Here is a 40649-nt window from a genome sequence, read left to right on the forward strand (position 1 = left end):
ATTGAGGGAGGAAGTGAAATGTCAAAGCCTAAAACTGTCCCGGTCCCAGGTGCGGAAATGAACGCTGCACTAGAAAATCATGAAACCGATACAGCCATGCAAGCTCCTTTATCCGGCTCGAAAGAAACTAAAAATAAAAATCACAGCCGTAACAATCATGGTGAAGGCAGCTAAGAAATTAATAATCAACAATCGTGAGATTATGGGAGTGCGAGGAACATAATTGTTGCTCTTTCGTGAATAAAAAAAGGGGACTTGCACACGCTAATAAATGACGGTGGCAAGAGAGTGTGGTTCCGTTGAACAAGTTCACGAAACACTTAACCGTTCAAACATTTGTAGCAATGAGGTAGAAGAAGCTGATTGAAGGTGAAGGGGACCTTTAACCTTTGTACTTGAGGTTCATCTCATTTGTTGAAGATGGAGCCGATGTACTGTATTCAGCTAACTGAATCCGAATGCTTATAATGTTGTCGCCGTCAACGATAAGGGGCCTCTACGGAGGCCCCTGCTATTTTTTAGGGGTATGTTACTGTGGCTGGATTCCTTGTCAGCTTGCGGATAAAGTAAGCATCCTCCAAGGTCGGAGTAAGCGGCTTCAGCTGAGCTAAAGGAGCTTCCGGACCAATCATACGGATGAGTACCTCATCTCCTTGAACCTGATGAGACATTAGTTGGGCTTTTGGAATGAGTGCCAAATCTTTACGCTCAATGCGTCCGCTCCAAACCTTCCAGGCAAGATCTGATGTCCACTCCAATAAAGAACCGTAAAAAGCAATGCGCCCTTGGTGAAGCCACAGGACAGCATCCGCTTCCAATGCCCAATCGTTCATCTCATGAGTCGATACGAGGACCCAACGCTGCTTGGCAGAGCGGGAGATTTCCTGAATCACATTGTTTTTTTCCAAGCTATCCAAATAAGTCAATACCTCGTCGAGATAAAGAAACAATGGATCACCTAGCAGTGCTTGGGCAATCGTCAATTTTTGCTGCTGTCCTTGGGAAAGCTGTTTGATCTTTCGTCCCTTACCTTCTAGCCCAAATCGGTTTAGCCAGCAGTCTATGTTTTCTTGGCTGCGAACCCCTTTTAATTCGGCCATATAGTTCAGAAAACGCAGCGGAGTCATGTCTTCATACAATTCGATCCCTGTTGGCACGTATCCAGTATAGGTACGAATAAGCGGCAGCGCTTGCTCGGTCGTTTTCCCCAGATAGGTAATGGTTCCTTTCTGCGGAGCCATAACGGTAGCCAGCAGCCTAAGCAGTGTAGATTTGCCTGCCCCGTTGCTTCCAACGATGACCGTAATCCCTGGACGAATGACAAGGCGAGGGATCGATAAAGTAAATTTACCTTGGGTGTGCAGCAAATCTTGGATTTCAATCATGATGGTTCTCCTGCTCGACACCTGCGGCAGAAATTTGCTTTCCTCTGCGGTAGAGCTGACTTAAGCCGATCAGACCGAGAATAAGAAACAAAGCTTGAGACAACAAAATGAGATCGGAGTGCCAGCCTACATTATTGATAATCCAAGACCAAACCAGCCGATAGACCGTCCATGCGATAATAGCGCAGGCTAATCCAGTCAGAAGCCCTTTCCGGTAGATGCCGAAAGCCATCGCTCCAACAATAAAAAGAGAGTTGGACAGCCAGAAGGACAAAAAGGACAAGAAGGGAAACTGATACATAGTCCAATGCAAATACACGGTACTGATTAGACCGAGAAGCAAAATCATTGTCATCAGGATGAACAGCCGGCTAAGAATAAGAAATGCGGGAGGAAACGGAGTGATTTGCTCAACTGTCCTCATTTCTTTATTCCAGGTGCGAAAGCTGAACAGGATGCTCGCAATTAAAAACAAAGGCAGAAATAGAGAGAAGAAATCGCTGCCAGCAGGCTGGTATTCGAAATTAAGGGTCCCTGTTAAAAGCGTAAGCATAGCAAAAATACAAACGCTCACAATCCAATACGCTTTGTGGTAAATACGCAACTGGTTTAAGCATTGCTTCCAAAAGGATGAACGGGCTCTCGCTTGCTCTGGAAAAGAAATGGTGGCAGGTGCAGACCGTTTCAAAAGGTCAAATTCGCCCTGCAGGGAAGCGAGCAAACGTTTAGTATCTTCCGGTTTGGGGGAGCCTACCAGATAGGATGATAAAGGTTTTGCCAGTTCTTGTTCCAATTGGTTTATCTCTTGGATATCGGGCTCACGCATAATGGTTTCCCTCCTTAGTCTGCGATTGTGCGGAGTTGGCAACCAGCCGGCTACGCAGCTTTTTTAGCGATTGGTATAAATTCGTTTTTACAGTCGATAACGGGATATCCATAATGTCAGCGATTTCTTGCAGCTTAAGCTCCTGATAAAAGCGAAGCAGAACGATTTCTCTTTGAATGCTGCTTAGCTGGTCAAGGGATCGTAAAATTTCTTTTCGCGTTTCCTGCCGCTCGAAAATTTCTATAACTGAGGGCCCTTCGTCCCGGCGATCAACGAAATCCAAAACAGTTTGCGTTTGCTGATCATTGCGGTAACTTATGCTTTTCCAATAGTCGCGGCATAGATTCAAGGCAACTTTATAAAGCCAGGGCCGGATTTGAGCCGGGATGCTCGACTTCTGAAGCTGGCGGAGCATGCGCAGAAACGTCTCCTGTACCAAATCCTCGGCCTTCTCGCGGTTACGAAGATGTCTTTCCAGGTAACCGAGCAAGGGCCCGTGATAGCGGTGAATAAATGCCTCAAACGCAACCTGATCGCCCTCGGCCATCCGTTGAACCAGCCATTCGTCGGATACGTTCATCATGGAGCGAACTCCTTTCTCCGGTTTGGGTATGAACACCCAAATCTTCAATTCATCTTATTAGCAAATGACTTCCATACAAGCAGCCAGTCTTCTTTCGAAATTACCGGCTTTAATTCGCTTTCTGTTGAGAAGTAAGGATTGCCGGTTAAACTTACAGTTAAGCCTCTGCGGTGGAATTCCCGGAGCACTTTTTTTGCCTGCTCGGTATTTCCTTCTGTAACAGCTTGATCGATCATCGCATAGATGTCCAGATTCGGTTCATTCGTGTATCCGTGCAACATTAGTAAAGGATAGACGTCAAAATATGCCCCTGCGATAATTTCCTGATGGCTAAACCCTAAATGATCGCGCAGATAAAGATAAAAGAAAGCACTGCGGATATGACTGGTCACGGATTTGTTTTCTTCATCGAGACTAAGAATGTAATTGTCATAATAATAAATGGTGTCATTAAAAAGCAATGAAATGAGGGCTTGATGAGTCGTGTAATCATCTAATCTGCTCCCAAGGTTTTCTTCCAGGAATAAGGCATGGCCTTTAATGACAGCGCCATACGGGTACTGATAAGGCAGGTTCATTTGCTGGTAAAAAATCTGTTCAACGTCGCTGATGGGACTATCCAGCCAAGATCGGTAATAATTGAGGTGCTCGTGCAAAGTGGTCAGGAAACGTTCAGCAGAACGCTTATTGCTCGATGTTGTTACTATAGTAACGGGTTCCTCAGGCAGACTTACCTCGATTAGTTGCTTGCCGCCCAGCAGAGTGATCCCGGTCGACTTCCCTTCAAAGGTTTGAAAATCAAGGCTGTCATTGCCAGATTCAACTTGCCGCAAGCTCGAAAATAGCTTGTGCTGGAATCCTTCGGCCTTTACAACAAAAGAGATTGGATCCAGCGGCGATTCGTAATAAGGATAGGCTCCCAAAGACGTTAGAAAGCTATTGTCAATACTTGCATAGCGGTAATGCTGTCCAGGAACCGGATACCAGTAAGCCTGCTCAGGCAAGTACACTTGTTCCGGGGTCATGAAGTATGCAATTGAAGGGTATCCGTCCACAACTAGCCATTCTTCCAGGTTGCCGCTATACAGAAGCTCTATTTCCTCCAAGACGAGAATGTCACTTTCCAGTGGTTGCAAATCGATTCGGATGAAATCACCTTCACGGGATAAAGGGGCTTCAGCTCCATTCAACAGAACACGTTCCACGTGGAACTGCCGATTGAGAGTAAAGGTTAAGGTTTGCCCTGGCTGATTGAGCTCGTTCGGGGCTAATTCCAGCTTTGCATGTAGGCGGAAGGTATCATCCGGCCCATTGATAATGTTCAGATGATATTCACGAATTTGTAACTCTGTAGGCGCAGAAACGGTTTCTGCGCTTATAAAGTCCAAATCCAGAGATTCTGCGATGGTCTCCTGTTGAAAAGTGTAGCGGTCGATCCAAAGAGCTCCATTCGGATAGTAAGCGGCAATTGTTAGTATAAGGATGAAAATAAATCCGGCCTGCCATTGACGGCGGCGGCTGGATGGACGCAGCCTGTTTAAGTAAGCAATTGCTGAAACGAGCATTAGAGCCGTGAACCATAGAGCAAATGTACGAATCGTAATTAGTTCATATTGAAACAGCGAATAGCCGGACATCTCATTTTCCAATGGCGAAGACAGCGTAAACTGGCTGAGATGAAAGGTGACCAGCGGGTAAGCTCTCATCCCTGTAACCAGCACCAAATCAATAAAAAAGGTGCCGAACATCCAAGCACAGAATCCAATCAAATAACAAATTCGGCTGGTAATCGTAACACCGAGCAAAAGAGCTAAAGCTAACGTAACAGCATACGCTAACTGCGCCTGTACAATAAAAAACAGCAAATGATCCCTTAAAGTTGGCCAAGGCCATTCATTAATTATGCCGTAATAAACAACGACTAGGGTCATGCTTACTGTAAATAACGTCAAATAACCAAATGCAGCGGCAAACTTCGTAGTCACTTGGGTAAAAGACGTGATTGGCAGGCTTCTCATCCATCCATAACCGGCACGGTGCAAATCTCTGCGGATAAGCAGGATCCCAAGAATCATGGCCACCCCGAGGGTTAGCACAAATTGCATACTGTGAAATTGAAAGACCAGTACAAACAGATTGCCGTATCCCTCTGCGTCTACGGTAGAGGAGAGATGGAAGGCAAGCCATGCGCCGTATAAAAGCGGCAGCAAATACAAATAGCTTTGACCATTCAGCAGGCGAATTTCCAAACGCAATTGCTGGAACCAGGATTTCACTGCCCGGCACCTCCGATAACGGCCAGGTAAGCATCTTCCAAAGTCGGATCAATGGGCACGGCATGCTCAGGCAAATCGTTAGGGTTGTCGGTTATCAGTTTGTGGACAAAGCCTTTAGCAGATGGGCGAGTCCGCAGGAGCTTAACCGATAGCTTATCAGCGTATTGGATCCATTCAGCTTCTTCAAGCTCTGCCTCCCAGACGTATCCGCTTGCCGCTTCGAGCAGCTGTTTTTGCGTGCCTTGAAAGCATATCCTGCCTTGATTCAGCACGGCGATCCGCTGACAGCAGCATTCAATGTCTGCGACAATGTGGGTGGACATGAGAATGATACGGTTTTCCCCAAACTCGGACAGCACGTTTCGCAAATTGACTTTTTCTTCTGGATCGAGTCCTGCAGTAGGCTCATCTACAATGAGCACTTCAGGCTGCCCCAGCATAGCCTGGGCGATTCCCAGCCGCTGCTTCATACCGCTTGAATAGGTCTTCACCTTTTGGTAAGCCTTGCTGCCCAGATTAAGCTGATCCAGCAAGCCCTCTATCTCCTGCTGCCGCTGCCGGGGATGGGTCAGCCCTTTAATCAAAGCGATATGCTCCATAAACTCATACCCTGTCAGCTGAGGATACACCTGAAATGATTGCGGCAGGTATCCGATCATATGGCGCAGCTTGTCCGGTTCCTTAGTAAGCGAAAGATGCTTCATTGTAATTGATCCTGAGGATGGGGCCAGAATGGCTGCCATTATTTTGATTAGCGTTGTTTTTCCTGCACCGTTAGGACCCAGTAAGCCAAAAATCCCTTGATCGATCGTTAAAGAAAGCTGATCGAGGACTGGAGGGCCGGATTTAAACTGTTTGCACAGCTTATCAATGATAATCATGATCGTATCCTTTCCTTGCAAAGCCATTAACCTATATCGATCTACCGGGTTTATCCGGCCACATTTTTTATTAATTGTTACTTCTATAACGAATGATAGCATAGTAAAGTTTGCTTTGGCTTTGGTAATTCCCGTGAAAAGGGATAGGCCTGCAAAAAAACACCAAACGGCCCAAGTTAACGGGATCGTTGGTGTTGTTCGCAAGCTGTTTCATTTAATAGGGAGGCAGAGGAATAAAATTAATAGCATTGAGCCAAAAATGTCTTCAGAGGCTCGATTAACTCATCGGGGCATTCCATCATGCTCATATGGCCCGCTTTTTCAATCTTATGTTTATGGATATGGGCTCCTTGAGGCGTGAAGGTCTTATCCGGGGAAATCACCTTGTCTTTGCTGCCAGCCACTAGAAGGACGGGGACCTGCAGCTTTTCAACGATTAATGTCCGGTCAATCCGCTCCCTCATGCCTTCTGCTGAACGGATCGCGCCTAACGGAGGAGTGTTGTTGCCAATATCGACAGCCTGCTGGACAATGGCTTTGTTTATCTGCAGCGTCTGATCAGCAAATAATTTCGGGATCAGCCCCTCAACAAAGGGTGCGACGCCTTCTTTGCGAATAAGCTCCATCGCTTCCGTACGTTTTTGTTTGCCGCCCTCGTCGTCAGGCAGGGTAGTGGAGTGAATAAGAGAAAGCCCGGCCAGCTTGTTCGGATAAGCACCGGCGAATGCCGAGGCTGCGTAACCTCCCATGGAATGGCCGCACAGCACCGCCTTGTCAATACCGAGCTTGTCCAGCAGCAAGGCAATATCTGTCGCGATCGTTTCCATCAAATAGGGTTCATCGGGAACGGAAGATGCTCCATGCCCGCGCAGGTCAGGAACAATTACCCGATAAGCCGTTTCAAGCAATGGAATAATCTCCTTCCAATATTGGGAGCTGCCGCAAAACCCGTGAAGCAGAACGACAGCATTGCCGCTGCCGCGATCTTCATAGCTTAATTTGACTTGGTTGGACAGCTTTTGATTTTCCATAAGACATCATCTCCTCCGGGTATAATCAGTCTCGATAAACGGTTTCGTCAACTACGCGAGGCCTGAATTAAATAGTGCTCGCTAGCGGCGCTAGGGGTCAGACTTGCGCTTTTAATCCGCAGAATGAGAGAAAAAACACGCTCTCCTGTAAATTGATTCGACTTTTAAAATTATGTCCTGTTTTCCAACTGCCATACAGAAACTAGGATTGCAGAGCTTTTTTCGGAAAGAAAAAAATAAGGATTAGGGTAATCACAGCTATGGCTGCGACAGTCATATACACACTATGTAGGGAAAGGGACAGGCCTTCTTTCAATACATCGACAACCTGCTGTGAAAGAACCGCTTTTTTCTCTGGATCGAGAAGCTCATTGGCCACGTCCAGGTCAACGTTTAATCCGGTTACCGCCCGCTGCTGGGCGAGAAAAGGCCCGAGCCTGGCGTTCAAAATTCCCCCCAGCAGGGCAGCACCTAAGGTATTCCCCAGAATGCGGGTAAACATGTGGGAAGCTGTAGCGACGCCTCTTTGATTCCACGGCACGCTATTTTGAATAACGACTGTAAAGGTGGTGTACAGCATTCCCATAGCGAGGCCAATGATGATTGCTCCGCTCATTGGGAAATACGGTCCATATTCCGGCTTCATTACTGCAAAGAAAGAGACCCCTATCAGCAAAATAACTCCACCGGCAACGATCATCCGCCTGAAGCCGAAATGGATTAATTTCTTCCCGGCGACGGTTGCCGAAATAGACCAGCTAATGGACATGGATGCCAAAACGAATCCGGCCGCCGTAGGAGTTAACTCGATAACGCCTTGAAGATAGGTAGGCAGAAAAGTGGATAATCCAATCAAAATAATTCCTGTAGTCAGTCCTGCCAGATTGCTGATGGAGATAATCCGGTTTTTCCAAAGCGTTAAGGGCATCATAGGCTCGGGAGCCCGGGTTTCCTGCAGCAGAAACAGAACGAGTCCAAGCACCGTGAGCACTACCATTAACAGAATAGGCCAGCTGTTCCAGGGCCAGATCGTACCTCCGCCGATTAGCAGCAGCATGAGCGGACTGACCGTAATAAGCAAGTATAGGGAACCCAAATAATCTATGGCAGGCTTTTTCTTCTCTGTAGTTTCCTTTAAGAATAGAATAAGGAAAACCATGGACAGTATGCCGATCGGAATGTTCATCCAGAACACCCAAGCCCAATCGATAAACTGGACGAATAATCCTCCTACAGCTGGACCGATAACCGATGAGATTCCCCAAACACTAGCCAGATACCCTTGAATTTTGCCCCGTTCTTCTAATGAATAAAGGTCCCCGACGAGTGTCATAGCGATTGGTTGCACCGCTCCCGCTCCCAAACCTTGAAGCATGCGGAAGAAAATAAGCTGCACCATCGTTTCCGCAAATCCGCAAGCTAGAGAACCAATGAGGAATAAAATAATGCCAATCAAGATGACCGGTTTGCGGCCAAACAGATCAGCCAGCTTCCCATAGATCGGAATAGTAATCGCTTGCAGCAGCAGGTATCCAGAGAACACCCAGCTAAACAGGGAAAAACCGCCGAGATCAGCTACAATGCTGGGCATAGCGGTGGCTATAATCGTTCCTTCGATGGCGGACATGAAAATAGCCAGTAAGAGAGCGACCAGGATCAGGGGCCTTTTTTGGTGGATAGAACTAGATATTTCCTGAGTAGAAATGATTATCGTCTCCCTTTCCTGGATGATTGTATTGGTTGTAAGCAATAATGAAGGTTAAGGACTGGTAGAGAATCGCAAGCTGCATAATAAGCCCGGAATATATCCTGGAATATAACCCTGCAAAAATATACCCCGGGCTTCTCCAGCGATGTCTAGAGCTTTGCGCTGGTCCCGGGAACCTGTAAATTCTCTAACAGCAAGAAAGAGACCCTGTGAAGAGTCCCCTTACACTTCATATGTGGTGGTCGAGACGACAGGATTTGAACCTGCGACCTCTTGCTCCCGAAGCAAGCGCTCTACCAAGCTGAGCTACGTCTCGATTGATGCAGTCAGATAAAAAACTGGCGCGCCCGATACGATTCGAACGTACGACCTGCAGTTTAGGAAACTGATGCTCTATCCTGCTGAGCTACGGGCGCATAATAATTAAATTATAGCACAGGAAGGCCATGTAAATAAAGATCTGCTCCCTTTTTAGCTGTGGATAACTTCTTAACCGTTGACCGCGCACAGCTCCCAGCGCGCGGTGTTTCGCTGCATGACGGGGCCGATCGACCACATCATCCATCGATCTCCGCTATATGAGCAAACAAATTGCAACCCTAAATGATCACAGGTCTTCATCCACAAACCCCGGTTTAAGACTGGCTTCGCAGCTGGCGGAAAAAAGAGGTCAGCAGAGAAGCGCACTCTTCACGAAGAACTCCGGAAATCACTTCTACCCGGTGATTAAAACGTTCCTCCTGAAGCAAATTCATAAGCGTTCCAGCACAGCCCGCTTTAGGATCCGGTGTTCCATAGATGACCCGGGGAATTCTGGACTGGACGATAGCCCCGGCACACATCGGGCATGGCTCTAGAGTTACATATAGGCTGCAATCGAGAAGCCGCCAAGCCTGCAGGTATTCGCTCGCTTCGCGAATCGCAATCATCTCGGCATGGGAAGTCGGGTCCAACGATGTTTCCCGCAGGTTATGTCCGCGGCCTATTATTCGATCATTCCAAACGACTATGGCTCCAATAGGCACCTCTTTTTTTTGTTCTGCTTTTTTGGCTTCCTGCAGAGCTTCCCGCATCCAATGTTCATGATTCATAAGGTGCCTCCAAAATATAGAATGTGGATAATTTAACGAACATCCATTCCTTTGTTAACATGTTGTGGATAATTATGTGGATAAGTTAATTGTGTACAACCAGCGGTGGTTTCAGAGCCTCTAATCCACGACTTTATTCTAACTTTCTATCCACAGGAGCGCAAACGGAAGCAGGAATTCTTCGAGCTGTTATTACTGATGCGATTTCGCACCGCTTTTTCCATTCCTCGTCCCAAACAGTTTGGAGAATGCGGCGTTGAATTTGTTCTAATCGTTTCTCTGCCAGTGTTCGTGTGACTTTAAAGGTGTGGATAAATAAATCAAGAATATCCTCCTTCTGCTGCGGGATTTCCAGTCTTTTCAACATGAAAAACGGCATGGCCGCATAAGGGACGAAGTGATTAGCGTCCTGTTCCTGCCACCTGCGGAACGATTCCGCCATCACTAATTGATTTCCCTCATGCCGCAGCACATGACACAGCTCATGCAAAAAGTCCTCCCATTGTTCTTCTTTCGTTAAACGGGCATCTATATTGACGCTGTACAGTCCTCTTCCCAGTTGAAAATGAGCGCTATTGAACTTGCGGTAATAGACCCAGATATTAAATTTTCTAGCGACGTAATCAATGCAGAGATGCTGCGGCTGGATAATGCTATAACGGAGGAAAACATCCTCAATCCATTGTTCGAAGGGGGTGCACTTATAGTTGGCAAGCATAATCAACACCTCTTTATTAATCAATAATGGGAATATATATTGGGTTATTAAAGAAAAAGAAAGGCCCTTTTGGGCTTTTTGGCATTTTACAGTGAAATTCGAATTACGTAATGCATGTATTATTTGTACCCTTGTGGGTCCCCGGGCTTGCGATTCTTTTCCTTCTCCATCAGAAACTCCAGAAATTTGCGGGTTTCTTCCCGGATCTCGGGTGAAGCGCTTTGTAAACTGCGGAACAAGATCGTAAGCTCCGGATCATCTAAATCCGGTGATGGCTTTGACGGCGTGTCGCGTCCCAATAAATAGTCCACCGATACATCAAAATAATCGGCGATTTGCCGGATCGTATCGGGGTCAGGCTTGCGGTCGCCGGTTTCATAGCGGGAAAGCTGGACATTGGATATGCCAAGTGCTTCCGCTAATCGCTTCTGGGAAAGCGAGGCTTGTTCTCTAAGGTGTTTGATTCTATTTCCCAAAACGCTCATAGGAGCATCCCCTTTATTAGTAATGGATTAAAGCCATCATAGCATTTACCATTACGGTAATAAATAGAATTGCCAATATGGAAATAAAATAATTGACATTACCGAAATGGCAATGATATAGTGAAATAAAGTTGCCAATACGGTAATTAATTAGGTGGAGTGAAACATTAGCAGCTAGTTTTTTGTGAGAATCTGATAGATTACTATTTTTTTGAATTGAAAGTTACCGTTTTGGTAATTCGAGAAAATTTAAATAGAAGGAGAGGATCTGTTATGAAAGGAACAGGGAAATTGCACGTTCAGAGAACGAATGGAGAGTGGCTGTCAATGGAATCTTTGGCCGAATCTTACAAAGGTACACAGCGTATGCTCTGGAATGTCAAACAAAACCAGCAGCATGAGCCTGCTCAAAGCCGGATGCTTTCGGAAATGGCTGGTGACTGCGGGTTTGTCGTCGAGTGGATTCAGGCCGGACGAATGCCCGGAAATCGACGCGGGATTGAGCGGCGCGCAGCTTACCAAAGGGAAAAGCTGGTCGATCCTATTCATATGCAAGCCTATGTGCAGCGAAGCGCTGCCGGCAGCCCCGCAAATCTGAGCGATGGGGATCGTGCCAGGCTTGAACAGGCGTTATCGATGTTGAGTGACAGAGAGCGCGAGTGTTACTTGCTAGCTCATGGAGAATGCTTTTCGTATCAAGAGATTGCTGAATTGCTGCAAGTGACCAAAGGGTCTGTCAGCCAGTATATCCGGCGGGCCCAGATCAAGTTATCTAAGCTGATTGAGGCGGAAGAACATTAATCGGACTATTTCATGGTTAGAAGAAACTGCAACGGGGCTAGAGGATGAGCAGACCTTGAGACTATGAAAGCCATCCCGAAGCGGGTTATAATAATAAGAACGAGTGTACGATTATTATGATCTGATGAGGAGTGATGTTTGATGAGTTCATCCAAACCATCTAATCCCAAACAGACCTCAAAAGTAAGAGAACAGCAAGGGATTTACGATGTGCCTGAGCGCTACGAAATCATAGGCGGGATTCGGTATGATTTTTTATCCTCCCCCAAATATGTGCACCAGAAGATATTGACGAATTTTTATCTTGCATTTCATGGGGCATGCAAAGAAGAGGGGGAAATATTGCTCGCTCCAATGGATGTTCACTTCGACGAGGAGAATATCGTACAGCCAGACGTCATTTATATAGCCAATGCGAACCTTGGGATTATCCGTAATGGTTTCGTGTTCGGTGTACCTGATTTGCTTGTTGAAGTTTTATCTAACAGTACGGGACGGAGAGACAAGACAATCAAGAAAGAATTATATGAGAAACACGGCGTCAAAGAATATTGGCTAGCTGACCCCAGCTATCGGACGGTAGACCAATTCGTGTTAACCGAAGGGGTAGGCTACCGGCTTGCGGCCACTTTAACGGAAGAGGATCATCTCCAATCTCCGACAATTCCTTGTTTGACGATAGACCTCGCTTCGATTTTTCCGGAGAATGATCGGCAATAATTAGAGAAGAGAGTGCCTCTGTCATCTATGGTGACTATGATATGCTCCCCTTACGGTAGACAGGAGAAATAAAAAACCTGTAACTGTGAGGGGAGCTTATTACACCTGGAGTACCGAAGGATTACAAAGTAAATGAGAACCCAAGCGGCTTTGTAGTAGATTTTTATAGTTTTTTAGAAGATGACATTCTAATTGATCCGGTCGAACTATCTTTTGAGATATACGACCGCCAGATGGAAGAGTTAATATATAGCCAACAACTTCCAATTCTTCAAGGGCTAATTCCTTCTCGTTATGGTTATTCGGCAACAATACCATGGGAACAAACAGGCCTCGGAAACTATCCGCCTGGGGATTACTTAATTGAGGTTAAAAAACCATCGGAAATAGCCTATACGGTTGCAGGCAGTGGAGAAGAGAGTAAAGTATATGTGGGTAGAGGCATGGGATGCAATCTCGAACGCTTTGTGATAACTATCTATTGATTTAAGCTGGACCAAGCAGATTATATTCGGTAACGCTTTAAATCATCCGGTTGTTTATTGGAGCGAGGATTATTTAATGTAATGGTTTCACTAGTATGTTGAAGGAGCGACAGTTACAGTTGTCGCTCCTTCAACATTAACCATTGCATCAATATATCGTTGTGCCATAATAGCCTAAATTACATCCACCGACTCCTTTGCTAATTTCTACAGTTTTAACCTCTTCACTCTCTAGAGTCTCATATTGGACATGCTTTGGGCGCACCAGTTCAAAGTAATAATCTCCTGGAGCCACCCTTTTACCATCATTTCCAATAAGATCCCAAGCGAATTTCGCCTCATAAGAGAAATTACTAGGGATTATTCCTGAAAAAGAAGGTAAAGTTCGGCTATAAATTACTTCACGACTATCCCTTGGACGAACTTGGAAAATAAGATCGATGGAACTTACCATGATATCTTCATCAAGATTATTAGTAATTGACACTCCAAGATTAAGGTTCTCATTATCATTAATCCATTCCTCGTAGCTGGGAGAAATAAAAATGGTCTCAGTATTTTGACAAAAGGGATCAACTCCTTGCCTCAACGGTTCCCAAGTGATGGGCGCCTTTCCTTGATAAATGTCGATTTTATGGATACCATCTTGGCCAGGTTGTTCATAATTTACAGTTGCACCCATCTCTTCAGCAAATGCTCTTAATGGAATATACGCTTTGTTGTTATAGTTGAGAATTTGATATCCTCCAGCCGTGTCAAAGCTTCTAGCTGTATCTCCATCATAAAAGGTAACTTCGCTTGGAAATAGGACTCCATATATTGCATTTGAAGGAGAGGCCGCAGTCAAAACTATTAGCATGACACCACAAATGAAACCCAATATCCATTTTTTCAAGAGTATTCATTCCTTTCCTAATTTTCCCCTACAGTTATATACGCACAACACGATTGTTTAGTTGTTCAAAGAGCCGACGGCTCTTTTTTTCTTTGGCGTATGTTCTATGGGAGAAACTAAATCAAAAAAAATGCGAACATATGTTGTCATACGCTTGCCACCTATAAGTGAAGGGACGAATAAAGGAGGGACAAGCCGCCATGACTATTGATTCCATAAGGCAGGGGATCGTGCACACCCTTCAGCAGCATTTTCCGGATATCCCCGTGCTAGCCGGCTCTCCAGGCGAGGATTTCGTCCCGCCAGGGTTCGAGCTTGAAATGTTTCCAGTAGAGCAGAGCAAAGAAATGGGGAGGCGTTACAGACGCTCCCAAGCTTTCGTCATTCGTTACTATCCTGCTGCGGAAACAACCCAAGCGGAGACACTGGCCGTGGCGGAATCGCTGTTATCGGCTCTCGAATATATCGAGGACGAAGGCAGCTTGATTCGCGGAAATCAGTTCCGTGAAGAGATCGTTGACGGAGTATTCCATTTCTATGGAACCTACGCTTTTCACTTAATGAAGCAGAAACCAGCATCAGTACGGATGAGAACCATGAATCAGGAGGGAATAATTCGCTAATGGCCAAGAAAAAAGCAACTCCAAAATCAGAGACTGTGTTCAGCAAGGCGCAATTACTTCAATCGACACAGTTTTCCCAGATTCACAAAGACATTCTTAATGCCCTGTTGGACGAACAAAGTCCATGTACAGTAGAGCACGCTAAACAACAGATTCAGGAATTTTTACAAAGGGAGGCGAAGTAAATGGCAGGAGGAACTTGGACAACACAAAATAAAATTCGTCCGGGTGTTTATATTCAATTTACCGGGGAGTCTAAAGCCCCATCCGTAAGAGGGGAGCGGGGAACGGTTACGATGCCGCTAGTTTTAAGCTGGGGGCCCGAAAAACAAATCATTGAAATTCAAGCGGGTGACAATGTTCAGCAGAAGCTCGGCTATGACTTGACTGCCCCGCAAGTCCTGCTCGTTAAAGAAGCACTGAAGCGGGCTAACAAGCTGCTGCTTTACCGGGTGAACTCTGGCGAGAAAGCAAGAGCGACATTGGGAGAAGGCATTACGGTTATTGCAAAGAACAGCGGCAGCCGTGGAAATGACATCAGCGTCGCGGTAAGGGCTCATGTGGATGAACCCGCAATGACGGAAGTGGTTACGTACTTGTCCGGGGCAGAAGTGGATACGCAAGTGGTGAGCGATACTTCGGAATTGCAGTCTAATGCCTGGGTAGATTTTAGTGGCGAAGGTGCATTGGAGCCGGCAGCCGGCATACGGTTGAGCGGAGGAGAAGATGGAACCGCCACTAACCAGGATTATATGGATTATTTAGAAGCTGTAGGGGCAGAAGACTTTCATACCCTTGCACTGCCTAGTGAGCAAGCTGACCTGAAATCGGTCTGCGTAACGTTTGTCAGACGATTGAGAGAGCTGGAGGGCAAGAAGATTCAAGCCGTTCTCGCAAATCATCCGATTGCCGACTATGAAGGCATCATCAGTGTGAAGAATGGTGTTGTGCTCTCTGATGGGACGAGCCTTGATGCGGCTCAAGCAACCGCTTGGGTAGCTGCTGCTACAGCTGCTGCTGAAGTGAATCAATCCCTTACCTATCAAGCGTATGATGATGCCGTAGACGCAAGCATTCGCTATACTTCCTCGCAAATCGAAGAAGCTTTGCGTTCGGGAGAGCTGGTTTTTGTTCACACCAATGGCCGAGCGGTTGTTGAGCAGGACATCAATACATTGGTCAGCTTTACGCCGCAAAAAGGCAAAGCCTTCTCCAAAAACCGCGTCATCCGCGTATTGGACGGGCTGGCTAACGATTTCAAACGCAAATTTGAACTATATTATATCGGCAAGGTGGACAACAACGCTGACGGCCGCGGTCTGTTCCGCTCGGAATGCGTCAATGACCTGGAGCTTTATCAGAACTTGAACGCGATCCAAAACTTCGATCCGCAGGAGGATATTATGGTTGAGCCTGGTGAGGAGTCAGACAGCATTTACGTGGAAGCCCGCGTCCAACCGGTGGATGCCATTGAAAAAATTTATATGAAAGTGAAGGTGAACTAGAATGGCATTTTTGAGAGCGAGAGATACCATTTCCGGTCAGGAAGGTAGAGCCTACGCTACGATTAATGGCAACATTGAGGAAATGTTCTACATTAAAACGCTGGAAGCGACTGTGGAAAAGGAAAAGGCAGAAATTAAAACGCTGGGAAGACGTGGCACGCAGCACAAAGCGATTGGCTGGAGCGGTACCGGGAGCATGACGATTTATTATGTGACGTCCCGCTTCCGCCAGATGATGTATGAGTATATGAGAAACGGCGTTGATACGTACTTCGACATCAAGATTATTAATCAAGATCCGGCTTCAAGCATCGGCACCCAGGAAGTCGTCTTAAAAGACGTCAACTTGAACAGTGTCGTCATGGCCAGCCTCGATACCGAGTCGGAGGCGTTGGAAGAGGAAGTCGAATTCACTTTTGAAAATATTGAAATTTCGCGAAGCTTTAACGCACCTACTTTAGGCTAATTAAGAAAGGGGAACAAAATAAATGAGTCAATTAAGTGCCTTTTTTGCACAAAATGCATTAGCGGACCTGCATGAAGAAGTCATCGTATCTTCCCGGTTTAAGGATGCTAACGGCCAGCCGATTTCATGGAAGCTCCGAAGCATGACGGAGGAAGAAAATGAAGAGTGCCGCAAAGCGGCTACGCGCAAGGTCAAAGGCAAGGGCGGCGCTTATACTTCGGAAATCAGCTCTGATGATTATGTGGCCAAGCTTGCTGTATCCAGCGTAGTCTTTCCTAACCTGAAGGATGAAGCCCTGCAAAAATCGTATGGAGTCCTCGGAGCGGAAAAGCTGCTTAGAAAAATGCTCCTTCCGGGCGAATATGCGACCCTGATCCAGAAGGTTCAGGAAATCAACGGCTTCGATAAGGATATGGGTGAGCTGATTGACGAAGTAAAAAACTAATCGAAGGAGGGGATGGGGAAGCGAATTACGCTTACTATGCCCTCCACGAGCTATCCATCCTTCCCCATGATCTGGCGAAGATGTCGCGGTACGAGAAGGCCGCGATCTTCGCCATGATCGATATACGCGTAGCCGAGGAAAAGAAAAGGATACGCAAGAAAAAGTAGACAAACCCTGAAGGGGGTGAACGAAATTGAACCTTAATGATTCATTAGCTATGTTTGAAGGGTTTAAGACCTTGAGCAGGGTTCCAAGTAAAATTAATGAGACCTTAATTCGTGGCGTAATTAGAATGAACATTTATCTTGATAAAGGTCATGATAAATTAAAACAAATAGATCAAGCAGTGAGAAATAGTCAATTTATAAAAGGAAATTGGATTAAAAATTTGACAACTTCAATTTCACTGATGTCTCGGATCAATTCTATTATTAATTCTTTGAATAACGCACAGACTCTATTTATCACTTCTATTAGAAATGCAGGTACAGCTTTTCGGAATTTCGTAACTCAAACATTTCAAAAGCCTGGAAAAGGGATCTTCAAAGGGATTAAGGATGAACTAACCTCAATTTATTCATTAGGAAAAAAAATAGCGGGTTTCCTTGGTCCTTCCCTAAAAGCTGCAGGAGAACAGACAAAACTAAAAGATATGTTTGTTGCCAGAACAGGAAGCGAATCTGTTGGGACAGCGATGTTTGAAAAATATAGAAAAGAAGCGTTGCATGCTGGAGTTGATGTAAATAAGTATCTCACGGGAGCACTTGGCAATATGGGGATAACCAAAAATTCAGGACAATTAAGTGAGCTTAATCGCTTAGCTGCTCAAATGAACGTTATGGATCCTTCGGGAAAATTTGAAGATGCTGCTTCTGCCATTAATAATGCTCTCAAAGGAGATGTGAGCTCTCTAGCAAAACAATTTAAAATACCAGAAAAAGACATTGAAAAATTTAAACTTAAAGATCTTGCCGAAACTAAAGATATTGATGGATTTATTCAGCAGTTTGATAAATTACTGGAGTCTGCTGGGATGGGGCGGGAAGCTTTTGAAACGATGATGGACAGTCCAGCAAATCAGTGGACGACTCTTTTAAATATCTTTCAAAATCAACTGGCGGTCATTGGCCAAACGGCATTGGAAGCATTCAGTCCTTTATTGGATATGCTGATAACGATGTTTGAAAGTGGTCAATTAGATCCATTTTTCAATGCTTTAGCTGTAGGGTTTGAAATGTTTGCTTCATTTATTACCTGGTTGGCTTCTTTCGTTCCTCCTGCTTTGGAACTGGTTAAGGCGGGTATAGCAAAAGTGGCTGAAATTTTTATGGGTATGATTCCCATCATAGCTGTTCTGGGCTCCATGCTTTTGTTCTATGTCACTGTAACCAAACTATTTAACGCGATTTCCCAAATTAGTCGAATGGTAATTGCAAGCGTGGTAACAGTAATGAAGGCACTAAATTTAACTATGATAGCTAGTCCGCTAGGTATTATTGTTGGTCTCGTAGCCTTGGCAATCGGCGTTTTTATCGTGTTGCAATCCAGAGTGCATGGTTTAAAACAGACATTCAGTAATGTTTTTGGTTTCATCGTCGATACTGCAGAAACAGCCATCAACTTTATCATTGATTTGATTAATGGATTTATTCGCGGGATTAATGATCTCAGCGGTTTCTTTGCTGGCTTATTAGGAATAGAACACAACGCTATAAGTGAAATCGAATTCAGAGCTGATTTTAGCGGTTTCAAAGAAGCCGGTCAAGATTTTATTGAAGACTTCTCTATGGATGATCTTAAAAATAAATTTAGTATGGATGAAATTGTAGATCAAGGTGATTCTGGAGCCTTAGATCTATGGGATCAACAGCATCCTAATACGCCTATTCCTAAAACCACTACACCAGATATCGGTAAAGTCGGAGAAGTAGGCAAAATCAATGACACTGTCGATGTCGCTAGCGAGGATCTGAAGCTGATGAGGGAGCTGGCGGAGATCCAGAGCATTCAAAATTTCGTCACCTTGACACCAACGGTGCAAATGACGACAGGCGATATTAACAGCGGCTATGATGTCGACAAGATTATTACCCGCATCGAGCAGAAGCTGGAAGAGGAATTCGTATCTGTAGCTGAGGGGGTGTATGCCTAATGTCTGCGACATCTGCGGCCATATGGCTGAGCTATAACAATGAGGAAGAGATTTTCCAGCTTCCGGTTAATCCCCCGTCAATCGAAGTATCCCGGGGAGGCAGCAGCAAGTCCTACTCTGTGCTGGGACTCGGGGAAGTGAATGTTATTAAAGAGCCGGAGCTAAAACAAATCTCCATAGAAAGCTTCTTCCCTGCTGTTACCGATACGCATTTGGTAGTCAGTAGTGAACTGCTTCGACCGATGGAATATGTGCAAAAAATTCTCAAGTGGATGGACAAGATGAGGCCCATTCGGTTTGTCTACAATGCATATAACCCGATTCGGCAGGATATACGGGAATATAACGAGATTAATTTGGCGATGAGCATTGAGGATTTTACCTGGAAAGAAGTTGCCGGTACGCCTGGCGACATCCAGTACAAGCTTTCCTTGAAGGAATATGTATTTTATTCAGCTAAAAAGCTGTACGTAGATGAAAGTTCGCAGCAGCTGGAGGCTGAAGAGCCTCCACGTCCGGTTGAGAGGGAACAGCCGAAAACATACGCTCTGAAACCGGGAGAAGGCTTATGGAGAGTAGCGCAAAAATGTCTCGGGGATGGCTCCCGCTATAAAGAAATTCAACAGCTAAACGGAATCGCTGGTCATCAGCTTAATAAGCTGCCGATCGGAATGGTTCTTAAGCTGCCTTAGGGGGTTGCCGGATGAGCTATGAAATCAAGCTGGATAACCGCAACGGCAACGTATGGGATATCAGCTCTTTGGTGAGCGGGGCTACCTGGAAAACGACCCGTATCGGATCGCCCGCCTCATTAGATGTCACTTTTCTAACGGGAGCTCTCTACCAAAGCCGGGAGTTTACTTTTGGCAATGGGGATGTTATTCGACTGCGGAAAAACGGGGTCGATTTGTTCTATGGATATATATTTTCCATAGATCGGGGCAGGGACGAAGAAGTTAAGGTCAAAGCGTATGATCAAATCCGTTATTTGATGAACAACGACACTTATTTGTTTACTAACGTCACCGCTACTCAGGTCATTCAACGCATTGCCGAGGATTGTCAGTTAAAGACAGGGGTGCTGGAAGACACCGGCCACGTTATTCCAACTATGCTTGAAGATAATAAAAAGCTCTTGGATATCATCTACAAGGCTCTGGATTTAACGCTTGTGGCAAATCTTGGGTTGTACGTGTTCTACGATGATTATGGCTCGCTTAGGCTGCGGAATATTAACAATTGGAGCATTGATTTGGTGCTGGGGCCGCAAAGCCTGCTCTATGATTACAGCTATTCCACTTCGATTGATTCGGACACGTACAACCGTGTCAAGGTCGTGCAGGATAACAAGCAGACCAACAGTAGGGATGTCTATATTGCCCAGGATAGTGCTAATATTGCCCGCTGGGGACGTCTGCAGTTGTTTGAGAAGGCGGATGACAACTTTAATGAAGCGCAGATTAAAAATTTGCTGGATCGTCTCATTCGCTTAAGAAACCGTGAAACGAAAACACTGAAGCTGGATGCGCTAGGCGACCTGCGTGTAAGAGCAGGCTGTATGCTTCCGGTTATTATTGAAGACTTGGATATCCGTACCCATTTCCTGGTTGAGGACTGCACCCATCAGCTTCAGGGGGCTGATCATACGATGAGTCTAAATTTGAAGGTGATCGAATGAAAATGATTGAAATTATTAAAAAAGCCGGTGTCGGAGCAGTGGAAGCCGGAAGTCCCGTAGCCGTCGTGTACGGAACGGTTCAACGAACGAATCCTTTGGAAGTCAGGGTGGATCAGCGCACCTTGCTGCCAAAGGATTTTTTAATTATCCCTGAGCATTTGACTGAATACAAATTAAACCTGGACGGACGGGAATGGCTCGTCCGCCGGGGAATTGAACAGGGCGACAAGCTGATTCTCTTGCGTATGCAAGGAGGACAAAGCTTCATCGCTCTTGGCAGGGTGGTGAGCCAATGATACCTCAAGGCGCCAGACTTGGCGAAATAGAAAATACAAGACCGCGGCAAAAGCCAAGCCGTACTTACCGGATTTTACCCGATCAAAGAAGGATTTCCGGCAAAGTGGACGGCTTGGAGGCTGTTAAACAGGCAGTCGCTAAAATTTTGCGGACGGAAAGATACGAGTATTTAATCTACAGCTTTAATTACGGAAGTGAGCTTAAAAGCTTGATTGGCGGGGATCGTTTGTATGTTCAATCTGAAATGGCCCGGCGGATTAAAGAAGCTCTACTGCAAGATGATCGAATAGAAAATGTCACCGATTTCGACTGGAGCTTTTCTTTAGATGGAATAACGGTTCAATGCACCGTACAGTCCAGCTACGGAACGTTTGAGGTGAGTCAGGAGGTGGGGCAGGATGTATGAACAGCAAACCTATGAAGCTATTTTGCAGAGGATGCTGAGACGGGTTCCCGATGATCTGGACAAAAGAGAAGGCAGTATTATTTATGATGCACTGGCTCCAGCTGCAGCAGAATTAGCCCAATTTTATATAGACTTGGATAATCAATATACACTTTCCTTTGCAGATACAGCCAGCGGTGAATATTTAGGGCGACGAACGAAAGAGTTCGGGGTCGTACGCTTTCCGGCGACAAAGGCGAAACGCTGGGGTTCGTTTACTAATGCCCAAGGACAGCCTGTTTCGGTACCATTGGGAAACCGTTTTTCTATTAATGGTGTATATTACAGAGTCGTTGAAGCTCGTGCACCTGGACAATACATTCTGGAGGCGGAGCTGCCCGGTGCGGAAGGGAATGCCCATTATGGCACGCTGCTCCCGGTTGACCATGTGGAAGGCTTGGCTATAGCTCAGCTTGGCGATATTTATGCGGCCGGTGTGGATGAGGAATCAGACGAAGCGCTTCGCCAGCGTTTTTATGAGGTTGTTAATGAACAGCCTTTTGGAGGAAATGTGTCTGATTATAAGCAAAAACTAAGCGGGTTCTCCGGAGTTGGTGGTGTAAAGGTATATCCGGTTTGGAACGGCGGAGGTACGGTGAAGTGCACGATCATTGGCAGTGACTTTTCTTCTCCTTCGCCGGAGCTGGTCGATGAGATTCAAACCAAGGTAGATCCGGAGGTAAACAACGGAGAAGGTTTGGGTCTTGCTCCAATAGGACACAAAGTGACGGTTACAGGCACCGAGAGTATAGATATTTCACTGGAAACTAAGCTTACTCTGTCCATGGATACGAGTGTTGAACAAATCCGTGAGGAACTGGAAGAAGCGGTTGACGAATATTTATTGTCGCTGCGTAAGAGCTGGAAGGACGAGCCTTACCTTACGGTACGGACGAGTCATATCGAAGCCAGGATCCTGTCCATTAACGGGATTGAAGATGTTGCCGATACGAAGTTGAACGGAGGACAAGGGAATGTTCAGCTTGGTACTGATGAAATTCCTGTACTTGGGGCTGTGACATTGCTTGTTGAGGATGGTGAAGCTTAATGAGTGATCCGATTCTGTCCTATTTGCCAGAATGGTACAGCCAAATTCGCGAAATGAAGCAGCTGGCCGAGGTAGAGGATAGGGAGACCGCCGAATTGGAGCGGGCGCTTCAACGCTTGCTGGACGATCAGTTTGTCGAAACCGCAAGTGAACGCGCCATTCGCCGCCGGGAACTGCAATTAGGCATTCGCGCCGACCCAGTTAACGAGGATTTGCAATTGCGCCGGCTTCGCTTGATTAATCGTTATTCAACTAGACCGCCATTTACGTTGCGGTATTTGCAGGACCGGTTGGATTTCTTGCTGGAGCCGGGCCGGGCATCAGTTCGAGTCGATGTAGAGAATTTTATTTTGACTCTGACGACCAGTGTAGAGGATGCGAATCTTTTTCGCGAAGTGGAGTACACCGTCAAGACGGTTGTACCAGCCAATATTGTTTATCAGCAGGAAACGGCAATTAAAGATCAAATCGGCTTGCAAGAGAAGATTTCTTACCTGCCTCTTACCAGGGAAACCCGGTTGTCAACGGGATGGAGACTCGGGGTAGTGCCTTTTGCCAGCGAAGGATCGGAGGTCATCGTTAAATGATAGTTACCAGCTATCTGAATGATATAGCACAATATACCGAAGGCAAGATCCATAAAGTGGTGCTTAATGACATCTATGAAATCACTCAATTCGAAAATAAGGATATGGAGGACAAGACCGTATTTCTCAAGTACATGGTGCCGGAGAACTCTGTAACTCATATTGAAAAGATTGAACTGCAAACGAGCAATAATGAGGTTATCAGCCGTAACTTAGTCTCTATACCGATTACGGCCGATACCGTTCTTCTGCAATACATTGAAGTGAAGGAGGTTTAATCCGGTATGGCTTACCAAGGAAAAACCGACTGGAACTATGACGACCTGGTCACCGAGCAGGATATGAACCGGATTGAGCAGGGGATTGAGGAGCTTAGCGACGAGTTGGTTAAGAAAGAAGCCCATTCGTTGGCCCTGGTTCCCGGAATTCAGAACGTAACCAGTGAGAGGGACACTCCCTTGAAAGTAACAGGGATTAAGGGGAGGACCCTGGTTAATTTGCTGGGGAGGGATGGGAACTGTGAGGATTTGAGCCGCTGGGGCAGGTATCAAGTTACGAATGAACTTGATGAGGACAATTTTACCATTGGTACTCGAGGGTTGAAGACGATAGCTGCCTCCTCAGGCGGCGGAAGCTCCTATTTGGTAACGAGGGTAAATTTGGAGCAGACTAAGTTTTATATTTTATTAGGTATGTTGAAAAACGGAAATGCAGTAGATACAACTCTATCCATATCGGGGTTTTACGGACAAACTCGCAGTAATGTCGTTACCCGGACAGACCGTTTTGAACTGGCTTACACTAAAATAACAGGTCTGGAGAATGAACAGAGTCGGGTAGCAGTTAATATAACACCTAGAAACCCTGGTAATTATGTATTTGCGGATGAAATTCGTCTCTATGAAGTTACAGCGGAAGAATTTGAGGCGATTGACCAGATGTCGCCTGAGGAGATAGCAGCCGCTTACCCGTATGTCGATTCGCTGCAAAATGTAAATGCAGTCTACATCACTAACCGTTCCGAGGATGGCAGGGAGTCGTATCTGTATCTGCCCACCTGCCAGCTGGCTTCCAATATGGAGGGGACAGTTGCGGATCAGATGTACATGGATAATGAAGGTAAGCCGAGGGTTGTGAGACGGTTTAGGCGTTTAGAAATTAATGATGACGTGGAGATGTACTTATCTCGACAATTCGAGGGGTATAAAGTAATTGCTATAACCAATGTCGCTTCTGATTGGGACACATCTTCGGGCAGTACAATGATTAATAAAACCCGTTTAGTTGATTTTGATGGAAGAGCAATTCCATATAACTCTAGTGATTCCGCAGGCTGGGGCACTGTAACTAATCATCAAATTTGGCAGTCTCGTTTGTATATCTCTATTCCAAATGAGTTGAGCGGTTGGGGAGACGATTATACTCCTTATGTTGGGGAAATACGAGCGTTTTTCAACGGTTGGAGAATGTATCAGCAAGGTAATCGAGCTACCCCATATACGAGTGGACTAAAGCAATGGTATAAAATCAATTATCCCAACGAATCTAGCGTCAGCAATGTTCCAACATCAAGTTATTCCGAATGGAATCACTATCTCCTTCTATATCAACTGGCCGAACCCGTGGATGAACCACTTGAGCACGAAGGCAGCTTAATGCTCTACAAAGGAGCGAATCAAATTGAAGTAGGAACTGGTATCGTGGTCATGGAGAAAGCCAATCCAAGGCAAGGCACAACAAATGTAACAATAAATGGAGGGGCTGATCATTCTTCGAAATTAGTCAATAGGGCATTGAGAATACAACTGGTTTATCGAAATTCAAGGAAAGATAACCTCTGGAGATTAGTACAGCGCGGTGCTGTTGATGCTTTCTATGGTATAGGTGCTGCAGACTTGAATCCATCTAATTTTGATCCCTCAGCAGTTTACCACGTCACTTATTTAGCTCTAGACACCTACAAGCTAGGCATTGTACCAGCTTTTCTGGACACAGAGTATGCATCAAATTTACGAGGTACTGTGGATGATCTGGTCCGGGGGAATAAAGATGTTATTAATTGGGTCACACAAGACGTGACACAGATTTTGAATTTTATGATGGGTCTTAACTCGCTCGGGATCGGACAAGGGGCAACCCCTAGATTATCGACCAATCTTAACAATGAACTGGATAATGGATGGTTGCAAGTTAATGTTGGAACAACTTTAAACGCCCCTGTCGAGGTTCCTTGGGGGCTATGTCGCGTCGATAGAAGGTCTTCTTCGGAAGTCTACCAAACGGTTTACCGGACAGATACATTATCAATCCGGATTTTTGTAAGGAAGCTTAATAGCGGGAATTGGACACCATGGGCCGAGTTAATTAATAGTACCGGCGGTACGATGAATGGGACACTTAAGCTAGCTGCGGATATCCCACTAGTATTTAAAGGTACAGATTATGACACGCCCGGTAAAAGGAACTTTCGCTTTGATGTTATCGGCGACCTTTTTCGCTTGCAGGCATTGAATGAAAACGAGTTATGGCTACGGGAGTTAATGGAGGTCAATCATGATGGGACAGTTATTCGTTTCGGTAATGGAAATATATCGTTTTTTTGGGGAAGCGGTGCTCCAGAAGGGGCGACTTCGGCAAGAATCGGCTCGTTTTATATACGCATAACTGGCGGCACAGGTACAACACTTTACGTGAAGCGTTCAGGAACCGGCAATACTGGCTGGCACGCCGTGGCATAGGAGGGCTCAAAATGCTTAAAACATGCGTATTTGATAAAGATGGTCAACTGATTAATATTGGCGAATGGGATGAAGGGCTCCAATTGGTTGAAGTTGGTACAAAAACAATAGTCATTAGCAAGGCTGTCACAGATGAGGAAGGAAACATTATCGAACCAGAAGTGACGCAGCAGCATCCAATCTATGAAGAGCATGCCACCAATCTGCTTCCGGATGGTGCATATTTCGAAGAGCATGCGGTTATCTACGATGTTGAGCATGGATGGCGGCTTGCCGGAGCACCAACGACGACGAAAACACCGGTACAGCAATTAGAAGAGGATAACTCTTTTCTTGCTATGAGGCTGGCAACCACACAAGCACGCCTCGAGCAAGCAGAGCGCGAACAGGCTCAACTATTAATATTACTTGTGACCGAGGGGGTGATCTAAATGGACTGGTTTGCTATCATCAAACGACATTACACTGAAGGTCGCTACAAGGAAGCAGATGTAGCCGTATTTGTAGATGCAGGAAAAATAACGAAAAGGCAGTATAAACAGATTACGGGAGTTAGGTACTAGGCAATCACAACCCCAACTTCATTCGACATTTCAATGTCATCCACTACACTTATGGACTTTGATTCTTATCGTGGAAAGGGAGTTAACCATGACTTACCAGGGAAGAACTGATTGGCAATACAATGATATCGTTACGGAAGACGACCTTAACCGCATAGAGCAAGGGATACAAGAAGTTTCAGAACAAATAAGCAGTACTGGCCAGGATGTCGCAGATCACATTTCAGATAGCACTAGGCACATTACTGCCGATGAACGTACTTCATGGAACGCGGCTCAACAAAATGCAATAAATTGGGCTAAAAGTTATGGATTGGGGAGCAGTGCTCCTGTTATTAGTGATTTAAACAACATACCCATTACCTCTGGTACAGGCTTTTATACTACAACAGGATCAACTGCCAACACACCTCCAGGTATAAATGCCAATGGTGCTGTCATCCACATTGCAAGAGATCATCGACCTTCTCAAATATATATTAACTATTCAAGCAACAGAATGTTTGTAAGAGGTTACGATGGGACAAGTTGGAATAACTGGTCGGAGGTTTGGACAGCTTCAAGTTTTAATCCTAGCGGTAAGGTGAATATTGCCGGGGATGTAATGGCAGGAAACTTGACCATTGATAAAAGTCGACCCCTCTTATTTTTTCGGGATAGGAACGATAGTAATACCGCGCTCAATGGAGTTGTACATCAGAGCTCTAACGGGACATCTTTATATTCTATCGGGGTTTCTACAGCTAATGATACCTGGAATATTTATGATCACACCGCCGGGACAACTGCTCTTCAAATACGGCCAGGCAGCGGTCCAAATGATTTTAGGTATCGAGGTGGAGAGGTTTGGCACGCGGGTAATTTTGATCCTAATTCCAAAGCAGGATTTTCAGGAGCAAAAGTTCTTGCGAATGGTTCCTGGGCAGGTATTAGAGCAAATGCAACGGGTAACACGAATCCAGAAATAGATCTATATCATGAAGGAGTACGACGCGGCTTAATCAATGCAGAAGCCGGTTCCGTACAAATTAGAAAATACTCTGCAGATGGGTTAAACATTGAATCTAGATTCCACCTAACAAGTTCTGGCGCTACGTTAAATGGTAATGAGCTCTGGCACAATGGCAATAACACTGCAAGCTTATCCACAACAGGATATCAGCGGCTAGCAAGTGGACTGATTATCCAATGGGGTGATGTCGTTGCTACCAGAGGTGCAACTATAACTTTTCCCATATCATTTCCGTCCAGCGTGTATCAGGTTGCTGCAACTTTAAATCAGGCTGACGTTGAACCCATAGGCATAACTGGTTTAGGAAGAACGGGATTTACTGTCAACCATAACAATAATAGCACTATAGGAAGGCATATTCGTTATATAGCCATAGGACGCTGAGGAAGGTGACGAAAGGATAATCGACCAACGGTCAGCGATAGGCGTAGGAAAGCTCCGCCAAAAAGCCGGAGCTTTTTATAATGCTTAATCACTTCATTAAACTATTTTCATAAGCGTCTTTTGCAAACAAAAATGGGGGGAGGTTAACTATGGCTTATCAAGGTAAAACAGATTGGAGTTACGATGATATCGTCACCGAGCAGGATATGAACCGGATCGAACGAGGCCTTCAAGAGGTATCAGAACAGACTGATAGCGTGGAACAAGCTGTTATAGATCATCTTTCGGATAATGAGAGGCACATTACCCAAGCTGAGAGAGACGAGTGGAATGCTAAAGAGACGCCCGCAGGTGCACAAGAGAAGGCTGATTCGGTACAAGGAGAACTGAATTGGCACCGCAACTCTACAATTGTTCATGGTGCCACATCCGAAGCTTCCGCAGATCGGATTGCCTTGCGGGACAGCAACGGTAGATTAAAGATTGCTAACGGCAGTGACGGCCAAGACGCTATCAATCTTTCTCAACTAACTGCTCATGCCGACAATAATACAATTCACATCACAGCTGCGGAACGGGCTGATTGGAATGCCAAAGAGACTCCTGCAGGCGCACAAGCCAAAGCCGATGCCGTACAGGCTAGTTTAAATAGCCATTCCAATAATACGAGTAACCCACATAACGTAACCAGTCAGCAAATTACAGAAATTCCTTACCGAGCGGCTACAGTAAGTGGGAATGAGCACCCTATAGGCGTAACTACATTTGCAGTACCTAGCGGATCTGGGACGGGAATTGAAGATGGTTATCCGGTTAGTTTAATAAATGCTTTGAATTTTAAAATAGACAATTCACGGTTATCGCAGATGGTTTACAATGCGGGAAGCGGTACTGCCCGATCTTGGATACGACACTGGAGGAGTGATACGGGGTGGTCGGACTTTAATGAAGTCGTTACTTCTTCCGGTGGTACCATTAGTGGGAATCTATCGATTGGAAATGCTACGTCAGGCACCCATGCGCTTAACCGAAATACTGCCGATGATCGCTATGCAAGAACTGGAGCAATGAATACCTTCTCCAACTCTCAGACATTTGAACAAAATATTTATGCTAGGGGCAATTTTCCTTTGCACTTTTTGGGCACGACGGCAGACACGCCAAACAAAAGAAACTACCGCTGGGACGTTGCTGGGGACGAGTTGCGCCTACAAGCACTTGACGATAACCTTGCTTATACCGGACCCATCCTTAATATGAAACATGATGGGAGTAACTTTAATTTCAATGGCAGAGTAGTCTGGCACGCAGGAAATAATACAAGAGGGTCTGCATCTTCGGGAGGGTATCAGAGATTGGCAAATGGGCTGATTTTACAGTGGGGGGCTAGGACTGCAGTAAGTCCTCACGTACGAACTAGTGTAACTTTCCCTATTGCCTTTTCGTCATCTCCCCAAATGATATCTGCAACAGTTGATAGCGACACACCCTCAACTGCATCCATTGCTGCTGGAACTGCGACCCAATTTTACCTTATACACAATGACCCAGTATCAAGGCAGATCCTGTGGTTTGCTATTGGCCTTTAGGAGGGGGATAAAGTGCAATACTACGCAGATTTCGATGATAAAGGAAACATGTCCGGGTTTTATGTGGATGAGATTCACGGTGACGCTATACCAAAGACAGCTATTCCTATTACCGAGGAAGAGTGGCGTGCTTACGTTGCGGAGACATGGAAATACAAGCTCGACAATGGCACTATCCGCGAGAAAACGCAAGAAGAACTGGATGAGGAAGCGGCCAAGCTTCCACCCGCACCTCCTTCGGCGGAGGAGAGAATCACACAGCTCGAGGCCGAGAATGCGGATCTGTGGTACGAGATAATGTGGAAAAAGAGAAAGAGCGAAGGCATGTTCAGTAAACTGCGATTTGGCAAAAAATCCTGATGGCAGAGTTAGGAGGCGATATAAATGTCGGTATGGGCACAGCGGATTAAGCGATTTTACGACAAGCAACTATGGACTATTGATCAGGTGAAAGATGGAGTAAGAACAGGCGCGATCACAATTGAAGACTACGAGAAAATCACAGGTCAATCATATGAAAGCTCTGCCGAATAGGCGGGGCTTTTTTATATACCGAAAGGGGCGAACCAAGGGATGGAGACACAGGTGTTTAATGCTGCCGCCACCCAAGGGTTTTTTGCCATTTTGTTTGTCAGCCTGCTGTTCTATGTTATCAAAACGCAGGACAAGCGCGAGCAAAAGGGGGAAGAGCGGGAACGACAGTTGATTCAAGCTCTGGAACAAGCCCAGCGTAACAACCAGCAATTGGCGCTTGCCGTTCAGAAGCTGTCGGAGGATGTGGAAGACATCAACCAGAAGCTCAGCAGCGGCAGCCAAACCAGCGTCAATAACGGCAGCGAACGAAAGAACAGGTTGTAGATCCCGATGCAGCAATATCTTTGGTTTTTTATAATTTGTTGGTTTTTATAGCTTGGGGCACCGGAGCTGGCTGAGGTTTGTTTCACGAGTCGTAATTCATTGCCGGACGCAGGCCTCATCTATGAAAATAAATACTTTTTTTACAAAGGAGAGGAAGAAACAATGATGTTAACTAAAAAGAGAGGGTTACGCGCTATGGCTGTCATTCTTATGCTGGCGCTCGGCCTGACCCTGGCTATGCCATTCGCTTCCGCGGCATGTCCGGATGGTGATCCGCTAGGCTATTTAAGCTACAAACCATTGACTCACAGTACAACGCCTTTTGGCGAGGGAAATTCGGTAACTACGGTAACAGACCATAATCCAGACACCAGCTACACCTTACCGAAAAACCAATATTTGACGATCGATCTTGGAAAAGAAGTGTCAGCGACAGCTCTGAAAGTACAAGCTTCGCAACCGGTTGACGTATATTATTACAGCTCCGGCCGCCAACTGATGACCGTTACGGATGTTACTTATTTATACAACGGTGCTCCAGACGGAACCATCAAGTACACGAACGAAGAAGTAAGAAATGTCCGCTATATTTCATTTAGCTACAGCGGTCAAGAAGATGGGGTCAACATTCAGGAATTGAACATTTATGGAGGTGCGCCTGTACCGTGGCCAGATGCACCGTCTTACTTGTGGGCATATGGCGAAGACAATGAAGTCTACCTTCATTGGCCAGATGTAAGCGAAGCTGTCTACTACAACGTTAAAAAATCAACTTCTCCGGAAGGTCCGTTTGTAACCGTGACCTCTAGTGTATACACCCATTATTCCGACTTCGATGTCTATAACGGCCAAACCTATTTTTATACCGTTACAGCAGTAGACAAGCACAATGGGGAAAGTCCGCCTTCGCGCGTTGCATGGGCTACTCCGGAGGCCCGATCCATGGAGCGTGGAATTTTGCTCATTACGATGGACAACGGGTTAGAGCGCGAGTTTGACCTGTGGAATTGGGAGCTCGAGGCCTTCACCAAATGGTACGAGAACCGCTCGGAAGGACGGGGGCCGGCTGCTTATGTAATCGAAAGACATGAAAATCGGGGGCCGTTCCTGGATCGCAAAGAGTATATCGTTTTTGATAAGATTTTGTATTTCCGAATTAATCGTTATTAAGAATGGGGTACGAAGGAAGATTGTAGAGACAGGATAGCAACGTGAAAAAGCAAACCCAAAAGCAAACCGAAAAGCAAACCCAAAAGCAAACCCAAAAGCAAACCGAAAAGCAAACCCAAAAGCATGACAAAAACGATAAGGAAGTCTTTTGCTGATAAAAGGAGGGCGCGACAATAGAAGGGTATGGGAAAAAGAAACGGCTGCGCAATTACGGATTTTGGATGGCCTTGATCTCCCAGTTGTTATTGGCCGTTCAAATCGGGGCCAAGGTGTTGTTTGACTATACAATAACCGACGATTGGTCGACCGGGATCGTGCTGTTGGCCGATGCTGTTTTAGTCGTCCTGGCCACGCTTGGCATCATAAGCAATCCAACCAAGCCGGAGGGCAAAGGTTTCAATTTATAGCTGGATTGTCGAATGCTAATGAAAAAAGGAAAATCGGGATTTATTGCAACAGCCACAATATAAATCCGAATTTATTTAATTCAATTTCAAAGGAGCCCTCTTTTCACTATAGAAAAGGGGGCTTTGACCATGCTTAATCAGGGAAACCCGACCATCTTATGCTCTTCTGTTACAGGAGTACAAGCCATTGATATCGGCAAGGCATAAATTAAAGCATGGAGGTGATGATCATGGCTAAAATTTTTATCGATCCTGGTCACGGAGGAACAGATCCCGGTGCGGTAGGCAATGGTCTGCAGGAGAAAAATGTGAATTTACAAATCGCATTGAGAGTTCGCGATATTCTGCTCAACGAATACGACAATGTAACGGTTCGGATGAGCCGAACTGGAGATCAGACGGTTAGCTTGGGGCAAAGAACCAATGCAGCTAATTCCTGGGGAGCAGATTATTTTCTATCCATTCACATCAATGCGGGTGGCGGGACCGGTTTTGAGAGCTTCATTTATCCCGGAGTCGGCGCACCGACCACAACTTACCGCAATCATGTGCATGATCAAATTATAAATCGTGTTGATTTTACAGATCGCGGCAAAAAAACAGCGAACTTTCATGTTTTACGGGAATCCAATATGCCCGCGGTGCTGACGGAAAACGGGTTTATAGACCGGGCGGCCGACGCAAACAAACTCAAAACCCCATCTTTCATTGAAGCATTGGCGCGCGGTCATGCGGTAGGCGTAGCAAGAGCCTTTAACTTACCGCCAAAATCCGGAGGCACGACTCTCTATAAAGTTCAAATTGGCGCTTTCAGCATTCGCGCCAATGCGGAAGCAATGGCTGCAGATGCACGCTCCAAAGGCTTTTCCCCTTATATCGCGTTTACGGGGGGACTGTACAAAGTACAGCTAGGCGCATTCTCCGTCCGTGCGAATGCGGAAGCTTTGGCTCAACAGGCCAGAGCGGCAGGTTACTCACCCATTATCGTTCAGGAATAACGCAGTAACGGTAATGTAAATGCATGTATGTCCTGGCGATCCCTTTGTTTTCTCCCTTCCCCAGCAGATTTTCAATTAGTGGGGGAGGGAGGCGATCGAACAGTGCCGACCATCGTTCATATAGCTGCTCCTGGGGCCCAATGCTTTGGGAGCAAACCCTATCTGTCCGATTATTCACCACAAGTGACAAGAAAAAGCCCCGCAAGAAAGTTCTTTTTATTTATTCCGCAGGATTACCTAACCCTTTCTTTTCAAACAGTTCCATAGCCTCGTATTTTTCTAATTCGACAGCTAATTCATAGGGAGTCCGGTTTTCCTCATCTACTTTGGTCAAGTCAATATCTTTATGATTCAATAAACTTTCCACAATCGGCATCACCCACTCTACACGATCTGAAAAGGCAACAGCAAGATGAAGAGGCGACCACTTCTCTTGGTCGTTGGGAATACCTTCATCATTGGGATCAGCGCCTCTTTGCAGCAAGTAATCCACTTTTTCACTATTATAGGATCCGATAGCTGATAGTAGTAATGTGCTTCCATGAGGGGATATAACATTTAAATCGGCCCTCTCATCTTCAGCCAGCACTTTTAACATATCGGCTGTCCTCGCAATAAAAAGTAAAGGCGTTCCATCATCATCCACTCCGTTAGGATCCGCGCCTTTTTCCAGTAATAAAGATACCAATTGTAAATCTTCTTGATTTTTATAGGAGTATTGGTGCCAATAAGTCAAGACATACTTAAGAAGTTCGTCCAGCTCTTTTATTTCGGACTCTTCAATAATGGCTTCGACAACGTCGAAATGATTGCTGGAAGCAGCTTCAAGCAAGGAACGGGCTGCCTGTTCTCCTTCGGTTATGGGTTGAGCTGAAGATTGAGGCGTGGACTGGGGTGAAGACTGGAGAGCCGGCCGAGATGCTGATGTATCGGATGAAGGTTGAAGTGATGCTGACGGGGTCCCCGACCCGGATGGCTCATAAGAATCGTCATTCTGTACCAAGGTACAGCCAGCAAGCAGAATGAAGGCGGCAAGAAAGTAGATTTTCATTGCGTTTCTCCTTTCAGACTTCTTTTTATAGTACATACAAGCAGCCGAAAATCCCTATCCGCAAAAGGTCAAACGCAAGGAAGGAAGCCTTGTATCCTTTTGTTTTTCCATGGTGATGGGTTTGCCGCTATCCCTGTTAACCCTGTTATTCCTGTTAAGCCTGTTGTGTAATATTATACCGGATGTTTGCGTGCTATGGAGCTTTTTCCAATAATGCGGTATAATATCTTGATGACTTGATTTGTTAACAATAAGGGAGTTGCATTATAGATGGCTTTGAAAGCAGGAATTGTCGGTCTTCCAAATGTGGGAAAATCGACTTTGTTCAATGCAATTACACAAGCGGGGGCGGAATCGGCGAACTATCCGTTTTGTACGATTGATCCGAATGTCGGAGTGGTGGAGGTGCCGGATGAGCGTCTGCAAAAGCTGGCCGACATCGTTAACCCGAACCGGATTGTGCCTACAGCTTTTGAATTTGTCGATATAGCCGGACTGGTCAAAGGAGCGAGCAAAGGGGAAGGACTCGGCAACAAATTCCTTGCGCATATCCGCGAAGTGGATGCGATTGTTCATGTGGTCCGCTGCTTCCAGGACGAAAATATTACCCATGTATCCGGAAAAGTCGATCCGATCAGTGATATTGAAACGATCAACCTGGAGCTTATTCTGGCCGATCTCGATTCGGTAGAGAAGCGGATTGAGCGTTCACGCAAGAACATGAAGGGCGGGGACAAAAAAGTCGCTGCCGAAGTAGAATGTCTGGAGCGGATCAAAACGGCCCTCCTGGAGGAAAAACCGGTACGCAGCGTAGAACTCAGCGATGAGGATCGCTTGCTCATTCGGGATTTGCACCTGCTGACGATCAAGCCGATTTTGTATGCGGCCAATGTCAGCGAAGAAGAAGCCGGCAATGCCGACGGGAATGAATACGTCGAGCAGGTTCGGAATTATGCTGCGAAAGAAGGGGCAGAGGTTGTTCCGATCAGTGCGAAGGTGGAATCGGAAATTGCCGAGCTGGAAGGTGAGGACCGCGAGATGTTCCTGGCAGAGCTTGGCCTTCAGGAATCCGGTCTGGACCGTTTGATCCGTGCGGCATATAAGCTTCTTGGCCTATACACATATTTTACGGCAGGCGTACAGGAAGTGCGGGCCTGGACCATTCGTAAGGGAACCAAGGCTCCGCAAGCTGCAGCTGTCATTCATACCGATTTTGAGCGGGGATTCATTCGTGCGGAAGTGGTATCCTATGAAGACCTGACTGCTGCCGGATCGATGAACGCGGCCAAAGAAAGAGGCCAGCTGCGGCTCGAGGGCAAGGAATACGTTGTGCAGGATGGCGATGTGATGCACTTCCGGTTTAACGTTTAGCCGGCTCATTAGCCCGCAAACGGATTTCGGATTTGAATCAGTAATGAAAGATACAATCTTGTACATTGAGGTGAAAGACCATGCTGGACCGGTTGCAATCATTGGCGGACCGTTACGAAAAGCTGAGTGAGCTGCTGTGTGACCCGGATGTCGCAGGCGACTCCAAAAAACTAAGAGAATACTCCAAAGAGCAGTCGGATCTGCAGGAAGCTTTTGATGCCTACACCGAATACAAGTCGGTAATGGAACAATTACAGTCTGCCAAGGCAATGCAGAACGAGAAGCTGGATGAGGAAATGCGCGAGCTTGTCAAAATGGAAATTGCCGAGCTGGAGGAACGCAAGGAAAAGCTCGAGGAAGAAATTAAAATTTTGATGCTGCCAAAAGACCCCAATGATGAGAAGAACGTCATTGTGGAAATCCGTGGAGCGGCCGGCGGGGACGAAGCGGCATTGTTCGCGGCTGATCTGTATCGGATGTATACCCGTTACGCCGACTCACAGGGCTGGAAGACCGAGGTCCTGGAGGCAAGCCTGAACGATCTTGGCGGGTTCAAAGAAATCATTTTTATGATCAGCGGGAAGGGCGCCTACAGCAAGCTCAAATTCGAAAGCGGCGCGCATCGGGTACAGCGTATTCCTGTAACGGAATCCGGCGGCCGCATCCATACGTCCACTTCCACAGTGGTCGTCATTCCGGAGGCTCAGGAGATCGAGGTGGATATCAAGGAAAGCGATATTCGCGTAGATACCTTCTGCTCCAGTGGTGCCGGCGGACAATCCGTCAACACAACCAAGTCTGCTGTGCGGGTAACCCATCTGCCGACAGGGATTGTGGCTACATGCCAAGACGGCAAGTCGCAAAACTCTAACAAGGAAAAAGCGCTGCAGGTGCTTCGTGCACGGATTTACGATAAATTTTTGCAAGAAGAGCAGCAGAAGTACGACAGCGAGAGAAAAAGCAAAGTGGGAACCGGGGATCGCAGTGAGCGGATCCGTACGTACAACTTTCCGCAAAGCCGGGTGACCGATCACCGTATCGGACTGACCCTGCATCGTTTGGAAACGATCATGAACGGAGAGCTGGAGGAGATCGTTTCTGCTTTAACCGTAGCGACCCAGGCGGAGCTATTGGAAAAAGGAGAGTAAATCCATGACGCTGCCCAAACCGTTAACGATACGTGAAGCCTATTTGCAGGCTTCTTCTTTTTTGGCGGACCATCTGGTGAATGATCCGGCAATTTGCGCAGAGATTATGCTCCAGAAGCTGCTGCAGCTGGACCGCACGACGCTGCTGCTTAATTGGGAGCGAGCGTTCCCCGAGGAGCATGGGGACGTTTGGCGGCAGTGGGTCCTGAGAAAAGCGGCAGGAGAGCCGGTTCAGTACATTACCGGGGAGCAGGAGTTTTACGGGCTGACGTTCCAGGTGACTCCGGCTGTGCTGATTCCCCGCCCGGAGACCGAGCTTTTAGTTGAAGCCATTGTGCGTAAAGGCAAGGAACGGTGGGCACCGACGGATCAGCCGTTAGCCGTCGATATCGGGACGGGCAGCGGGGCCATTATCGCGACTTTGGTCTCACAGTGTCCGAGCTGGAAAGGCTGGGCCGTCGATTTATCCGGAGAAGCACTGCTCGTAGCTCAATCGAATGCCCGGCGGCTTGGGGTAGCGGATCGGATTGAGTGGCTTCACGGTGATTTGCTAAAGCCTGTCCTTGCCCTTCAGCAGCATCAGGAGCCGAAGCAAAAAGTAAATATTCTTGTATCCAACCCGCCCTATATCACCACAGAAGAAATGAAGCATTTGCAGCGCGAGGTCGCGGAGCATGAGCCGGTGCTGGCCCTGCATGGCGGGCAGGATGGCATGGACAGCTATCGGCAACTGATTGCAGATATGCGCTTGCTGCCAGAGCTCCCGGAGCTCATCGGCTTTGAAGTAGGGCATGAGCAGGCGGAGGCTGTAGCTTCTCTGCTTGATGGAGAGAAGGGCTGGGGGCAGATCGAGATCGTGAAAGACTTAGCGGGGATTAGCCGGCATGTATTGGCTTATGATTTACGGTAAGGTTATAACCTATGACGACAGGGTCCGATGACTGGCAATCTGGCAAACTTTAAATCTTTCAATTAATCTAGCAGAGGAAGTATAGCTCTTCTCTTTTCTGACCATAATGAGTACTAGATTCGGATCGTACTGGTTGAAGAGAGGAGCATCTTCTATGGTTAAGCGAGTATCTTACCGTTCTTATTTTTATATAGCTTTTGCCCTTATTCTATTAATGATTAGCTGGGAATCTAACAAAACCAATGCGGCCCTGCTGACGACAGAAATTCCACAGGAAGCAATTCGTTTGCGCATTTTGGCCAACTCCGATTCGGTACAGGATCAGGCTTTGAAAAGACTGGTCAGAGATGCGATTGTCGAAGAAATGAACCAATGGGTGACAGGTCCCGCCACCATTGAAGAGGCCAGAGACGTAGTGGCCGATCATTTGCCTGATATTCATCAACTGGTGACGACCCTTCTCGCAGAAAGAGGCTTCACTTATGAGGTTGACGTGGAGCTAGGCGAGGTGGACTTTCCTACAAAAATGTACGGCTCCAAGGTGTATCCTGCCGGTGTCTATGAGGCTTTGAAAATATCGATCGGCAGTGCCCAGGGACAAAATTGGTGGTGTGTCTTGTTTCCGCCGTTGTGCTTCGTAGATTTGGCGATGGGTGAAGCGGTGCCGGAATCGGACTTGGTTGAGGACAGCGATGAGCAGGCCAATAAAAAAGCGGAAAAACAAGCTGGTAAGCAAACTGATAAGCAAGCCGGTAAGCATGCAGATGAACAAGCTGACAAACAAGCCGAAAAACAAGCAGTGGCGGCAAATGCTTCAGCAGATAGCGATAGCGAGCAGGAAAAGACGGAAGCTTCCCTGCCGATTGAATCGAAGAAGCAGGTGCGGTTCTTCTTAGTGGATGCTGTGCAGAACCTGTTTGCTTCAGTAAAAGGCTGGTTCGCATAAGGGTTATTTATCTTATCTGAAAACCGCCGCCGCTGTTCTTGCACATGAACATGTAACGGTCATTCCCTCATACAATCACTATCCCTTACTAGCCTGGTTCCTTACAGTACTTATAGCTTACAGCACTTATTTTCTTGACGGCTTGGTTACTTATAGCTTACAGCACTTATTTCCTTGCCAAACTAAAATATAGCTCTTATTTCTTTTCTAGCTTGGGATCGGGAAAGAAACTGCCTTATTAAACTATTAAAGGGTGAACCTGAATGAAGACAGAATTGTGGTCCGTTCCCCCCCACCCCCGCCCGGATGATCCGGGCATTGCGGCTGCGGCCCGAATGCTCCGGGCCGGGGGGCGCGTCGCCTTTCCGACCGAAACGGTGTACGGTCTTGGTGCTGACGCGCGCAGCGCTGAGGCGGTGCAGGGCATCTTCACCGCCAAAGGCCGGCCAGCGGATAACCCGCTCATCGTCCATATAGCCGACAGGTCTCAACTTAACGGTCTTGTTGACCGTTTGGATGAGACCTCTCGGCGTTTAATGGACGCTTTCTGGCCGGGGCCGCTGACGCTGGTGCTGCCGGCTGTGCCGGGCGCCGTCTCCGCCAAAGTTACGGCGGGGCTGGCTACCGTAGCGGTGCGGATGCCGGACCATCCGGTAGCATTGAGCCTGATTCAGGCGGCTCAATGTCCGGTGGCGGCACCAAGCGCTAATCGATCAGGGCGTCCCAGTCCGACACAGGCTTCGCATGTGATGGAGGATCTGGACGGCTTGATCGATGGCCTGATCGACGCCGGGGAAACCGGCGTCGGAGTCGAATCCACCGTCGTTGAGGTCATCGACGGTGTGATCCATGTGCTGCGGCCCGGAGGGGTCACAGCTGAACAGCTGCAGGAGGTGGCTCCTGTGGCGAATAGCGCCGAAGACAAGCATCAGCCGACTGCAGCGGACGCAAAAGGAGCGAGCAGTGAAAGCGGCCAAGCGCCTAAATCCCCGGGCACCAAATATACCCATTACGCCCCGATAGGCGAAATGATTATCGTTAGCGGGGAAGAGAATCGGCGGACGGCCTGGATTCAGGCGGCTTTGCAGGAAGCCCGGCTGCAAGGCCGGCGCACAGGCGTGCTCACCTTTGAAGCCCGGCGCGAGCAGTTTGCAGCCGACTGGATTGAAACGATAGGCCGCAATCCCGAGGACTCTGAAGCGGCGGCTCGTCTCCTGTACCGGGCTTTGCGTCGCATGGACGAGCAGCAGGTCGCGCTCATCCTGGCGGAAGCTGTGGAGCCGGCCGGACTGGGCGAAGCGGTCATGAACCGGATGATAAAGGCGGCCGGCCAACGGTTTATTAACCTGCAATAAGGGTTAAGATGTGTCAAGATTGAACATCGCCGAATTTATTATTTTTTACCTCGCCTGCTCTCCAAATCTATCGTAAAATCAGGAACTTACTGGTAATTTTCCCCCGGTTGTCCGCATATGTTGAAAGGGAACATGGACAGGGGGTTAAAGCATGGGATGGAGTCCGTCAGAATGGGGACAATTAATGACTCTTTTACTGATGGCTGCCGCATTGGGAATGGACGCGCTATCCTTGGGAGTCGGCATTGGGCTGAAGGGAATTCGGATCCTGACGATTTTAAAAGTAAGTGTCATTGTGGCGATATTTCATACGATTTTGCCGTTGTTCGGCATGTTCATGGGCAAATACTTCAGTATGATCTTGGGAGAGCTTGCGGTAACAGTTGGCGGCGGATTGCTGATTCTTCTGGGAGCCCATATGATTTACAGCGCATTTTTGGGAGACGGGGTACAATCGATTGTATTTCAAAACCTGTGGGGTCTCCTGCTAATAGCTTTAATGGTGAGTCTGGATTCCTTTTCTGTAGGGGTATCGATGGGTATGGTGGTTGATGATATTTGGCTCACCGTATTGCTGTTCGGCTTCTTTGGCGGAGCTATGGCGATGCTTGGCTTGGCGATCGGCCGCAAGTTCGGGCACTGGACAGGCAATTATGGAGAAGCCTTGGGAGGCCTGGTGCTGCTGGTGTTTGGACTTTATTTTATTGTGTAATGATTTCCTTATCCTGTATTTGGGGTACAATAAAAGTACACACCGGACAGTGAAACGCTGATCTTTGATGGTTTTATGGGTGAGTATGCCGCGTAAGCTGCATAAGTCGATTTCACCAATTTATGTTGACGGCCATGGAGCCGAGACAAGCCCTGCTAAGCTAGCGACTAGTTGACTAGAGGCTCATATTTTGAGGTAATAACAGACATGGACAAAAATATTATTCCACATCGATCGAAGCTTCAGCGTATAGAAGTCGGTCACATGTGTTGGCCAGGTAGAATACAATTACAGATCAAATACTGC

General features: G+C 46.7%; 44 protein-coding genes and 2 tRNA genes. 32 read left to right on the forward strand and 14 right to left on the reverse strand.

Annotation, left to right across the window (positions count from 1 at the left end; genetic code table 11):
• Positions 1–518: 518 nt before the first annotated feature.
• The 12 genes from PSHG_RS25440 to PSHG_RS25500 all read right to left on the reverse strand — a co-directional run bounded on the left by PSHG_RS25440 (position 519) and on the right by PSHG_RS25500 (position 10984).
• The gene (locus PSHG_RS25440) at positions 519–1385 is read right to left on the reverse strand and encodes an ATP-binding cassette domain-containing protein (protein WP_010279798.1); all 867 of its coding nucleotides are present in this window, start codon (positions 1383–1385) and stop codon (positions 519–521) included.
• Complete coding sequence (locus PSHG_RS25445; RefSeq protein ID WP_010279801.1) at positions 1378–2211, reverse strand: hypothetical protein; 834 nt, start codon at positions 2209–2211, stop codon at positions 1378–1380. The genes PSHG_RS25440 and PSHG_RS25445 overlap by 8 nt, the downstream gene beginning before the upstream one ends.
• A complete protein-coding gene (locus tag PSHG_RS25450) occupies positions 2204–2794 on the reverse strand; it encodes an RNA polymerase sigma factor (protein ID WP_010279804.1) in 591 nt (196 codons plus the stop codon). The genes PSHG_RS25445 and PSHG_RS25450 overlap by 8 nt, the downstream gene beginning before the upstream one ends.
• Before the next feature lie 44 nt (positions 2795–2838).
• On the reverse strand, positions 2839–5070 hold the full coding sequence (locus PSHG_RS25455) for a hypothetical protein (RefSeq protein WP_010279807.1): 2232 nt from the start codon (positions 5068–5070) through the stop codon (positions 2839–2841).
• Positions 5067–5951, reverse strand: coding sequence for an ATP-binding cassette domain-containing protein (locus PSHG_RS25460; RefSeq protein ID WP_026021606.1), 885 nt, complete (start codon positions 5949–5951; stop codon positions 5067–5069). The genes PSHG_RS25455 and PSHG_RS25460 overlap by 4 nt, the downstream gene beginning before the upstream one ends.
• 239 nt (positions 5952–6190) lie before the next feature.
• Positions 6191–6982, reverse strand: coding sequence for an alpha/beta fold hydrolase (locus tag PSHG_RS25465; protein ID WP_010279813.1), 792 nt, complete (start codon positions 6980–6982; stop codon positions 6191–6193).
• A gap of 202 nt (positions 6983–7184) precedes the next feature.
• The gene (locus PSHG_RS25470) at positions 7185–8714 is read right to left on the reverse strand and encodes an MDR family MFS transporter (RefSeq protein ID WP_316244857.1); all 1530 of its coding nucleotides are present in this window, start codon (positions 8712–8714) and stop codon (positions 7185–7187) included.
• 215 nt (positions 8715–8929) lie between these two features.
• Positions 8930–9006 (reverse strand) — tRNA-Pro (locus PSHG_RS25475).
• Positions 9007–9029: 23 nt separating this feature from the next.
• Positions 9030–9106: transfer RNA gene (locus PSHG_RS25480), tRNA-Arg, on the reverse strand.
• A gap of 219 nt (positions 9107–9325) precedes the next feature.
• Positions 9326–9781, reverse strand: coding sequence for a tRNA adenosine(34) deaminase TadA (gene tadA / locus PSHG_RS25490; RefSeq protein WP_010279819.1), 456 nt, complete (start codon positions 9779–9781; stop codon positions 9326–9328).
• Between the two features lie 133 nt (positions 9782–9914).
• Positions 9915–10499, reverse strand: a complete 585-nt coding sequence (locus tag PSHG_RS29055) for an ImmA/IrrE family metallo-endopeptidase (protein ID WP_010279822.1) — start codon at positions 10497–10499, stop codon at positions 9915–9917.
• Between the two features lie 119 nt (positions 10500–10618).
• Positions 10619–10984 carry a helix-turn-helix domain-containing protein gene (locus PSHG_RS25500; RefSeq protein ID WP_010279824.1) on the reverse strand — a complete coding sequence of 122 codons (366 nt, stop codon included), beginning with the start codon at positions 10982–10984 and terminating at the stop codon, positions 10619–10621.
• Positions 10985–11257: 273 nt separating this feature from the next.
• On the opposite strand from PSHG_RS25500, the gene PSHG_RS25505 reads away from it, so the two are divergent.
• Both PSHG_RS25505 and PSHG_RS29060 read left to right on the forward strand, forming a co-directional pair.
• Positions 11258–11785, forward strand: coding sequence for a sigma-70 family RNA polymerase sigma factor (locus PSHG_RS25505; RefSeq protein WP_010279826.1), 528 nt, complete (start codon positions 11258–11260; stop codon positions 11783–11785).
• A gap of 141 nt (positions 11786–11926) precedes the next feature.
• Positions 11927–12505, forward strand: a complete 579-nt coding sequence (locus PSHG_RS29060) for a Uma2 family endonuclease (RefSeq protein ID WP_010279829.1) — start codon at positions 11927–11929, stop codon at positions 12503–12505.
• 633 nt (positions 12506–13138) lie between these two features.
• Here the strand turns inward: PSHG_RS29060 and PSHG_RS29735 are convergent.
• Positions 13139–13885 (reverse strand): hypothetical protein, encoded by a 747-nt coding sequence (locus PSHG_RS29735; protein ID WP_010279831.1) that lies wholly within the window; start codon positions 13883–13885, stop codon positions 13139–13141.
• A 200-nt stretch (positions 13886–14085) separates the two neighbouring features.
• Here PSHG_RS29735 and PSHG_RS25520 point away from each other — a divergent pair, with 200 nt between their 5' ends.
• The 24 genes from PSHG_RS25520 (at position 14086) to PSHG_RS25640 (ending at position 32850) form a co-directional block, all read left to right on the forward strand.
• On the forward strand, positions 14086–14508 hold the full coding sequence (locus tag PSHG_RS25520) for a phage tail terminator family protein (RefSeq protein ID WP_010279834.1): 423 nt from the start codon (positions 14086–14088) through the stop codon (positions 14506–14508).
• A complete protein-coding gene (locus PSHG_RS25525) occupies positions 14508–14693 on the forward strand; it encodes a hypothetical protein (protein WP_010279837.1) in 186 nt (61 codons plus the stop codon). The genes PSHG_RS25520 and PSHG_RS25525 overlap by 1 nt, the downstream gene beginning before the upstream one ends.
• Positions 14694–16013 (forward strand): phage tail sheath family protein, encoded by a 1320-nt coding sequence (locus PSHG_RS25530; RefSeq protein ID WP_010279840.1) that lies wholly within the window; start codon positions 14694–14696, stop codon positions 16011–16013.
• A gap of 1 nt (position 16014) precedes the next feature.
• Positions 16015–16479: a phage tail tube protein gene (locus PSHG_RS25535; RefSeq protein WP_010279843.1), complete on the forward strand. Its 465-nt coding sequence runs from the start codon at positions 16015–16017 to the stop codon at positions 16477–16479.
• Positions 16480–16501: 22 nt separating this feature from the next.
• Positions 16502–16924, forward strand: coding sequence for a phage tail assembly chaperone (locus PSHG_RS25540; RefSeq protein ID WP_010279845.1), 423 nt, complete (start codon positions 16502–16504; stop codon positions 16922–16924).
• Between the two features lie 193 nt (positions 16925–17117).
• Positions 17118–19076, forward strand: a complete 1959-nt coding sequence (locus PSHG_RS29070; protein ID WP_010279848.1) for a phage tail tape measure protein — start codon at positions 17118–17120, stop codon at positions 19074–19076.
• On the forward strand, positions 19076–19768 hold the full coding sequence (locus tag PSHG_RS25550) for a LysM peptidoglycan-binding domain-containing protein (protein ID WP_010279850.1): 693 nt from the start codon (positions 19076–19078) through the stop codon (positions 19766–19768). Before PSHG_RS29070 ends, PSHG_RS25550 begins: the two co-directional genes overlap by 1 nt.
• Positions 19769–19779: 11 nt before the next feature.
• Positions 19780–20754 (forward strand): XkdQ/YqbQ family protein, encoded by a 975-nt coding sequence (locus PSHG_RS25555; protein WP_010279854.1) that lies wholly within the window; start codon positions 19780–19782, stop codon positions 20752–20754.
• Positions 20751–21050 carry a DUF2577 domain-containing protein gene (locus PSHG_RS25560; RefSeq protein WP_010279859.1) on the forward strand — a complete coding sequence of 100 codons (300 nt, stop codon included), beginning with the start codon at positions 20751–20753 and terminating at the stop codon, positions 21048–21050. Before PSHG_RS25555 ends, PSHG_RS25560 begins: the two co-directional genes overlap by 4 nt.
• A complete protein-coding gene (locus PSHG_RS25565; protein ID WP_010279864.1) occupies positions 21047–21457 on the forward strand; it encodes a DUF2634 domain-containing protein in 411 nt (136 codons plus the stop codon). Before PSHG_RS25560 ends, PSHG_RS25565 begins: the two co-directional genes overlap by 4 nt.
• Positions 21450–22544: a baseplate J/gp47 family protein gene (locus tag PSHG_RS25570; RefSeq protein WP_010279867.1), complete on the forward strand. Its 1095-nt coding sequence runs from the start codon at positions 21450–21452 to the stop codon at positions 22542–22544. The genes PSHG_RS25565 and PSHG_RS25570 overlap by 8 nt, the downstream gene beginning before the upstream one ends.
• Positions 22544–23131, forward strand: a complete 588-nt coding sequence (locus PSHG_RS25575; protein WP_010279870.1) for a putative phage tail protein — start codon at positions 22544–22546, stop codon at positions 23129–23131. Before PSHG_RS25570 ends, PSHG_RS25575 begins: the two co-directional genes overlap by 1 nt.
• A complete protein-coding gene (locus PSHG_RS25580; RefSeq protein ID WP_010279872.1) occupies positions 23128–23409 on the forward strand; it encodes a hypothetical protein in 282 nt (93 codons plus the stop codon). Before PSHG_RS25575 ends, PSHG_RS25580 begins: the two co-directional genes overlap by 4 nt.
• Positions 23410–23415: 6 nt before the next feature.
• A complete protein-coding gene (locus PSHG_RS25585) occupies positions 23416–25869 on the forward strand; it encodes a pyocin knob domain-containing protein (protein ID WP_010279874.1) in 2454 nt (817 codons plus the stop codon).
• An 11-nt stretch (positions 25870–25880) separates the two neighbouring features.
• Positions 25881–26300: a hypothetical protein gene (locus tag PSHG_RS25590; protein WP_010279876.1), complete on the forward strand. Its 420-nt coding sequence runs from the start codon at positions 25881–25883 to the stop codon at positions 26298–26300.
• Complete coding sequence (locus tag PSHG_RS30210; protein WP_010279878.1) at positions 26301–26432, forward strand: XkdX family protein; 132 nt, start codon at positions 26301–26303, stop codon at positions 26430–26432.
• A gap of 88 nt (positions 26433–26520) precedes the next feature.
• Positions 26521–27828 (forward strand): pyocin knob domain-containing protein, encoded by a 1308-nt coding sequence (locus PSHG_RS29075; RefSeq protein WP_010279879.1) that lies wholly within the window; start codon positions 26521–26523, stop codon positions 27826–27828.
• A 149-nt stretch (positions 27829–27977) separates the two neighbouring features.
• Positions 27978–29417, forward strand: coding sequence for a gp53-like domain-containing protein (locus tag PSHG_RS25605; RefSeq protein WP_010279882.1), 1440 nt, complete (start codon positions 27978–27980; stop codon positions 29415–29417).
• A 12-nt stretch (positions 29418–29429) separates the two neighbouring features.
• Positions 29430–29777, forward strand: coding sequence for a hypothetical protein (locus PSHG_RS25610; RefSeq protein WP_010279885.1), 348 nt, complete (start codon positions 29430–29432; stop codon positions 29775–29777).
• A gap of 24 nt (positions 29778–29801) precedes the next feature.
• A complete protein-coding gene (locus PSHG_RS30215) occupies positions 29802–29951 on the forward strand; it encodes an XkdX family protein (protein WP_010279888.1) in 150 nt (49 codons plus the stop codon).
• 39 nt (positions 29952–29990) lie between these two features.
• On the forward strand, positions 29991–30275 hold the full coding sequence (locus PSHG_RS29080) for a BhlA/UviB family holin-like peptide (protein ID WP_010279891.1): 285 nt from the start codon (positions 29991–29993) through the stop codon (positions 30273–30275).
• A 162-nt stretch (positions 30276–30437) separates the two neighbouring features.
• Positions 30438–31445 carry a phage tail protein gene (locus PSHG_RS25625; RefSeq protein WP_010279893.1) on the forward strand — a complete coding sequence of 336 codons (1008 nt, stop codon included), beginning with the start codon at positions 30438–30440 and terminating at the stop codon, positions 31443–31445.
• Between the two features lie 200 nt (positions 31446–31645).
• The gene (locus PSHG_RS25635) at positions 31646–31852 is read left to right on the forward strand and encodes a phage holin family protein (protein WP_262362419.1); all 207 of its coding nucleotides are present in this window, start codon (positions 31646–31648) and stop codon (positions 31850–31852) included.
• A gap of 230 nt (positions 31853–32082) precedes the next feature.
• Positions 32083–32850: an N-acetylmuramoyl-L-alanine amidase gene (locus PSHG_RS25640; protein WP_010279896.1), complete on the forward strand. Its 768-nt coding sequence runs from the start codon at positions 32083–32085 to the stop codon at positions 32848–32850.
• Between the two features lie 220 nt (positions 32851–33070).
• Here PSHG_RS25640 and PSHG_RS25645 read toward each other — a convergent pair whose 3' ends face one another.
• Positions 33071–33937, reverse strand: coding sequence for an ankyrin repeat domain-containing protein (locus PSHG_RS25645; RefSeq protein ID WP_081505254.1), 867 nt, complete (start codon positions 33935–33937; stop codon positions 33071–33073).
• Between the two features lie 234 nt (positions 33938–34171).
• Between PSHG_RS25645 and ychF the strand changes: the two genes are divergently transcribed.
• The 6 genes from ychF to PSHG_RS25675 all read left to right on the forward strand — a co-directional run bounded on the left by ychF (position 34172) and on the right by PSHG_RS25675 (position 40343).
• Entirely contained in the window at positions 34172–35272 is a 1101-nt protein-coding gene (gene ychF, locus PSHG_RS25650) for a redox-regulated ATPase YchF (protein ID WP_010279899.1), read from the forward strand.
• An 80-nt stretch (positions 35273–35352) separates the two neighbouring features.
• A complete protein-coding gene (gene prfA, locus PSHG_RS25655; RefSeq protein ID WP_010279901.1) occupies positions 35353–36420 on the forward strand; it encodes a peptide chain release factor 1 in 1068 nt (355 codons plus the stop codon).
• 4 nt (positions 36421–36424) lie between these two features.
• Positions 36425–37330 (forward strand): peptide chain release factor N(5)-glutamine methyltransferase, encoded by a 906-nt coding sequence (gene prmC, locus PSHG_RS25660; RefSeq protein WP_010279904.1) that lies wholly within the window; start codon positions 36425–36427, stop codon positions 37328–37330.
• Between the two features lie 154 nt (positions 37331–37484).
• Positions 37485–38276 carry a stage II sporulation protein R gene (gene spoIIR, locus PSHG_RS25665; RefSeq protein ID WP_010279908.1) on the forward strand — a complete coding sequence of 264 codons (792 nt, stop codon included), beginning with the start codon at positions 37485–37487 and terminating at the stop codon, positions 38274–38276.
• Between the two features lie 263 nt (positions 38277–38539).
• Positions 38540–39631: an L-threonylcarbamoyladenylate synthase gene (locus PSHG_RS25670; protein WP_010279910.1), complete on the forward strand. Its 1092-nt coding sequence runs from the start codon at positions 38540–38542 to the stop codon at positions 39629–39631.
• Positions 39632–39782: 151 nt separating this feature from the next.
• Positions 39783–40343, forward strand: a complete 561-nt coding sequence (locus PSHG_RS25675) for a manganese efflux pump MntP (protein ID WP_010279913.1) — start codon at positions 39783–39785, stop codon at positions 40341–40343.
• The last annotated feature ends 306 nt before the right edge of the window (positions 40344–40649 follow it).

The organism is Paenibacillus senegalensis JC66 (genome assembly GCF_000285515.1).
GTDB classification, from domain to species: domain Bacteria; phylum Bacillota; class Bacilli; order Paenibacillales; family NBRC-103111; genus Paenibacillus_L; species Paenibacillus_L senegalensis.

Bases quoted from the DNA above. Each gene is read 5' to 3' on its own strand.
- PSHG_RS25440 (WP_010279798.1), bottom strand. From the start codon at position 1,385: ATGATTGAAATCCAAGATTTGCTGCACACCCAAGGTAAATTTACTTTA.
- PSHG_RS25445 (WP_010279801.1), bottom strand. From the start codon at position 2,211: ATGCGTGAGCCCGATATCCAAGAGATAAACCAATTGGAACAAGAACTG.
- PSHG_RS25450 (WP_010279804.1), bottom strand. From the start codon at position 2,794: ATGATGAACGTATCCGACGAATGGCTGGTTCAACGGATGGCCGAGGGC.
- PSHG_RS25460 (WP_026021606.1), bottom strand. From the start codon at position 5,951: ATGATTATCATTGATAAGCTGTGCAAACAGTTTAAATCCGGCCCTCCA.
- PSHG_RS25465 (WP_010279813.1), bottom strand. From the start codon at position 6,982: ATGGAAAATCAAAAGCTGTCCAACCAAGTCAAATTAAGCTATGAAGAT.
- tadA (WP_010279819.1), bottom strand. From the start codon at position 9,781: ATGAATCATGAACATTGGATGCGGGAAGCTCTGCAGGAAGCCAAAAAA.
- PSHG_RS29055 (WP_010279822.1), bottom strand. From the start codon at position 10,499: ATGCTTGCCAACTATAAGTGCACCCCCTTCGAACAATGGATTGAGGAT.
- PSHG_RS25500 (WP_010279824.1), bottom strand. From the start codon at position 10,984: ATGAGCGTTTTGGGAAATAGAATCAAACACCTTAGAGAACAAGCCTCG.
- PSHG_RS25505 (WP_010279826.1), top strand. From the start codon at position 11,258: ATGAAAGGAACAGGGAAATTGCACGTTCAGAGAACGAATGGAGAGTGG.
- PSHG_RS29060 (WP_010279829.1), top strand. From the start codon at position 11,927: ATGAGTTCATCCAAACCATCTAATCCCAAACAGACCTCAAAAGTAAGA.
- PSHG_RS25520 (WP_010279834.1), top strand. From the start codon at position 14,086: ATGACTATTGATTCCATAAGGCAGGGGATCGTGCACACCCTTCAGCAG.
- PSHG_RS25525 (WP_010279837.1), top strand. From the start codon at position 14,508: ATGGCCAAGAAAAAAGCAACTCCAAAATCAGAGACTGTGTTCAGCAAG.
- PSHG_RS25530 (WP_010279840.1), top strand. From the start codon at position 14,694: ATGGCAGGAGGAACTTGGACAACACAAAATAAAATTCGTCCGGGTGTT.
- PSHG_RS25535 (WP_010279843.1), top strand. From the start codon at position 16,015: ATGGCATTTTTGAGAGCGAGAGATACCATTTCCGGTCAGGAAGGTAGA.
- PSHG_RS25540 (WP_010279845.1), top strand. From the start codon at position 16,502: ATGAGTCAATTAAGTGCCTTTTTTGCACAAAATGCATTAGCGGACCTG.
- PSHG_RS25550 (WP_010279850.1), top strand. From the start codon at position 19,076: ATGTCTGCGACATCTGCGGCCATATGGCTGAGCTATAACAATGAGGAA.
- PSHG_RS25555 (WP_010279854.1), top strand. From the start codon at position 19,780: ATGAGCTATGAAATCAAGCTGGATAACCGCAACGGCAACGTATGGGAT.
- PSHG_RS25560 (WP_010279859.1), top strand. From the start codon at position 20,751: ATGAAAATGATTGAAATTATTAAAAAAGCCGGTGTCGGAGCAGTGGAA.
- PSHG_RS25565 (WP_010279864.1), top strand. From the start codon at position 21,047: ATGATACCTCAAGGCGCCAGACTTGGCGAAATAGAAAATACAAGACCG.
- PSHG_RS25570 (WP_010279867.1), top strand. From the start codon at position 21,450: ATGTATGAACAGCAAACCTATGAAGCTATTTTGCAGAGGATGCTGAGA.
- PSHG_RS25575 (WP_010279870.1), top strand. From the start codon at position 22,544: ATGAGTGATCCGATTCTGTCCTATTTGCCAGAATGGTACAGCCAAATT.
- PSHG_RS25580 (WP_010279872.1), top strand. From the start codon at position 23,128: ATGATAGTTACCAGCTATCTGAATGATATAGCACAATATACCGAAGGC.
- PSHG_RS25585 (WP_010279874.1), top strand. From the start codon at position 23,416: ATGGCTTACCAAGGAAAAACCGACTGGAACTATGACGACCTGGTCACC.
- PSHG_RS25590 (WP_010279876.1), top strand. From the start codon at position 25,881: ATGCTTAAAACATGCGTATTTGATAAAGATGGTCAACTGATTAATATT.
- PSHG_RS30210 (WP_010279878.1), top strand. From the start codon at position 26,301: ATGGACTGGTTTGCTATCATCAAACGACATTACACTGAAGGTCGCTAC.
- PSHG_RS29075 (WP_010279879.1), top strand. From the start codon at position 26,521: ATGACTTACCAGGGAAGAACTGATTGGCAATACAATGATATCGTTACG.
- PSHG_RS25605 (WP_010279882.1), top strand. From the start codon at position 27,978: ATGGCTTATCAAGGTAAAACAGATTGGAGTTACGATGATATCGTCACC.
- PSHG_RS30215 (WP_010279888.1), top strand. From the start codon at position 29,802: ATGTCGGTATGGGCACAGCGGATTAAGCGATTTTACGACAAGCAACTA.
- PSHG_RS29080 (WP_010279891.1), top strand. From the start codon at position 29,991: ATGGAGACACAGGTGTTTAATGCTGCCGCCACCCAAGGGTTTTTTGCC.
- PSHG_RS25625 (WP_010279893.1), top strand. From the start codon at position 30,438: ATGATGTTAACTAAAAAGAGAGGGTTACGCGCTATGGCTGTCATTCTT.
- PSHG_RS25640 (WP_010279896.1), top strand. From the start codon at position 32,083: ATGGCTAAAATTTTTATCGATCCTGGTCACGGAGGAACAGATCCCGGT.
- PSHG_RS25645 (WP_081505254.1), bottom strand. From the start codon at position 33,937: ATGTACTATAAAAAGAAGTCTGAAAGGAGAAACGCAATGAAAATCTAC.
- ychF (WP_010279899.1), top strand. From the start codon at position 34,172: ATGGCTTTGAAAGCAGGAATTGTCGGTCTTCCAAATGTGGGAAAATCG.
- prfA (WP_010279901.1), top strand. From the start codon at position 35,353: ATGCTGGACCGGTTGCAATCATTGGCGGACCGTTACGAAAAGCTGAGT.
- prmC (WP_010279904.1), top strand. From the start codon at position 36,425: ATGACGCTGCCCAAACCGTTAACGATACGTGAAGCCTATTTGCAGGCT.
- spoIIR (WP_010279908.1), top strand. From the start codon at position 37,485: ATGGTTAAGCGAGTATCTTACCGTTCTTATTTTTATATAGCTTTTGCC.
- PSHG_RS25670 (WP_010279910.1), top strand. From the start codon at position 38,540: ATGAAGACAGAATTGTGGTCCGTTCCCCCCCACCCCCGCCCGGATGAT.
- PSHG_RS25675 (WP_010279913.1), top strand. From the start codon at position 39,783: ATGGGATGGAGTCCGTCAGAATGGGGACAATTAATGACTCTTTTACTG.